The sequence below is a fragment of the Sinorhizobium sp. NG07B genome (assembly GCF_002532005.1).
GTDB classification, from domain to species: Bacteria; Pseudomonadota; Alphaproteobacteria; order Rhizobiales; family Rhizobiaceae; genus Sinorhizobium; species Sinorhizobium fredii_C.
On the sequence record NZ_NWTD01000005.1, the window covers coordinates 280,949 to 338,619 of the forward strand.

General features: G+C 64.4%; 42 protein-coding genes and 1 pseudogene (2 of these 43 running past the window's edge). 26 read left to right on the forward strand and 17 right to left on the reverse strand.

Annotated features, from left to right (window positions below; translation table 11 throughout):
- Positions 1-87, reverse strand: partial view of a cupin domain-containing protein gene (locus CO664_RS19175; protein WP_097526064.1) — the beginning only. 462 nt of this gene lie to the left of the window's left edge; 87 of the gene's 549 nt are visible here — the first part of the coding sequence; its start codon is at positions 85-87; the stop codon falls past the left edge of the window.
- A 146-nt stretch (positions 88-233) separates the two neighbouring features.
- On the opposite strand from CO664_RS19175, the gene CO664_RS19180 reads away from it, so the two are divergent.
- Positions 234-1,571 (forward strand): aspartate aminotransferase family protein, encoded by a 1,338-nt coding sequence (locus CO664_RS19180; RefSeq protein ID WP_097539629.1) that lies wholly within the window; start codon positions 234-236, stop codon positions 1,569-1,571.
- A 51-nt stretch (positions 1,572-1,622) separates the two neighbouring features.
- Here the strand turns inward: CO664_RS19180 and CO664_RS19185 are convergent, their stop codons facing one another.
- Positions 1,623-2,795 carry a dihydrodipicolinate synthase family protein gene (locus CO664_RS19185; protein WP_037418337.1) on the reverse strand — a complete coding sequence of 391 codons (1,173 nt, stop codon included), beginning with the start codon at positions 2,793-2,795 and terminating at the stop codon, positions 1,623-1,625.
- Between the two features lie 292 nt (positions 2,796-3,087).
- On the opposite strand from CO664_RS19185, the gene CO664_RS19190 reads away from it, so the two are divergent.
- The 5 genes from CO664_RS19190 to CO664_RS19210 are packed head-to-tail and all read left to right on the forward strand — an operon-like array spanning position 3,088 to position 9,028.
- Positions 3,088-4,131 (forward strand): LacI family DNA-binding transcriptional regulator, encoded by a 1,044-nt coding sequence (locus tag CO664_RS19190; protein WP_037418292.1) that lies wholly within the window; start codon positions 3,088-3,090, stop codon positions 4,129-4,131.
- Positions 4,128-5,129 (forward strand): Gfo/Idh/MocA family oxidoreductase, encoded by a 1,002-nt coding sequence (locus tag CO664_RS19195; protein ID WP_037418295.1) that lies wholly within the window; start codon positions 4,128-4,130, stop codon positions 5,127-5,129. The genes CO664_RS19190 and CO664_RS19195 overlap by 4 nt, the downstream gene beginning before the upstream one ends.
- Positions 5,129-6,748: an acyl CoA:acetate/3-ketoacid CoA transferase gene (locus CO664_RS19200; RefSeq protein WP_097539630.1), complete on the forward strand. Its 1,620-nt coding sequence runs from the start codon at positions 5,129-5,131 to the stop codon at positions 6,746-6,748. The genes CO664_RS19195 and CO664_RS19200 overlap by 1 nt, the downstream gene beginning before the upstream one ends.
- A complete protein-coding gene (locus CO664_RS19205) occupies positions 6,741-7,520 on the forward strand; it encodes an enoyl-CoA hydratase/isomerase family protein (RefSeq protein WP_037418301.1) in 780 nt (259 codons plus the stop codon). The genes CO664_RS19200 and CO664_RS19205 overlap by 8 nt, the downstream gene beginning before the upstream one ends.
- Positions 7,520-9,028: an aldehyde dehydrogenase family protein gene (locus CO664_RS19210; protein ID WP_097539631.1), complete on the forward strand. Its 1,509-nt coding sequence runs from the start codon at positions 7,520-7,522 to the stop codon at positions 9,026-9,028. Before CO664_RS19205 ends, CO664_RS19210 begins: the two co-directional genes overlap by 1 nt.
- A 107-nt stretch (positions 9,029-9,135) precedes the next feature.
- Here CO664_RS19210 and CO664_RS19215 read toward each other — a convergent pair whose 3' ends face one another.
- Positions 9,136-10,212: a LacI family transcriptional regulator gene (locus CO664_RS19215; RefSeq protein ID WP_097539632.1), complete on the reverse strand. Its 1,077-nt coding sequence runs from the start codon at positions 10,210-10,212 to the stop codon at positions 9,136-9,138.
- Positions 10,213-10,556: 344 nt separating this feature from the next.
- On the opposite strand from CO664_RS19215, the gene CO664_RS19220 reads away from it, so the two are divergent.
- The 8 genes from CO664_RS19220 to CO664_RS19255 all read left to right on the forward strand — a co-directional run bounded on the left by CO664_RS19220 (position 10,557) and on the right by CO664_RS19255 (position 20,535).
- Complete coding sequence (locus CO664_RS19220) at positions 10,557-11,789, forward strand: ABC transporter substrate-binding protein (RefSeq protein ID WP_234819771.1); 1,233 nt, start codon at positions 10,557-10,559, stop codon at positions 11,787-11,789.
- Between the two features lie 239 nt (positions 11,790-12,028).
- Positions 12,029-12,907, forward strand: a complete 879-nt coding sequence (locus CO664_RS19225; RefSeq protein ID WP_037418313.1) for a sugar ABC transporter permease — start codon at positions 12,029-12,031, stop codon at positions 12,905-12,907.
- A complete protein-coding gene (locus tag CO664_RS19230) occupies positions 12,907-13,788 on the forward strand; it encodes a carbohydrate ABC transporter permease (protein ID WP_097539633.1) in 882 nt (293 codons plus the stop codon). Before CO664_RS19225 ends, CO664_RS19230 begins: the two co-directional genes overlap by 1 nt.
- A 4-nt stretch (positions 13,789-13,792) precedes the next feature.
- Positions 13,793-14,905 carry an ABC transporter ATP-binding protein gene (locus tag CO664_RS19235; RefSeq protein ID WP_037418319.1) on the forward strand — a complete coding sequence of 371 codons (1,113 nt, stop codon included), beginning with the start codon at positions 13,793-13,795 and terminating at the stop codon, positions 14,903-14,905.
- Entirely contained in the window at positions 14,902-16,422 is a 1,521-nt protein-coding gene (locus CO664_RS19240; protein ID WP_037418321.1) for a GMC family oxidoreductase, read from the forward strand. The genes CO664_RS19235 and CO664_RS19240 overlap by 4 nt, the downstream gene beginning before the upstream one ends.
- Positions 16,419-17,192 carry a 3-ketoacyl-ACP reductase gene (locus CO664_RS19245; RefSeq protein WP_097539634.1) on the forward strand — a complete coding sequence of 258 codons (774 nt, stop codon included), beginning with the start codon at positions 16,419-16,421 and terminating at the stop codon, positions 17,190-17,192. Before CO664_RS19240 ends, CO664_RS19245 begins: the two co-directional genes overlap by 4 nt.
- 89 nt (positions 17,193-17,281) lie before the next feature.
- Positions 17,282-18,937, forward strand: a complete 1,656-nt coding sequence (locus CO664_RS19250) for a GMC family oxidoreductase N-terminal domain-containing protein (RefSeq protein WP_097539635.1) — start codon at positions 17,282-17,284, stop codon at positions 18,935-18,937.
- 326 nt (positions 18,938-19,263) lie between these two features.
- Positions 19,264-20,535, forward strand: coding sequence for a glycerate kinase (locus CO664_RS19255; RefSeq protein ID WP_095678024.1), 1,272 nt, complete (start codon positions 19,264-19,266; stop codon positions 20,533-20,535).
- 211 nt (positions 20,536-20,746) lie between these two features.
- On the opposite strand, the gene CO664_RS19260 is transcribed toward CO664_RS19255, so the two are convergent.
- Positions 20,747-22,810: a M3 family metallopeptidase gene (locus CO664_RS19260; RefSeq protein ID WP_097539636.1), complete on the reverse strand. Its 2,064-nt coding sequence runs from the start codon at positions 22,808-22,810 to the stop codon at positions 20,747-20,749.
- Positions 22,811-22,892: 82 nt separating this feature from the next.
- Positions 22,893-23,534, reverse strand: coding sequence for a LysE family translocator (locus tag CO664_RS19265; protein ID WP_037418352.1), 642 nt, complete (start codon positions 23,532-23,534; stop codon positions 22,893-22,895).
- Between the two features lie 378 nt (positions 23,535-23,912).
- On the opposite strand from CO664_RS19265, the gene leuB reads away from it, so the two are divergent.
- Together leuB and CO664_RS19275 are read left to right on the forward strand one after the other, a co-directional pair.
- Positions 23,913-25,025: a 3-isopropylmalate dehydrogenase gene (gene leuB / locus CO664_RS19270; RefSeq protein ID WP_097539637.1), complete on the forward strand. Its 1,113-nt coding sequence runs from the start codon at positions 23,913-23,915 to the stop codon at positions 25,023-25,025.
- Between the two features lie 127 nt (positions 25,026-25,152).
- On the forward strand, positions 25,153-25,845 hold the full coding sequence (locus CO664_RS19275) for a phosphatase PAP2 family protein (RefSeq protein WP_097539638.1): 693 nt from the start codon (positions 25,153-25,155) through the stop codon (positions 25,843-25,845).
- Between the two features lie 74 nt (positions 25,846-25,919).
- On the opposite strand, the gene CO664_RS19280 is transcribed toward CO664_RS19275, so the two are convergent.
- Complete coding sequence (locus tag CO664_RS19280) at positions 25,920-27,812, reverse strand: MFS transporter (protein WP_097539639.1); 1,893 nt, start codon at positions 27,810-27,812, stop codon at positions 25,920-25,922.
- Between the two features lie 568 nt (positions 27,813-28,380).
- On the opposite strand from CO664_RS19280, the gene CO664_RS19290 reads away from it, so the two are divergent.
- Positions 28,381-29,415, forward strand: coding sequence for an aspartate-semialdehyde dehydrogenase (locus tag CO664_RS19290; protein ID WP_097539640.1), 1,035 nt, complete (start codon positions 28,381-28,383; stop codon positions 29,413-29,415).
- Between the two features lie 179 nt (positions 29,416-29,594).
- Complete coding sequence (locus tag CO664_RS19295) at positions 29,595-30,416, forward strand: lytic transglycosylase domain-containing protein (RefSeq protein ID WP_037418366.1); 822 nt, start codon at positions 29,595-29,597, stop codon at positions 30,414-30,416.
- Positions 30,417-30,535: 119 nt separating this feature from the next.
- Here CO664_RS19295 and CO664_RS19300 read toward each other — a convergent pair whose 3' ends face one another.
- Together CO664_RS19300 and pdxY are read right to left on the reverse strand one after the other, a co-directional pair.
- Positions 30,536-31,177, reverse strand: a complete 642-nt coding sequence (locus tag CO664_RS19300; RefSeq protein WP_097539641.1) for a carbonic anhydrase — start codon at positions 31,175-31,177, stop codon at positions 30,536-30,538.
- Between the two features lie 54 nt (positions 31,178-31,231).
- On the reverse strand, positions 31,232-32,113 hold the full coding sequence (gene pdxY / locus CO664_RS19305) for a pyridoxal kinase PdxY (RefSeq protein WP_097539642.1): 882 nt from the start codon (positions 32,111-32,113) through the stop codon (positions 31,232-31,234).
- Between the two features lie 282 nt (positions 32,114-32,395).
- Between pdxY and CO664_RS19310 the strand changes: the two genes are divergently transcribed.
- A complete protein-coding gene (locus CO664_RS19310) occupies positions 32,396-37,183 on the forward strand; it encodes an NAD-glutamate dehydrogenase (protein ID WP_097539643.1) in 4,788 nt (1,595 codons plus the stop codon).
- Positions 37,184-37,302: 119 nt separating this feature from the next.
- Entirely contained in the window at positions 37,303-38,694 is a 1,392-nt protein-coding gene (locus tag CO664_RS19315; protein ID WP_097539644.1) for an MFS transporter, read from the forward strand.
- Between the two features lie 306 nt (positions 38,695-39,000).
- On the opposite strand, the gene purH is transcribed toward CO664_RS19315, so the two are convergent.
- The 4 genes from purH to htpX form a co-directional block, all read right to left on the reverse strand.
- A complete protein-coding gene (gene purH, locus CO664_RS19320; RefSeq protein WP_097539645.1) occupies positions 39,001-40,611 on the reverse strand; it encodes a bifunctional phosphoribosylaminoimidazolecarboxamide formyltransferase/IMP cyclohydrolase in 1,611 nt (536 codons plus the stop codon).
- Between the two features lie 130 nt (positions 40,612-40,741).
- Complete coding sequence (locus tag CO664_RS19325; RefSeq protein ID WP_097539646.1) at positions 40,742-42,427, reverse strand: heparinase II/III family protein; 1,686 nt, start codon at positions 42,425-42,427, stop codon at positions 40,742-40,744.
- 164 nt (positions 42,428-42,591) lie between these two features.
- A complete protein-coding gene (locus tag CO664_RS19330) occupies positions 42,592-44,016 on the reverse strand; it encodes an RsmB/NOP family class I SAM-dependent RNA methyltransferase (protein WP_097539647.1) in 1,425 nt (474 codons plus the stop codon).
- Positions 44,016-44,975 carry a zinc metalloprotease HtpX gene (htpX, locus tag CO664_RS19335; protein ID WP_097539648.1) on the reverse strand — a complete coding sequence of 320 codons (960 nt, stop codon included), beginning with the start codon at positions 44,973-44,975 and terminating at the stop codon, positions 44,016-44,018. Before htpX ends, CO664_RS19330 begins: the two co-directional genes overlap by 1 nt.
- 168 nt (positions 44,976-45,143) lie before the next feature.
- On the opposite strand from htpX, the gene CO664_RS19340 reads away from it, so the two are divergent.
- The gene (locus CO664_RS19340; RefSeq protein ID WP_097539649.1) at positions 45,144-45,344 is read left to right on the forward strand and encodes a DUF1674 domain-containing protein; all 201 of its coding nucleotides are present in this window, start codon (positions 45,144-45,146) and stop codon (positions 45,342-45,344) included.
- A gap of 267 nt (positions 45,345-45,611) precedes the next feature.
- Here CO664_RS19340 and acs read toward each other — a convergent pair whose 3' ends face one another.
- On the reverse strand, positions 45,612-47,561 hold the full coding sequence (acs, locus tag CO664_RS19345; RefSeq protein ID WP_097539650.1) for an acetate--CoA ligase: 1,950 nt from the start codon (positions 47,559-47,561) through the stop codon (positions 45,612-45,614).
- Between the two features lie 299 nt (positions 47,562-47,860).
- Between acs and CO664_RS19350 the strand changes: the two genes are divergently transcribed.
- Positions 47,861-48,559 carry a DUF1013 domain-containing protein gene (locus CO664_RS19350; protein WP_037418397.1) on the forward strand — a complete coding sequence of 233 codons (699 nt, stop codon included), beginning with the start codon at positions 47,861-47,863 and terminating at the stop codon, positions 48,557-48,559.
- A 95-nt stretch (positions 48,560-48,654) separates the two neighbouring features.
- Here the strand turns inward: CO664_RS19350 and CO664_RS19355 are convergent, their stop codons facing one another.
- Positions 48,655-49,041, reverse strand: a complete 387-nt coding sequence (locus CO664_RS19355) for an ectoine synthase (RefSeq protein ID WP_097526029.1) — start codon at positions 49,039-49,041, stop codon at positions 48,655-48,657.
- 139 nt (positions 49,042-49,180) lie between these two features.
- Here CO664_RS19355 and CO664_RS19360 point away from each other — a divergent pair, with 139 nt between their 5' ends.
- Complete coding sequence (locus CO664_RS19360; RefSeq protein WP_097539651.1) at positions 49,181-50,056, forward strand: LysR substrate-binding domain-containing protein; 876 nt, start codon at positions 49,181-49,183, stop codon at positions 50,054-50,056.
- A gap of 9 nt (positions 50,057-50,065) precedes the next feature.
- Here CO664_RS19360 and CO664_RS19365 read toward each other — a convergent pair.
- Together CO664_RS19365 and CO664_RS19370 are read right to left on the reverse strand one after the other, a co-directional pair.
- Positions 50,066-51,972, reverse strand: a pseudogene (locus CO664_RS19365) (AMP-binding protein).
- Positions 51,973-52,118: 146 nt separating this feature from the next.
- Complete coding sequence (locus CO664_RS19370) at positions 52,119-52,778, reverse strand: YggS family pyridoxal phosphate-dependent enzyme (RefSeq protein ID WP_097539652.1); 660 nt, start codon at positions 52,776-52,778, stop codon at positions 52,119-52,121.
- A gap of 213 nt (positions 52,779-52,991) precedes the next feature.
- On the opposite strand from CO664_RS19370, the gene leuS reads away from it, so the two are divergent.
- The 3 genes from leuS to holA are packed head-to-tail and all read left to right on the forward strand — an operon-like array spanning position 52,992 to position 57,189.
- Entirely contained in the window at positions 52,992-55,622 is a 2,631-nt protein-coding gene (gene leuS, locus CO664_RS19375) for a leucine--tRNA ligase (RefSeq protein WP_097539653.1), read from the forward strand.
- Positions 55,609-56,139, forward strand: a complete 531-nt coding sequence (gene lptE, locus CO664_RS19380; RefSeq protein ID WP_037418408.1) for an LPS assembly lipoprotein LptE — start codon at positions 55,609-55,611, stop codon at positions 56,137-56,139. Before leuS ends, lptE begins: the two co-directional genes overlap by 14 nt.
- Before the next feature lie 15 nt (positions 56,140-56,154).
- A complete protein-coding gene (gene holA, locus CO664_RS19385) occupies positions 56,155-57,189 on the forward strand; it encodes a DNA polymerase III subunit delta (protein WP_097539654.1) in 1,035 nt (344 codons plus the stop codon).
- A gap of 170 nt (positions 57,190-57,359) precedes the next feature.
- Here holA and CO664_RS19390 read toward each other — a convergent pair whose 3' ends face one another.
- Positions 57,360-57,671, reverse strand: partial view of a ParB/RepB/Spo0J family partition protein gene (locus tag CO664_RS19390; RefSeq protein WP_037418412.1) — the final stretch only. The gene runs 579 nt beyond the window's last position; only the last 312 of its 891 coding nucleotides appear in the window; its start codon lies beyond the right edge, outside the window — the gene reads right to left on this strand; the stop codon is at positions 57,360-57,362.

The following is a 57,671-nucleotide window of genomic DNA, read 5'->3' on the forward strand; positions in this document are numbered from 1 at the left end:
GACGCCCGCCCGCTTGGCCAGTTCCCGCTGGGAGAGATTGTGCATCAGCCGCACATGCCGCAGGCGGCTGCCGATATCGACGTTCATGGCAGATTTCGGTGTTGACGTTGTTCGGAATATCGAAACTCTATCAAAAGCTACCCATGAAATTCAATAGCTTAGTTGACTGAAGAAAAAGACTTGTTTGGCAATCGAAATCGTGGCGTCAATCCCGCACCTGATAGGAGGATGCCATGGACGCCCACAATAAGCCCAACACACCGGTTCTCGACAGCTACTGGATGCCCTTTACCGCCAATCGCCAGTTCAAGGCGGCGCCGCGCCTGCTCGCCTCGGCCGAGGGCATGCATTACACCAGCGTCGACGGACGCAGGATTCTCGACGGCACCGCCGGCCTCTGGTGCGTCAATGCCGGCCACGGCCGCCGGCAGATCGCCGCCGCCGTCGAGCGGCAGCTTTCGACCATGGACTTCGCCCCGTCCTTCCAGATGGGCCATCCGATCGCCTTCGACTTCGCCCAGCGGCTGGCCGAAATTGCGCCGGGCCCGGCCGGCGCCAAGCTCGACCGGGTGTTCTTCACCGGCTCGGGCTCGGAATCGGTCGACACGGCGCTGAAGATCGCGCTCGCCTATCAGCGCTCGATCGGCCAGGGCACCCGCACGCGTCTGATCGGCCGCGAGCGCGGCTATCACGGCGTCGGCTTCGGCGGCATCTCGGTCGGCGGCATCCTCAACAATCGCCGCGTCTTCCCGCAGCTTCCCGGTTCCGATCATCTCCGCCACACCCATGATCTTGCGAAGAACGCCTTCGTCAAGGGCCAGCCGGAATATGGGGCGGAGCTCGCCGACGATCTCGAAAGGCTGGTGGCCCTGCACGGCGCCGAAACGATCGCCGCCTGCATCGTCGAGCCCGTCGCCGGCTCGACCGGCGTGCTGATCCCGCCGAAGGGCTATCTCGAGCGGCTCCGCGCCATCTGCGACAAGCACGGCATCCTGTTGATCTTCGACGAGGTGATCACGGGCTTCGGCCGCCTCGGCGCCGCCTTCGCGACCGACTATTTCGGCGTCACGCCGGACCTCGTCACCACCGCCAAGGGGCTGACCAACGGCGCAATCCCGATGGGCGCGGTCTTTGCCAGCCGCAAGGTGCACGACGCGCTGATGCAGGGGCCGGAAAGCCAGATCGAGCTCTTCCACGGCTACACCTATTCCGGCCATCCGGCCGCCTGCGCCGCCGGCATCGCCACCCTCGACATCTATCGCGACGAGGGCCTGATGACCCGCGCCGCCGGACTGCAGGAGGACTGGCACGAGGCGATGCATTCGCTGAAGGACCTGCCGCATGTCATCGACATCCGCACCATCGGCCTGATCGCCGGCATCGAACTCAAATCCCGCGACGGCGCGCCCGGCGCCCGCGCCTATGACGTCTTCGTCGATTGCTTCGAAAAGGGTCTGTTGATCCGCGTCACCGGCGACATCATCGCCTTCTCGCCGCCGCTGATTGTCGAGAAGCAGCAATTCGGCGAGATCGTCTCGATCCTCGGCGATGCCTTGAAAAGGGTGAAGTAACGGCCCCGGTGCGCTTGCACACGGCCCCTCCAAGGGAGGGGCCAACCGACGTCAAGCCGCCTGCTCTACCCCCAGAACCGCCATCAGGCTGCGCATCCGTGCCGCCGCCAGCTCCGGCCTGTCGAGCACATTGGCCCGGTCGGCGAGGCGGAAGATCTCCGCATAGTGCGAGAGCCCGCGGGCCGACTGCAGCCCGGCCGGCAGGGTGAAATGGCGCTGGTGGCCGTTCAGCCAGGCGAGGAAGACGACGCCGGCCTTGTAATATTGGGTGGGCGCCTCGAAGATCTTGCGGGACAGCGGCACTGTCGGCTCGATTACGCCGCGGAAGGTGGCGAGATCGCCGCCCGCAAGCGCCGCCAGCGCCTTCGAGGCCGACGGCGCGACGGCGTCGAAGATGCCGAGCAGCGCATGGCTGTATTTTTCGCCGTCGCCCTCGATCAGTTCCGCATAGTTGAAGTCGTCGCCGGTGAAGCAGAGCACGCCCTCCGGCAGGCCGTTGCGCAGCGCTACTTCCTTGGCGTTGTCGAGCAGCGAGATCTTGATGCCTTCGACCTTGGCGCTGTTCTCCCTGATGATCGACAGCACCGTTTCGAGCGCCTCCTCGAAATTCTCGGAGCCCCAATAACCTTTAAGTTGCGGGTCGAACATGTCGCCGAGCCAGTGCAGCACGACCTTGTCCTTCGCCTGGGCGAGGATATGGCCGTAGACGCGCCGGTAGTCGTCCCCGGAGCGGGCCACGCGAGCGAGCGCCCGGCTTGCCATCATGATCGCCCGGCCGCCCTCGCCTTCGACGAAGCCGACCTGCTCCTCATAGGCGGCAATGACATGCTCGATCGACCGTGCGTCCGCGGGAGCGAGATGATCGGTGCCGGCGCCGCAGGCGAGATCGGCGCCGGCAACGCTGCGCGCTTCGGCAAGCGAACGGCGGATCAGTTGCTGCGCGGCCGGCCAGGCAAGCCCCATGCCGCGCTGCGCCGTGTCCATCGCCTCGGCGATCTTGAAGCCAAGCCCCCATAGATGATGGCGGAAGGCCATCGTCGCGTCCCAATCGATCGCCGGCTTGCCCCACGGATCGGCATCGCGCAGCGGATCGGAAACGACATGGGCGGCCGCATAGGCGATGCGGTTGAACGTCGGCACCGCAGTCGGCCGGCCGATCGGGGTTCCCTGGAGCCGGTATTCTTCGAGCGAGCCGTCCTGGCGCGGCAGCAAAAGGCTGGTCATCGGCATTGATCCTCTTCAGATTTGCGGCAACGAGTAATTTAGATCGTTCCAAATTGCAAGGCGGAAATTTTGTCCTCACGCCGTAGCGCCGATGGGGCGGCGCGGCATCTTGTCTGCGCAGCGAACACTCAAAAGCATTGACATGCAACGCGTTTCAAGTCGGTTCCTATAGATGATAGGTGTTCCATGATCTCCACGACGCCGGAAGAAAAGTGAACGGAAGCCTCTTGACGGAATTGGAACGTTCCAATTATTAAGGATGCAACAGATGAAATCCGATGGGAGAACGGTGATGGCGAAGGAGCGGGTGACCGTTGTCGACATAGCGCGCGCCGCCGGCGTGTCGAAGTCGACCGTGTCGCTCGTCCTGCAGGGAAGCCCGCTCGTCAACGAGGCGACGCGGGCCAAGGTAAATGCGGCGATCCGCGATCTCGGCTATGTCTACAATCGCAGCGCCGCCAATCTGCGCCAGGCGAAGTCGAAGATCATCGGCATCGTCGTCAACGACCTGACGAACAGCTTCTTCGCGGAGCTTGCCGTCGGCGTCGATGCGGTGGTGCAGTCGGCGGGCTTCGTCCAGTTCCTTGCCAATACGAGCGAGAAGATCGAGCGCCAGCGCGAGGTCATCGCCTCGATGCGCGAGCATGGGGTCTCCGGGCTGATCATCTCGCCGGCACGCGGCACGGAAGCGGCCGACCTCGCCCCGCTTGTCGCGAGCGGCATTCCCGTCGTCCTTGTCGTGCGCGACATCGCCGGCGCCGGCGTCTCGTCGCTCACCTCCGACAACCAGGCCGGAGCCATGGCAGCGGTTCGCCATCTCATCGAGCGCGGCCACCGGCGGATCACATTTCTTGGGGGCTTCCCCGATACGGCCGTCTTCGAGGCGCGCATGCGCGGCTATCGCGATGCGCTTCGCGAGGCGGGCGTCCCGGTACTCGACGAACTGATCATCGGCTCGGCACCGTCGCGGGCCGGCGGCGTCACGGCGATCGAGCAGGCGATGATGCTGAAGGAACGGCCGAGCGCCGCACTCTGCTTCAACGATGCCGTCGCCTTCGGCGTTTGCGATGGATTGCGGGCGCGGCGGCTGGAGCCGGGAGCGGATTTCGCGGTGATCGGCTTCGACGACGTGATCGAGGCGAAGACCGCGGTGCCGGCGCTGACCACCGTCTCCGTCCAGCCGCAGGGCATGGGCGAGCGCGCGGCGGAACTGCTGCTGAAGCAGATCAATGCCGGGCGTGCCGAGCCTGAAGCGATCATCAACCCGGTGCGGCTCGTCGTTCGCCAGAGCTGCGGCGGCCTCGTCGAACGCAGAGTGAAGGAGATATCGTCATGATCCGATGGGGATTGATCGGCGCGAGCACCATCGCGCGCGAATGGGTGATCAGGGCGATCCGTGCCGCCGGCGGCGAGGTCGTTTCGGTGCTGAGTTCGAGCGAGGAGCGTGGCCGGGCCTATGCCGCGGAAAACGGCATCGCGAAGGCGGTCACCGGTATCGACGACCTGGTCGGCGATCCGGAGGTCGATGCCGTCTATATCTCGACGACCAACGAGCTTCATCACGACCAGGCGCTCGCGGCGATTCACGCCGGCAAGCATGTTTTGTGCGAGAAGCCGCTGGCGATGAACCTCAACGACGGCTGCGAGATGGTGCTGAAGGCATGCGAGGCCGGCGTGGTGCTCGGCACCAACCATCACCTGCGCAACGCCGCCACGCACCGGGCGATGCGCGAGGCGATCGCCGCCGGCCGGATTGGCAGGCCGATTGCGGCACGGGTGTTCCACGCCGTCTATCTGCCGCCGCACCTCCAGGGCTGGCGGCTCGACAAGCCGGAAGCCGGCGGCGGCGTGATCCTCGACATCACCGTGCACGATGCCGATACGCTGCGCTTCATTCTCGACGACGATCCAATCGAGGCGGTGGCCATCAGCCACAGCGCCGGCATGGGCAAGGAGGGGCTCGAGGATGGCGTCATGGGGGTCCTGCGCTTCCGCTCCGGCGTGATCGCCCAGTTCCACGATGCCTTCACGACGAAATATGCCGAGACCGGGCTCGAAGTGCACGGCACCGACGGTTCGCTGATCGGCCGCAACGTCATGACCCAGCGCCCGGTCGGCACCGTGACGCTGAGGAATGAAGAGGGCGAGGTCGAGCTGCCGCTCGACCACCGCAATCTCTACGAAACGGCCCTCAACGCCTTCCATGCCGCAATCGAAGGAAACGGCCGGCCGTCGGCGACGGGCGAGGACGGAGTCTGGTCGCTCGCCACCGGCCTCGCCGTCGTCAAGGCCGCGGCCACCGGCGTCGCCGCCCACATCGAAACGGGACTCTGATGTCGATGAGCAAGCATATTTTGCCGGCAGAAGCGGCTGCAATGATCCCGGACGGCGCCGTCGTTTCGGTCTCCTCTTCGAGCGGTCTCGGCTGCCCGGACCTGATGCTGAAGGCGATCGGCGAGCGCTTCGAGGCGACCGGCCACCCGCGCGACCTGACGACGCTGCATCCGATTGCCGCCGGCGACATGAGCGGCATCAAGGGGGTCGATTACATCGCCCGGAAGGGTCTGCTGAAGACGATCATCGGCGGCTCCTATCCTTCCGGCCCCTCGAGTGCCGAGCCACCGCTGATCTGGCAGATGATCGGCGCGAATGAAGTCGCGGCCTACAACATTCCATCCGGCATCCTCTTCGACATGCACCGCGAGGCGGCGGCAAAACGCCCGGGCGTGATGACCAAGGTGGGTCTCGACACCTTCGTCGATCCGTCGCGCGAAGGCTGCGCCATGAATGCTGCCGCCGCCGCCGAACCGGTGGTGAAGAAGATTACCTTCGAGGGCGAGGACTGGCTCTATTTCAAGGCGATCGCGCCAGAGGTGGCGATCATCCGCGCGACCACCGCGGACGAGCGCGGCAATCTCACCTATGAGCACGAGGGCGCCTATCTCGGCGGGCTCGACCAGGCGCTCGCCGCCCGCAACAATGGCGGCATCGTCATCGCACAGGTGAAGCGCATCGCCAAGGAAGGTTCGTTCAAACCGCACGACGTGCGGGTGCCGGGCGTGCTCGTCGATTACGTCGTCGTCGATCCGGATCAGAAGCAGACGACACAGACGCTCTACGATCCGGCGATTTCCGGCGAGATCTTCCGGCCGCTCGACAGTTTCCGCGTCCCGGAATTCAATATCCAGAAGGTGATCGCCCGCCGCGTCGCGCAGGAGCTCGAGGCGGGAAGCGCCGTCAATCTCGGCTTCGGCATCTCGGCCAACGTGCCGCGCATCCTCTTGGAAGAGGGGCTGCATGGTGCCGTCACCTGGGTGATCGAACAGGGCGCGGTCGGCGGTGTGCCGCTGCTCGACTTCGCCTTCGGCTGCGCCTCCAATGCCGATGCCTTCATGCCGTCGCCCTACCAGTTCACCTATTTCCAGGGCGCCGGCTTCGACGCGTCGCTGCTCTCCTTCTTGGAGATCGACCGTAGCGGCTCGGTCAATGTCTCGAAGCTCAGCTTCCGCCCGCATGTGACCGCCGGCGCCGGTGGCTTCGTCGACATCACCGCGCGGGCGAAGAAGATCGTCTTCTCCGGCATGTTCAACGCCGGCGCGAAACTTGGCGTCACGGACGGGCGACTCGTCATCGAGAAGGAAGGCAAGCTCAAGAAGCTCGTTAATCAGGTCGAGCACGTCACCTTCTCGGGACGCCGGGCCATCGAGCAGGGGCAGGACATCACCTACGTCACCGAGCGCTGCGTCATGAAGCTGACGGCCGAGGGCCTCTTGCTCACCGAGATTGCGCCGGGCGTCGACATTGAGGCGCATATCCTCGATCAGTCGGAATTCCCGCTGGTGGTTTCCGACAGGCTGAAGGTGATGGACGCGGCGCTCTTCCACCAGGCGCCGCTGGGGCTCAAGCTGCCGGCGAAGCGCCGGCGCGAGATCAGGGGAGGTGCTGATGGCTGACGAGCGCATCCGTATCGAGATCGACGGTGCCGTCGCGACGATGACCGTCGCGCGGCCGGAAAAACTCAATGCCTTCGACATCGACATGCTGAAGGCGCTCGCTTCCGCCTGCGATGCGGTCGAGGCAAATCGCGACGTGCGCGCCGCGATCCTTACGGGCGAGGGCAAGGCGTTCTCCGCCGGGGGCGACATCAAGGCCTGGGGCGGCATGGATGCCGTCGCCTTCGGCCATGACTGGGTGCGCTTCGGCCACCGGGTTTTCGAGCGCCTCGCGACGCTGCGCATGCCGGTGATCGCCGCCTTAAACGGCCATGCGCTCGGCGGCGGCCTCGAACTGGCCGCGGCGGCGGATATCCGCATCGCCGAAAGCCAGGTGAAGATCGGCCTGCCGGAAACGAGCCTCGGCATGGTGCCCGGCTGGTCCGGCACTCAGCGCCTCGTTGCCCGTTTCGGCGCGCAGATCGTGCGGCGCATGGTGCTCGGCGGCGAGATGTTCTCGGCGGAGGCGGCGAGGGCCGAAGGGCTCGTCGATGCCGTGGTCGAGACCGGTACGGTCATGGCCGCGGCGCGGGATTATGCCGGGCGAATCGCTCGCCGCGGCCCGGCGGCGCTCGAAATATCGAAGCTGATGATCGCTTCGGCGAATGGCGAGGACAAGGGTGCCGCCGTCGAGACGCTGGGTTCGATCCTCGTCGCCAAGACCGGCGATCTCAGGGAAGGCGTCGCGGCCTTCAGCGAAAAGCGCGAAGCGCGCTTCAAGGGAGAATGGTGATGATGGTTCTGCTGAGGCCGAAGCCGCTTGGCGACTACACGGTCCGCGAATTCCGCATGCTGATCGACGGCCAATGGATGGCCGGCACCGAAGACCGGACAATCGAGCGCGTGGCGCCCGGTCATGGCGTCGTCGTCAGCCGCTATGCCGCGGCGACCAAGGTGGATGCCGAGCGCGCCATCGCCGCGGCGCGACGCGCCTTTGACGACGGTCCCTGGCCGCGCATGACGGCATCCGAACGCTCGCTGATCCTGCTCCGCGCTGCCGACATGATTGCCGCGCGCGCCGAGGAGCTTGCCTTTCTCGACGCGATCGAATCCGGCAAGCCGATCAGCCAGGCCAAGGGTGAACTCGCGGGTGCGGCCGATATCTGGCGCTATGCCGCAGCGCTCGCCCGCGAGCTTTCCGGCGAAAGCTACAACACACTCGGCGACGGCACCCTCGGCGTCGTGCTGCGCGAGGCGATCGGTGTCGTCTCGATCATCACGCCCTGGAACTTCCCCTTTCTGATCGTCAGCCAGAAGTTGCCCTTCGCGCTGGCCGCCGGCTGCACGTCAGTGGTCAAGCCTTCGGAACTCACCTCCGCCTCGACCCTCGTCCTCGGCGAAATTCTCGAGGCCGCAGGAGTTCCGGCAGGCGTTGTCAACATCATCGTCGGCACCGGGCCGGAGGCAGGTGCGCCGCTCACCACCCATCCGGATGTGGACATGGTCTCCTTCACCGGCTCGACCGGGGTGGGGCGGCTGACCATGGCGAATGCGGCGCAAACCCTAAAGAAGGTGTCACTCGAACTCGGCGGCAAGAACCCGCAGATCGTCTTCCCCGACGCCAATCTCGACGAGTTCGTCGATGCGGCGGTGTTCGGCGCCTATTTCAATGCCGGCGAATGCTGCAATGCCGGCTCGCGGCTGATCCTGCATCGCGACATCGCCGAGGAGGTCACGGCCCGGATCGCCAGCCTGACGGCCAAGGTCAAGGTCGGCGACCCGCTCGATCCGGAGACGCAGGTCGGCGCGATCATCACGCCGCAGCATCTGGAAAAGATCGCCGGCTATGTAACTGCCGCCGCGGGCGAGGGGGCGGCCGTCAGCCACGGCGGTGCAGCGCTCGATCTCGGCATGGGCCAGTTCATGGCGCCGACCATTCTTTCGTCCGTCCGTCCGGAAATGGCGGTGGCGCGCGAGGAGGTTTTCGGGCCGGTCCTCTCGGTCCTCACCTTCGAGACGACCGAGGAGGCGATCCGCATCGCCAATTCGATCGACTATGGGCTCTCGGCCGGCGTCTGGAGCCGCGACTTCGACACGTGCCTGACGATCGGGCGGCGTGTACGTGCCGGCACGATCTGGATGAATACCTTCATGGACGGCGCCTCCGAACTGCCCTTTGGCGGCTACCGCCAGTCGGGTCTCGGGCGTGAACTCGGGCGGCATGCGGTGGAAGACTACACGGAAACCAAGTCGCTCAACATGCATATCGGCCGGCGCACCAGCTGGTGGATGCCGCGCTGAGATCGGGATCGGGAGGCAGGTCGAAGATGCGATTACTCGCTAGGTTCGCAGCAACGATGAGGCAGGGGAGGCGGATGCCGTGCCTTGGCTCGTCGACCGCCCGCCAGTCAGACCGCGCCGTCTCCCGGGACTTCGGCGGGCATCTTGAAGCGAAGCTCCGGGTCGAGCAGCAATTGCAGCTCGCCGATATCGGTACTGCCGCCGATGCGGTGCAGCAGGATGCGTCCCATATGCGCGCCGGTCTCGGTCAGGTCCTCATAGATGGTGTCGACCTGCGGCTGGATGGCCCCGAGCAGCGGCGAGGTCTGCTTGGCGACGATGTCGTATTCGAGCCCCAGCCTCAGGCCGCAATCGCTCATGCCGGTGATCGTCGCCAAGGCGCAGACCTCGCCGCCGCAGGTGAAGCCGTCCGGCGGATCCTTCTCGGTCTGGCGCCGGCGGATCCGGTCGCGGATCGCGCCCGCCGGACTGTCGAGGTCGATGTCGGAGAGGATTTCGTAGGCGCAGCCCGTCTCGCGCACAGCCGTCATGAAGCCATGCAGGATGTGGCCGCTGAAGGTGAAATCGGCCGGGCCGCTGATCAGCGCCGGCTTGCGGCGGCCCTTGGCGATCAGCCGCCGCGTCGCCTCATAGGTGAAGGTGAAATTGTCGTAGTCGACGAAGGGATGCGCGGTGGCAAGCTCGGTGCGGCCGTGGGTGACGAAGGGAAAGCCGGTCTCCGAAAGCAGCTTGACGCGCGGATCGAGAGGTTCGGTGCGCGAGAAGATCAACCCGTCGGCCATGCCGTTGCGGATAACGTAGTTCACCGCATCGATATTCGCCGCATCGAGGAAGTTCGGCATGACGATCAGGTGGTAGGCGGTGCCCTGCAGCGCGCGGGCGATGCCGGCCATGACCGAAGTGCCGTAGCCGAGGATCTCTTCGTGCGGCGCGAGCAGCACCGCGATCACGTTGGTGCGCCCGGTCTTCAGGCGCTGGGCGGCGCGGTCCGGGGAGTAGCCGATGTCGAGCGCCACCTGACGCACCCGCTGGCGCGTCTCGAGCGAGATCTGCGGCGCATCGGCAAGCGCCCGCGAGACCGTGGTGACGGCGAGACCGGTGATGTCGGCGATGGTGCGCAGGGTGGGCTTGCCGCGCCTTTGCGCGGTTCCTTCCGGGCGAACGGGTTTCGTAGGATCGGCCAAACGAATGCTTCCCTGCAAGCGGTCAAGAGCGGCATTTGTAACGTGACGCCAACCATCAGGCAATCGTATGATGCAAACGATTTAAACCGTCCTAGCGCGGATTTTCTGCTGCGCCGCAGCATCTGCGTTGTGCCGCAGAACGCAGGTAACTCAGACTGTTTCGGCGGAAGAGTGGTCGAACGGCGGGTCCGCTTGACTCGTGGCGATTTGTAACGTTTTAAATTGAGCGGGCGGTGCATGCCGCAAGCCCAAGCTGCCCCCTGAGAGTGGGCGGCAAATCAAGCAAGGCGGAGGAGATTTCCGCTTCGGTAACTTGCAAACGGGAGGAAACGATGCGCAAGTTGATGACGACGACGGCTGTTGCAGCACTGATGTTGGCGGCAACCGCCGCGCGCGCAGCAGAGAACGTGGAGGTGCTGCACTGGTGGACGTCCGGTGGCGAAGCGGCGGCGCTCGACGTTCTGAAGAAGGACCTAGAAAGTAAGGGCATCACCTGGACCGATATGCCGGTGGCCGGCGGCGGCGGCACCGAGGCAATGACCGTGTTGCGCGCCCGCGTCACCTCGGGCAATGCGCCTACGGCGGTGCAGATGCTCGGCTTCGACATTCTCGATTGGGCCAAGGAAGGGGCGCTCGGCAACCTCGACGAGATCGCCGCCAAGGAGGGCTGGGACAAGGTGGTTCCCGCCGCCCTGCAGCAGTTCTCCAAATATGACGGCCACTGGATCGCCGCTCCCGTGAACGTCCATTCGACCAACTGGGTCTGGATCAACAAGGCGGCGCTCGACAAGGCCGGCGGCAAGGAGCCGGCCAACTGGGATGAGCTGATCGCGCTGCTCGACAAGTTCAAGGAGCAGGGCATCACTCCGGTCGCTCACGGCGGCCAGCCCTGGCAGGATGCGACGATCTTCGACGCGGTCGTGCTTTCGCTCGGCAACGACGTCTACAAGAAGGCCTTCATCGACCTCGATCCGGCGACGCTCGGCGGCGACAAGATGAAGGAAGCCTTCGATCGGATGACGAAGCTCAGATCCTATGTCGACGACAACTTCTCCGGCCGCGACTGGAACCTCGCCTCGGCGATGGTCATCGAGAACAAGGCCGGCCTGCAGTTCATGGGCGACTGGGCGAAGGGCGAATTCCTGAAGGCGAAGAAGGTGCCGGGCACCGATTTCGTCTGCATGCGCTTCCCGGGAACGCAAGGCTCGGTCACCTTCAACTCCGACCAGTTCGCGATGTTCAAGGTCTCGGACGACAAGGTCCCGGCGCAGCTGCAGATGGCCTCGGCGATCGAAAGCCCGACCTTCCAGTCGGCCTTCAACGTCGTCAAGGGATCGGTTCCGGCCCGCACCGACGTTCCGGATACCGACTTCGACGCCTGCGGCAAGAAGGGCATCAAGGACCTTGCCGAAGCCAATGCCAACGGCACGCTCATGGGCTCCATGGCGCATGGCCACGCCAACCCGGCCGCCGTCAAGAACGCCATCTACGACGTGGTGACCCGCCAGTTCAACGGCGAGCTCAGCTCCGAAGAGGCGGTGAAGGAACTCGCCGCGGCGGTCGAGGCTGCGAAGTGAGGGTGGTGCGGGGGAGGGGCTTGCCCCTCATCCCGCTGCCGCGACCTTCTCCCCGCCTGCGGGGAGAAGGGACAAACAGCGAGCTCGGCGTGCCTTTCATCTCCTGAGGGCTGAGCTGTCCCCTTTCCCGGGAGGGAGGGGGCGGAGGCGCCGCGGCATATCCCTTCTCCCCGCGTGCGGGGAGAAGGTGCCGGCAGGCGGATGAGGGGCAAAAAAGAAACGATACGGTGGTAACAAACATGGATAGCCGCACCCGGCTGCAGGAGCTTCTGCCGAAGCTCGTGCTCGCCCCCAGCTTTCTCATAGTTCTGGTGTTCGTCTACGGCTTCATCGTCTATACGGGCTTCCTGTCGCTGACGGACAGCAAGATGCTGCCGTCCTACAATTTCGTCGGGCTCACGAATTTCAGCCGGCTCTGGGCGCTGCCGCACTGGTGGCGGGCGGTCAGCAATCTGGCGATCTTCGCGACGCTCTATATCGTCATCTGCTCGGTGCTCGGCTTGGCGCTGGCGATCCTGCTCGACCAGAAGATCCGCGCCGAAGGGTTTCTCCGGCCGATCTATCTCTATCCGATGGCGCTCTCCTTCATCGTCACCGGCACCGCCTGGAAGTGGTTCCTCGACCCCGGCATCGGGCTTGAGAACACCATGCATCTGTGGGGCTGGGAGAGCTTCTCCTTCAACTGGATCAAGGACCGCAACTACGCGATCTATTGCGTCGTCATCGCCGCCGTCTGGCAGTCGACCGGCTTCATCATGGCGATGTTCCTGGCGGGCTTGCGCGGCGTCGACAACGAGATCATCAAGGCCGCCCAGATCGACGGGGCGACGACGCCGACCATCTACCGGCGGATCATCATACCGCTGATGCGGCCGGTCTTCCTCTCGGCTTTCGTCGTTCTCGCCCATCTCGCCATCAAGGCCTACGACCTGATCATCGCCTTGACCGGCGGCGGGCCGGGGCAGGCGACGGAGCTGCCGGCGACCTTCATGTATTCCTACACCTTCACCCGCAATCAGATGGCGATCGGCGCCTCGTCGGCAATCATCATGCTAGTGATGATCTTCTCGATCATCGTCCCCTATCTCTATTCCGAAATCCGGGGAGGAAAACGCTGATGGGCGCTCCCAGTCCCGAGAACGTCATCTCGCACAACCGCCTGACCCGGGCGCTGATCTACTTGGCGCTGATCCTCTTCGCGCTCTATTCGCTGCTGCCGCTCTACGTGATGGTGGTGAATTCCCTGAAGCCGCTCGACGAAATTCGCCAGGGGGGCATGCTCAACCTGCCGCAGATCTGGACGATCGAGCCCTGGCTTTCCGCCTGGTCGACGGCGCAGATCGGCGTGCAGCCGACCGGTCTCCGCCCCTTCTTCATCAACTCGATCCTGATGGTCGTTCCGGCCGTTGCGATCTCGACGATCATCGGTGCGCTCAACGGCTATGTACTGACCAAGTGGCGCTTCCCGGGAGCGAACATCTTCTTCGGCATGCTGCTCTTGTCCTGCTTCATCCCGTTCCAGATCGTGCTGATCCCGATGGCGCGCATCCTCGGCATTCTCGGCATTGCGGGGTCGATCTGGGGGCTGATCCTCGTCCATGTGGTCTACGGCATCGGCTTCACGACGCTCTATTTCCGCAACTATTACGAGGCCTTCCCGACCGAATTAGTCCGCGCCGCGCAGATCGACGGAGCGAGCTTCTTCCAGATCTTCCGGCGGATCATGCTGCCGTCCTCCGGGCCGATCATCGTCGTCTCGGTCATCTGGCAGTTCACCAATATCTGGAACGACTTCCTGTTCGGTGCCTCGTTCTCCGGCCCCTATTCGACGCCGATGACGGTGGCGCTCAATAACCTGGTGAGCTCGTCGACGGGGGTCAAGGAATACAACGTCCACTTCGCCGGCGCGATCCTCGCCGCCCTGCCAACGCTCATCGTCTATATCGTGTCCGGCCGCTACTTCGTCCGCGGGCTGATGTCCGGCGCCGTGAAAGGGTAAGCCCATGTCATTCTTGAAAATCAGCAATCTGCGCAAATCCTACGGCTCACTGGAGATCCTGAAGGATATCAACATCGAGATCGAACAGGGCGGCTTTCTCGTGCTCGTCGGCCCGTCTGGCTGCGGCAAGTCAACGTTGCTCAACACGATCGCCGGCTTGGAGCCGATCACCTCGGGCGACATCGCCATCGATGGTCGCTCGGTTTCGGGGCTGCACCCGTCGAAGCGCGACATCGCCATGGTGTTCCAGTCCTATGCGCTCTATCCGAACATGACGGTCGCCGGGAACATCGCCTTCGGCATGGAAATCCGCGGCGTGCCGAAGGAGGAGCGCGACAAGGCGATCAAGCAGGTCGCCGACATGCTGCAGATCGGCCATCTGCTCGAGCGCAAGCCCGGCCAGCTTTCCGGCGGCCAGCGCCAGCGCGTCGCCATGGGCCGTGCCCTGGTGCGCGACCCGAAACTCTTCCTCTTCGACGAGCCGCTGTCGAACCTCGACGCGAAGCTGCGCGTCGACATGCGGACGGAAATCAAGCGCCTGCACCACCGCATGAAGACGACGATCGTCTATGTGACGCATGACCAGATCGAGGCGATGACGCTCGCCACCAAGATCGCCGTGTTGAAGGACGGCGTGCTGCAGCAGTTCGGAACGCCGGCCGAGATCTACAACAACCCGGCCAATATGTTCGTCGCCGATTTCATGGGATCGCCGGCGATGAACCTGCTGAAGGCGCGGATCGAAGCGGCCGGGGAGAACGTCGCGGTCACGCTGGAGCGGCCGAATGCCGAGCCGCTGAAGCTCGCCGTGCCGCATGACGGTGCGCTCTCCGCCTATGCTGGCCGTGACGTGGTCTTCGGCATCCGTCCTGAGGCACTGACCGATCCGGACGGCGCCGACCGCAATGCGAAGTTCGTCGCCGAGGGCGACTGCCTGATCGAGGTGGTCGAACCCGCGGGTTCCGATACCTTCGCGGTGACCCGTCTCGGGGGCAAGGAAATCGTCGCGCGGCTCAGGGCAGACGCCCGCATCGCCCCCGGCCAGACGTCGCGGCTCGCCTTCAATCTCGACAAGGCGGTGTTCTTCGACCCCGAGAGCCAGATGCGGATCGCATGAGCCAGAGCATGCAGAGCCAGCCGGATATCGTCATCATCGGTTCGGGTGTCGGCGGCGCCACGGTGGCCGCGGGACTTGCCGCTTCGGGCGCCGAAATCCTCATCCTCGAGGCCGGCCACCACATCGAGGACCTGCCGGTCAATCGCGACCAGCGGGCGATCTTCCAGCGCGGACATTTCCGGCCGAAGGAGACCTGGTACGAGGCGGGCGGCGCCGGCTTCAACCCCGGCAACTACTACAATGTCGGCGGCAACTCGAAATTCTACGGGGCGGTGCTCACACGCTACCGCCGCGAGGATTTCGAGGAGATGCGGCATCTCGACGGCGTCTCGCCCGCCTGGCCCTTTTCCTATGAGGAGCTCGAACCCTGGTACGCCAGGGCGGAAGCGCTCTACCAGGTGCGCGGACGCCTCGGAGAGGACCCGACCGAACCGGCGCATTCGAACGACTATCCGCATGCGCCGGTGCCGGACGAGCCGGCGATCGCCAAGGTGCGCAAGCGGCTGCGCGAAAACGGCCTGCATCCCTATTCGCTGCCGCTCGGCATCGATATCGACCGCTGGCTCGCCAAGGGCAAGACGCCCTGGGACGCACATCCGAACAGTTTCGACGGCAAGATGGACGCCGAGACGGCGGCGCTGACGGCGGCGCTCGAATATCCGAATGTCCGCCTGCAGACCGGTTCGCGGGTTACGCTGCTGACGACGGCGCCAGACGGCAAGGCGATTGCTTCCGTGCACTATGTCAAAGACGGTGTGGAACACAGTCTCTCGCCGAAGCTCGTCATTCTCTCCGCCGGCGCCGTGCAATCGGCCGTTCTGCTGCTGCGCTCGGCGGACGACCGCAACCCGGCCGGCCTCGCCAACCGCTCCGACCAGGTCGGCCGCAATTTCATGAACCACAATTCGAGCGCGGTGATCGCGCTCAGCCCTTGGTATCGCAACGATTCCGTCTACCAGAAGACCTTCGGCCTCAACGATTTCTATCTTTCCGATGGCGAGGGTGGGCCGCCGCTCGGCAATATCCAGCTCCTCGGCCGCGTCTCCGGCGCGATCCTGAAGGCCAACATGCGGTCGATGCCCGAATGGCTGCTCGGCCAGGTTTCTTCCCGCGCCATCGACTTCTACGCCATGAGCGAGGATCTGCCGTCGCCCGAAAGCCGCATCATGGTCGACGGCGACCGCATCCTGCTCCAATGGGTACGCACCAACTGGCATGCGCATCTGAAGCTCGTCGCCAAGCTGAAGGCGGTGCTGAAGCAGGCAGGCTTTCCGGTGGTGTTGGCGCGCGCCTTCGACAAGCGGACGCCGTCGCACCAGTGCGGAACGGTGCGGATCGGCAATGACCCGGCACAGGCGCCGCTCGACGTCCATTGCCGCGCCTTCGACCATCCGAACCTCTTCGTCGTCGATGCAGGCTTCCTGCCGACCTCCGCCGCCGTCAATCCGGCCCTGACGGTCGCGGCCCAGGCGCTGCGCGTCGCCGATCATATCGTTAGGGAGGATCTCCGGTCATGACGGACAAGGCTCGCCCCGTCGCGATCGTCACCGGCGGCCGCCGCGGCATCGGCCTCGGCATCGCCCGGGCTCTTGCGGCCGGTGGTTTCGATATCGCGATTACCGGCATCGGTGACGCGGACGGCGTGGCGCCGGTCATCGCCGAACTTGAGGCGCTCAGGGCACGCGCCATCTTCCTCCGGGCCGACATTGCGGATCTTTCCGGTCACCAGACAACCGTCGACGCGGTGATCACCGCCTTCGGCAGGATCGACTGCCTTGTGAATAATGCCGGCATCGCCTCCGTGGTGCGCGGCGATTTCCTCGACCTGAAGCCGGAGAATTTCGACACGATCGTCGGGATCAACCTGCGCGGCACGGTCTTTTTTACCCAAGCCGTTTTGAAGGCCATGCTTGCGGTCGAGGCGGGCGCGCCACGTTCGATCATCAACATCACCTCGGTCTCCGCGGCGATAACCTCGCCGGAGCGGCTCGACTACTGCATGAGCAAGGCGGGCCTTGCCGCCTTCAGCCAAGGCCTGGCGCTGCGGCTCGCCGAGACTGGCATCGCGGTTTTCGAGGTGCGCCCGGGGATCATCCGCTCCGACATGACCGCCGCCGTCTCCGGCAAATACGATGCGCTGATCGCCGGCGGGCTGGTACCGGTCAAGCGTTGGGGCGAGCCCGAGGATATCGGCAATATCGTTGCCGGCCTCGCCAGCGGCAAATTTGCTTTCGCCACCGGCTCAGTCATTCAGGCCGATGGGGGCCTGTCGATCAGTCGACTTTAGCAGCAAGGAGCGTCTCGTCGGAGGCGTCCGCCAGATTTATCACGACTTCTATTTGGAACGTTCCAATAGAGGCGGCGGAGGAACGGAGAATGGCATTCGACTACATCATCACCGGTGCCGGCCCGGCCGGCTGCGTGCTTGCCAATCGGCTGAGCGAGGATCCGACGGTCAAGGTGCTGCTGCTGGAAGCCGGCGGCGGCGACTGGAATCCGCTGTTCCACATGCCGGCCGGCTTTGCCAAGATGACCAAGGGCGTGGCGAGCTGGGGCTGGCAGACGGTGCCGCAGAAGCACATGAAGGGCAGGGTGCTGCGCTATACGCAGGCGAAGGTGATCGGCGGCGGTTCGTCGATCAATGCGCAGCTCTACACCCGCGGCAATGCCGTCGATTACGATCTCTGGGCGAGCGAGGACGGCTGCGCCGGCTGGGACTATCGCAGCGTGCTTCCCTATTTCAAGCGCGCCGAGGACAATCAGCGCTTCGCCGACGACTACCATTCCTATGGCGGGCCGCTCGGTGTCTCGATGCCGGTCTCGTCGCTGCCGATCTGCGACGCCTATATCCGCGCCGGCCAGGAGCTCGGTATTCCCTACAATCACGATTTCAACGGCAAGCAGCAGGCGGGCGTCGGCTTTTATCAGCTGACCCAGCGCAACCGCCGGCGCTCCTCCGCGTCGCTCGCCTATCTCTCGCCGATCAAGGATCGCAAGAACCTGACGGTGCGCACCGGTGCCCGCGTCGCCCGCATCGTGCTCGAAGGAAGCCGCGCCGTCGGCGTCGAAGTGGTGACCGCCAAGGGCAGCGAGGCGGTCCGCGCCGAACGGGAGGTGCTGGTCTCTTCCGGCGCCATCGGCTCGCCGAAGCTGCTCTTGCAGTCCGGCATCGGCCCGGCCGACCACTTGCGCTCGATCGGCGTCGAGGTTCGGCATGACTTGCCCGGCGTCGGCGGCAATCTGCAGGACCACCTCGACCTCTTCGTGATTGCCGAATGCACCGGCGACCACACCTATGACAATGTCGCCAAGCTGCACCGCACGCTCTGGGCGGGCCTTCAATATGTGCTTTTCCGCTCGGGTCCGGTCGCCTCGTCGCTCTTCGAGACCGGCGGCTTCTGGTATGCCGATCCGAATGCCCGCTCGCCGGATATCCAATTCCATCTCGGCCTCGGCTCGGGCATCGAGGCGGGCGTGGCGCGGCTGAAGAACGCCGGCGTCACGCTCAACTCCGCCTATCTGCATCCGCGCTCGCGCGGCACGGTTCGCCTTTCCTCGGCCGATCCGGCGGCCGCGCCGCTGATCGACCCCAACTACTGGGAGGATCCGCATGACCGCAAGATGTCGCTCGAAGGCCTGCAGATCGCCCGCGAGATCATGCAGCAGCCGGCCCTCGAACCCTTCGTGCTCGCCGAACGTTTGCCGGGTAAGGATATCAAGACGGACGAGCAGCTCTTCGACTATGGCTGCGCCAATGCCAAGACCGATCATCATCCGGTCGGCACCTGCAAGATGGGCACGGATGCGGCGGCTGTGGTCGACCTGGAGCTGAAGGTGCGCGGCCTAGAGGGTCTGCGGGTCTGCGACAGTTCGGTGATGCCGCGGGTGCCGTCGTGCAACACCAACGGGCCGACGATCATGATGGGCGAGAAGGGGGCCGACATCATCCGCGGCCTGCCGCCGCTGCCGCAGGCCGTGTTCGAGCACGAGCGCAACGACACGCGGCCGCGGGCTCGCGCGGCAATTCGCTGACGCGAGGCAAGCATGATCCGCCACTGCGTTTTGATCCGCCTTCGCACCGAGGTAAGCAAGGCCGACGTTTGCCCCTCATCACGCTTCCGCGACCTTCTCCCCGCAAGCGGGGAGAAGGGGTATGCCGCGCCCTCTTTGTCCGCTCTCCCCGCGCGCGGGGAGAGCGGGCTAGTCCTCGGGTTAAACCCGAGGAGAGGGGCAATCGCCGAGCCGTCACCGATCGCGACGGCGCAGATCATCGCGGAATCGGCGCAAAAATCATTGCGACGGCGGAGGGCGGCGTCCAAGGTGTGTTCGTCTTTGACCTCGAGATCCCGGACTGATTCATGGCATCGATCGAGCCGCGCTCCTTTCTGACCTCCGTCTTCGAGGCTGCCGTCGTGGCGGCCGACCCTGAAGCCGCCATTCGCGCCCATCTGCCGAAGCGGCCGAAGGGGCGAACGATCGTGATCGGTGCCGGCAAGGCGGCAAGCCAAATGGCCGCCGCCTTTGAGCGGCTCTGGGACGGCCCGTTCGAAGGGGTGGTGGTCGCTCGCCATGGGCCGATCGAAAATTGCGCCCGCATCAAGGTGCTGCAATCGGCCCATCCCGTGCCGGACGAGGCGGGGCTCATCGCCTCCGCGGGACTCCTCGAACGGGTCGAGGGACTGACCGCCGACGACCTGGTGATTGCGCTTGTCTCCGGCGGCGGCTCCGCGCTGCTGCCGGCGCCGCCGAATGGGCTGACGCTCGAGGACGAGATTGCCGTCAACCGGGCGCTGCTTGCTTCCGGGGCACCGATCTCGGCGATGAACGTGGTGCGCAAGCACGTGTCGCGGGTCAAGGGTGGGCGCCTGGCCCTCGCCGCCTCACCGGCACGCGTCGTCAGTCTGGTCGTATCGGACGTCCCGGGTGACAATCCCGCCTTCGTCGCCTCCGGGCCGACCGTGCCGGACCGGTCGAGCCTGGAAGAGGCACGCGAGATCGTCGCGCGCTACGCCATGGCGCTGCCGGAGCGGGTCGTCGCACATCTTCGCTCGGATGCGGCGCGCGCACCGAGCCCCGACGATCCTGCCTTTGCCGGCAACGAGGTCCATGTGATCGCTTCGGCGAGCGTGTCGCTGGAAGCTGCGGCGGCGCGGGCGCGGCAGAGCGGCATCGAGGCGATGATCCTGTCGGATGCGATCGAGGGCGAGGCGCGCGATATCGGCCGCATGCATGCCGCACTCGCCCGCGAAGTGGCGTTGCGCGCCCGACCTTTCGCCAAACCCGTCGTGCTGCTTTCCGGCGGCGAGACGACGGTGACGATTTCCGGCAAGGACTACGGCAAGGGCGGCCGCAACAGCGAGTTCCTCTTGTCGCTGGCGCTCGACATAGATGGCGTCGCGGGGATCGATGCGCTCGCCGCAGACACGGACGGCATCGATGGTTCTGAAGACAATGCCGGCGCCTTTGCCGACGGGACGAGTGTCGGCCGCATGCGGGCGGCAGGCGCCGATCCCCGCGCCCATCTCGCCCGCCACGACGCATGGTCGGCCTTCGCCGCCAGCGGCGATCTCTTCGCGCCGGGTCCTACCGGCACCAATGTCAATGATTTCCGGGCGATCTTGATTCGCTGATGTGAATGACCACGGCGCAACATGGCCCCTCCCCAGCCCCTCCCCACAGGTGGGCTTAAGTTGCCGCGGCCTCTGCGATCCTCTTTACGGTACGGCAGATGCTACGTTGGAAAATGGCAATCGGCCGCAGCGGGCGCCAAAGCCCCTCCCACCTGTGGGGAGGGGTTGGGGAGGGGGCGAGCCACGAGGCACGAAAGGCGTCGGGGAACACCTATGCCGCAAGCCCCTTCTTCGCCAGCATCGCATCCGGGCTCGGCAGCTTGCCGCGAAAGGCCCTGTAGGCGTCTTCCGGATCGATCGCCCCGCCGACGGAATAGATGTGGCCCTTGAGCTTGGCCGCCATTGCCGGATCGAAGGGGTCGCCGGTCTCCTCGAAGGCGGCGAAGGCGTCGGCGTCGAGCACCTCCGACCACATGTAGGAATAGTAGCCGGCCGAGTAGCCGTCTCCGGAGAAGACATGCAGGAAATGCGGGCTGCGATGCCGCATGACGATCGATGCCGGCAGATCGATCCTTTCGAGCGTCGCCGCCTCGAGCGCCATCGGATCGCCGATGTTTTCCGCCGTATGATAGGCCATGTCGACGAGCGCCGACGCGGTGAACTCGACGGTGGCAAAGCCGGAATTGAAGGTCCGCGCCGCCAGCACCTTGTCGAGGAGGGCGTGCGGCATCGGTTCGCCGGTGCGGTAGTGCACGGCGTATTTCCTAAGAATCTCCGGCACCGTCAGCCAATGCTCGTAAAGCTGTGACGGCAGTTCGACGAAGTCGCGCGAAACGCCGGTGCCAGACACCGAGGGGTAGGTGACGTTCGACAGCATGCCGTGCAGCGCGTGGCCGAACTCGTGGAAGAGGGTGCGGGCGTCGTCGATGGAAAGCAGTGCCGGCTTGCCGTCGGCGGGCTTGGCGAAGTTGCAGACATTGTAGACGATCGGGATTTCGCCGACCGCACCGTTCTTCAATTTCAGCTTGTGCTGCGACTGGAAGGAGCTCATCCAGGCGCCGGAGCGCTTGGAGGAGCGGGCGAAGTAGTCGCCGAGGAAGAGCGCCGCGAGCTTGCCCGAAGCGTCGCGGATCTCGAAGACGCGGACGTCCGGATGGTAGGCGGCGATGCCGCTCTTTTCCGTCACCGTAATGCCGAAGAGACGATGGGCGACGTCGAAGCAGGCGCCGATAATCCTTTCAAGCTGCAGATAGGGCTTCAGCTCGCTTTCCGAGAAGCTGAACTTTTCCGCTCTCAGCTTTTCGGCATAGTGGCGCCAGTCCCAGGGCATCACGTCGTGATTGCGGCCTTCAGCAGCGATCAGCCTGGCAAGATCCGCCTCTTCCTCCCGGGCGCGGGCCACCGCCTTTTCCCAGACCCGCAGCAACAGGCCGTTCACCGCTTCCGGCGTCTTCGCCATGGTGTCGTCGAGCTTGAGTGCGGCGTAGTTCGGATAGCCGAGCAGCTTCGCCTTTTCCGCCCGTAGCGAAAGCGTCTCGGCGATGATGCCGCGATTGTCGGTCTCGCCGCCATTTTCGCCGCGCGCCGTCCACGCCCGGAAAGCCTGCTCGCGAAGCTCGCGGTTTTCCGAGAAGGTCAGGAACGGCTCGACGATAGAGCGCGACAGCGTCACCGCATACTTACCGTCCTCGCCCCGGTCGCGTGCCGCTTCGGCCATCGCGTCCTTGAGGAAATCCGGCAGCCCGGCCAGTTCCTCATCGCTCGTGAGCATGAGCGCCCAGTTCTTCTCATCGGCCAGCACGTTCTGGCCGAATTTCGCGCCGAGGCCGGCAAGCGTTTCGTTGATTGTCGCGAGTCGCTCCTGCTCCACCTTGTCGAGCTTGGCGCCGGACTTGACGAAACCCTTCCAGTGCCGTTCGAGAACACGCGTCGCCTCGAGATCGAGTCCGAGTTCCTGCCGCTTCTCCCACAGCGTGTCGATGCGGCTGAAGAGCGCCGGATTCGTGCCGATCTTCGAATAGTGGCGCGACATCTTCGGTGCAATGTCGCGCTCCAGCGCCTGGATCACCTCGTTGGTGTGGGCACCGGCCTTGGTCCAGAACAGTGCCGAAACGCGCGACAGCTCGTCGCCGGCGATCTCCAGAGCGACGACAGTATTGTCGAAGCTCGGCGGCTCGGGATTGTTGGCGATCGCCTCGATCTCCGCCTCGTGGCTCGCGAAGGCGGCATCGAAGGCGGGCGCGAAGTCCTCGTCGTTTATCGCCGCGAAGCGCGGCAGGCCCTCATGGCCGGTCCAGTGTGTGAGGGCGGGATTGAGCGAAGCGTCGGCGGTCATGAGATTCCTTTCGCATGCGGATCGCACCGGGCGTGGGCTTGACGCACCGGCAGATGTGACGTGGTTGGCGGACGCGGGCTGTTCAAGCCCTGCGCATGCCGAAAAGACCGGGCGCCGCGTGCCAGATCGCCTGCACGGCGAAGCCGATGAAGAGCAGCCCGGATAGCCGGACGATGGTGAGCTCGTGGCGCCGGTAGAAGCGCCGGACGACCGAGGCGCCGATAATGGCGACCAGAATCACATCGGCGAGCAGGAAACCGATCAGCGACACGGCGAGGAGCATCGGCAGGGCGTCGAATTCCAAGGCGTTGGCGGAGCCGGCGAGGAGCGCCGTGAAGGTCGCGAGCGCCACCGGATAACCCTTGGGATTGGTGAGCCCGAAGATCAGCCCGCGTCGGAGCGGCCGCTCGACCGTCATCAGGGCGCGATTGTCGCCCTTCGGCCGGGCCTTCAGCGCCGTCCAGCCAATCCAGGCGAGATAGGCGCCGCAGATGAGCCCGAGAATGTCAAAGAGCGCCGTACCGATCGAGCGGGCACCGACGATGGCGATGAGCGCCAGCGTCGACCAGAGGATATCGCCGGCGAGGTGGCCGCCCATGAACAGCGCGCCGGCTTTCCGGCCCTGGCCGGCGCCGATGCCGAGCAGCGCCAGGAAGGCGGGGCCGGGGATCAGCGTATAGGAAAGAGCCGCAAGGAAGGCACCGACAAGAAGCGTCTCGGACATCTTGGAACCCCGGTTGTGGAATTCGGTCATTCGAGCGTCCGGCGCCGATTCCGTCAAGCGGAAACCGGCAGTGGCGGCGAACCGGGCCGGCTTGTCTCAGCGCCTCATCTTGGCCTGCGACGGTTTGCGGAAGGTGAGGATGTCCATCGTGGCCTGAACCACCTCTGCGACAGCCCGAATGAACCTGCGCATGGGCTTTTCCTCGCCATTGGGGCGAACCGGTGATCGGTCCATATTATCATTTTCTCGCGCTCCGGCAGGCGAGGTCTGTTTCCGAGGGAACCGGTAGACGCGCACAAATCTTTCGCCAACGCGATTTCCCTCGATACGAAGTTGCGTTAAGAACCGCCCGAGTTTTCCCCTCGAGAAGGACTATCCATGACTGTGCGCAATCTCTTCCTTCTGCCCGGCGACGGCATCGGCCCGGAAGCCATGGCGGAAGTCCGTAAAATCATCGCTTACATGAACTCCGAGCAGGACGCCGGTTTCGTCACGGAGGAGGGGCTCGTGGGTGGATCCGCCTATGACGCCCACGGCGCGGCGATCTCGGAAGAGGACATGGCCAAGGCCCTTGCCGCCGACGCGGTGCTTTTCGGCGCCGTCGGCGGACCGAAATGGGACGCGGTTCCCTATGAAGTGCGCCCGGAAGCCGGACTTCTCCGCCTGCGCAAGGATCTGGAACTCTTTGCGAACCTGCGCCCGGCCATCTGCTATCCGGCGCTTGCCAACGCGTCCTCGCTGAAGCCGGAGCTGGTCGAAGGCCTCGACATCCTGATCGTCCGTGAGCTGACCGGCGGCGTCTATTTCGGCGAGCCGAAGGAAATCATCGATCTCGGCAACGGCCAGAAGCGCGGCATCGACACCCAGGTTTACGACACCTACGAGATCGAGCGCATCGCCGGCATCGCCTTCGAGCTGGCGCGCACCCGCAACAACCGCGTCTGCTCGATGGAAAAGCGCAACGTCATGAAGTCGGGCGTGCTCTGGAACCAGGTTGTTACCGAGACGCACAAGGCAAAGTATTTCGACGTTCAGCTCGAGCACATGCTGGCCGACGCAGGTGGCATGCAGCTGGTGCGGCAACCGAAGCAGTTCGACGTGATCGTCACGGACAACCTGTTCGGCGACATGCTGTCGGACGTCGCTGCGATGCTGACCGGTTCGCTCGGCATGCTGCCTTCGGCCTCGCTCGGGGCACCGGACGCCAAGACCGGCAAGCGCAAGGCGCTCTACGAGCCGGTGCATGGCTCGGCGCCGGACATTGCCGGCCAGGGCATCGCCAACCCGATCGCGATGATCGCCTCCTTCGCCATGTGCCTGCGCTACTCCTTCAACCTCGTGAAGGAAGCCGATAATCTCGAAAAGGCAATCGCCAACGTGCTCGACAAGGGCATCCGCACCGGCGACATCATGGCGGATGGCTGCCGGAAGGTCGGCACCGTCGAAATGGGCGACGCCATTCTCGCCGAGTTCAAGGCGCTCTCGGCCTGATCGGCCGTTACGCTCGCCTACCTATACGAACACACCTCCGGACACGGTCCGGAGGTGTTTTGATTTGAATCCCTTGATTTTTCCGCGCTCGACTTCACATGCAGGGAACCGATCCGGGAAACACGACATGAACCAACCGCTTGCCTCCTCCAGCTGGATCCTGCTGACGACGATCATTCTCGTCGTGGCCCTCGTTCCCTTCGATCCGCACCTGTCGCAATGGGCGCAGGGCCTGCCGCAAGAGATCATCGGCTTCAACCGGGCAATCACCGATTTCGGCACCTTCGCCTGGATGATCTATACCTCCGCGACCCTGCTCCTGATCGCCTTCATCGTCAGGCGATCGTCGCGACGCAACACCGTCCGGCAGCGGGCCCGCACGGCACGCCGCCTCGGGGCCTACTTCCTGCTGACGATCGGCACGGCAAGCGTGCTGGTGCACGGGTTGAAGCTGCTGATCGGCCGCGCCCGCCCGGAGCTCTTCGCCGAATACGGGGCCTACAGCCTGACGCCCTTTACCGGCAGCGGCGCTTTCGAGAGTTTTCCATCGGGCCACTCGACGGCCGCCGGCGCCTTCTTCGGTGCCTTCGCCATGCTGACGCCGAGGCTGCGGCCGCTCTTTCTGATCTTGGCGCTGCTGATCGGCGTGTCGCGCGTCGTCGTCGGCGCCCACTATCCGAGCGATGTGGCGGCCGGCCTGCTGCTCGGCCTCTGGACCGCAATGATGGTCGCCTTTCTCTTCGCCCGCCGGGACTGGCTCTTCCGGCTCGACGCCGGCGGCTGGCCGGCACCGAAGACCGCGCGTTCTCGGCTCAAATAAAAAGCCGGCGCGGAGGCCGCGCCGGAGTCAGGAGAGCTTATTGGATATCGAGGAAAGGCTGCCTTATTTGCGGCTCAGTCCATCGCGTCTATATTGCGGTCCTTGGTTTCCGGCAGGAACAGAAGGCCGATCACCAGGGTGATGCCGGCGAAGACGATCGGGTACCAGAGACCATAGTAGATATCGCCCTTTGCCGCGCTCATGGCGAAGGCCGTTGCCGGAAGCAGGCCGCCGAACCAGCCGTTGCCGATGTGATAGGGCAGCGACATGCCGGTGTAGCGGATGCGGGTCGGGAAGAGTTCGACGAGCAGAGCGGCGATCGGTCCGTAGACCATCGTCACATAGATGACGAGGACGGTCAGCACGGCAATGATCACCGTCCAGTTGACGCGAGCCGGATCGGCCACCATCGTGAATGCGCCTCCTTTGTCGATCGAATAGACCGCCATTTCGGTCGCGCTGCCGACTTCTTCCTTGGTCAGCAGTTTGTCGGCGGTCAGCTTGTCGGCCGGAACCATGGTCTTGTCGCCGGCACGGATCGCAGCCGCGTCGAGGGCGAGCTCCGGATTGGCCGCGACGAAAGCGTCGAGCTTCGATTCTGGCACCTTTGCGGCACCACGCACCAGCGGGTAGCCGGAGGCTTGCAGCGCCATGTTGACCTGCTTGATGAACGCAGCATCCTCGGCTTTCGCCTTGTCGCCGGCGGCGACCGCGTCATAGCTGGTGATCGTCGTTTCGCCGACCTTCACGGTCGCCGGGGTCCCCGCGGCCGCCGTGGTCACCACGTCATAAGGCACCGAGTTCTTTGTCAGGAAGGCCGTTGCGATGTCGCACGAAGTCGTGAACTTCGCCGTGCCGGTCGGGTTGAACTGAAATTTGCAGTCCCCGGGTGCGGCGGCGACGGTGGCGCGAACACTCTGCTGTGCCTCGGCCAAAGCCGGGTTTCCGGCCCAGGTCAAGGTTTTGAACAGCGGGAAGTAGGTCAGCATGGCGAGCAGCAGGCCGGCCATGATGATCGGCTTGCGGCCGATCTTGTCGGAAAGCCAGCCGAAGAAGACGAAGAAGCCGGTGCCGAGCACGAGCGAGGCGGCAACCATCAGGTTCGCCGACTGGCCGTCGATCTTCAGGATGCTCTGCAGGAAAAACAAGGCGTAGAACTGGCCGGAATACCAGACGACGGCCTGACCGACGACGGCACCGAAGAGCGCCAGCAGCGCGACCTTGGCATTCCGCCACTGGCCGAAGGCCTCCGTCAGCGGCGCCTTCGAACCCTTGCCCTCTTCCTTCATCTTCTTGAAGGCCGGCGATTCGTTCATCTTCAGCCGAATCCAGACGGAGACGCCAAGAAGCACGCAGGACAGCAGGAAGGGTATGCGCCAGCCCCACGCGGCGAAGGCTTCCTTGCCGAGTATGAACTGCACGAACAGGATCACCACCAGCGACAGGAACAGGCCGAGCGTCGCCGTCGTCTGAATCCACGAGGTGAAATAGCCGCGACGGCCATGCGGCGCATGTTCGGCGACATAGGTTGCGGCGCCGCCATACTCACCACCGAGCGCCAGACCCTGCAGCAGGCGCAGGACGATCAGGATGATCGGCGCGGCTATACCGATCGAAGCGGCACCGGGCAGAACGCCGACCAGGAAGGTCGACAGACCCATGATCAGGATCGTGACGAGGAACGTATATTTGCGGCCGACAAGGTCCCCGATCCGGCCGAAGACGAGCGCGCCGAAGGGGCGCACCAGGAAGCCTGCGGCAAAGGCAAGCAGCGCGAAGATGTTGCGGGTCGTCTCCGGATACTGGCTGAAGAAGGTCGCGCCGATATAGACGGCGAGCGATCCATAAAGATAGAAATCATACCATTCGAAGACGGTACCGAGCGACGAGGCGAAGATGACCTTCTTCTCCTCGGCGGTCATAGGGCCGGCATTCTTGACGCCGTCCGCTGTTGCGACATTTGCCATTTGATGATCCTCCACTTCAAAAGGCATTCCTTGAGCGCCCGTTCGATCGATCCGGCTCCTCCCCGAGGTCCGGAACGCGGTGCGCCTGAGTCGAGAGGATGTCAGAAAAGCCCTTCCCCAGGCAGGGATGCTTTCGTCCTATGACTTTCGTCTAATGTGGCGATCGGGCGCGGATTTGCCTCGCACCCTAACCCTCGCCCGCACGCGGCGTGACGACGGGGAGAGGGACCATGACGGTCGGGATCGGTTGGCCGGCCGAGCAATTCGAGGGCGCAGAGGCTCCGGCGGCTTGACTCTTGTGGAAAAGCCGGTAAGAGCAGCGGCGAACGAGGAAACGAGATGCGACCGAACAATTCGTCCATCGCTGCGCTGCACGTGCCGGCCCATGCCGGGCAGGCGTGCGCTTTCTCGCTCGCAAGCAAAACAACGGCCAAAACGACGACGAAAACCGTCTGACGTCTCTGGCCCTCCGCTCTCTCCCCGGCACGGCCGGGGACAGGACCCTCGCGGACGATCCGCGCGGCTCCGCCTCCACCAGATGAGGAGAGACAGAAAGAGAGCTTAGAACATGGGTTTCAAGATTGCAGTCGCAGGCGCCACCGGCAATGTGGGCCGGGAGATGCTGAACATCCTCTCCGAACGGGGATTTCCTGCGGACGAGGTTGTGGCGCTCGCCTCCTCGCGCTCCATCGGAACTGAAGTGTCCTACGGTGACAAGACGCTGAAGGTCTCCAACCTCGAAACCTATGACTTCTCCGACACGGATATTTGCCTGATGTCGGCCGGTGGCGCGGTATCGCTCAAGTACTCGCCGAAGATCGGCCAGCAGGGCTGCGTCGTCATCGACAATTCGTCGGCCTGGCGCTACGACGCCGAAGTGCCGCTGATCGTGCCGGAAGTGAACGCCGACGCAGTTTCCGGCTTCACCAAGAAAAACATCATCGCCAATCCGAATTGCTCGACGGCTCAGCTCGTCGTCGCCCTAAAGCCGCTGCACGACCACGCGAAGATCAAGCGCGTCGTCGTCTCCACCTACCAGTCGGTTTCCGGCGCCGGCAAGGACGGCATGGACGAGCTCTTCAACCAGACGCGCGCCGTCTTCGTCGCCGATCCGATCGAGAGCAAGAAGTTCACCAAGCGCATCGCCTTCAACGTCATTCCGCACATCGACGTCTTCATGGAAGACGGCTACACCAAGGAAGAGTGGAAGGTTCTCGCCGAGACTAAGAAGATGCTCGACCCGAAGATCAAGGTGACCTGCACGGCGGTGCGCGTGCCGGTATTCATTGGCCATTCCGAATCGGTCAATATCGAATTCGAGAACGAGATCACCGCCGACGAGGCGCGCGAGATCCTGCGCGAGGCGCCGGGCTGTCTCGTCGTCGACAAGCATGAGAACGGCGGCTACGTGACCCCCTATGAATGCGCCGGCGAAGACGCGACTTATATTTCGCGCATCCGCGAGGACGCGACCGTCGAAAACGGTCTCAACATGTGGGTGGTCTCCGACAACCTGCGCAAGGGTGCGGCGCTGAATGCGGTTCAGATTGCCGAACTGCTTGTCAATCGCGGCCTGATCAAGCCGCGCAAGCAGGCGGCCTGAAGAGCCGGCGATCGCTTATTAACCCGAAACCCCGCTCGGCGACAGCGACCTTGCGGGGTTTCGCATTGACTTCGGGGCGGTGGATTCACGTGAAACATCGCCGGGGGACGAGAGCAAACGAGAGAGCCCGGGCGGGGCGGGCTTTCAAGTCAACCATTCGGGCTTTGACGGGGTATACCATGCACATGGCAAGGTGCGCAGTAACGGGGCTTGCAGCCCTCATCTCAACGGCATTTCTTCCCGCGGCCGCTTCTGCGGCACAATGCGGCAACGGCGCCGGGGGCTTTTCCGCCTGGGTCGCCGAGTTCAAGCGCGAGGCGGCCGGCAACGGCATCAGGCCATCGGTGCTCGATCAGGCTCTCGCCAATGTTTCCTACAGCCGGGCGACGATCCGTGCCGACCGCGGCCAGAAAAGCTTCAAGCTGTCGCTCGACCAGTTCATGCAGAAGCGCGGCGGCCAGGCGATCATCTCGCGCGGCCGGAAAATGCGCGCCCAGAACGCCGCGCTTTTCGAAAGCATCCAGCAGCGCTACGGCGTGCCGGCCGGCCCGCTGATCGCCATTTGGGGCATGGAGACCGGCTTCGGCTCCTTCATGGGCAAGGAGCACACGCTCTCCGCCGTCTCGACGCTCGCCTATGATTGCCGCCGCTCCGCCTATTTCACCGACCAGCTCTATGCCGCGCTTCAGCTCGTCGAGCGGGGCGATCTGAGCCCCACCGCCCGCGGCGCTGCCCATGGCGAAATCGGTCAGACGCAGTTCCTGCCGCTGAACGTCTTGAAATTCGGCGTGGATGGCGACGGCAACGGCCATATCGACATGGTGCGCTCGAAAGCCGACGCGCTGGCCTCGACCGCAAACTTCCTGCGCGGCCACGGCTGGCAGCCGGGTGGCGGCTACCAGCCGGGCCAGGTGAACTACGCGGCGATCCAGGGCTGGAACGCCGCAAGCGTCTACCAGCAGGCGATCGCCATTATCGGCGCCGAGATCGACGGCGACTGATCAGAAACAGCCACGCTTGAATTGCCCTCATCCGCCTGCCGGCACCTTCTCCCCGCCTGCGGGAAGGGACTGGCGGCAGACCGGATGATGGGCGAACCCATATGTCTGTCAGTGTCGCGTCACGTTCCCGGGCGGGTGAAATCGCCGGTCTTCGCGTCCATCACCCAGAGCTCGCCGGTCGAAATGTCGAACCAGGCGCCGTGAAGCTGCAGTTTTCCCTTCGCCTCGAGGACCTGCACGCAAGGAAAAGTCCGGAGATTGGCGATCGAATTGCGGATCGATACGCGCTCGAGCGCGCGCTGGCGTTCGGCCGGCGTCATCACCTCGTTGCTCTGGATCTGCTCCGCGGCGGGCTTCAAGAGATTCATCCAGCGGCCGATGAAATCGCCGGGCGAGAGCGGTTCCGCATCGGGGTCGAGGGCCGCCTTAATGCCGCCGCAGCGGCCGTGACCCATGACGACGATATCGCTGACACGCAGCGACTGGACCGCGAATTCCAGGGCCGCCGAGGTTGAGTGATAGTGCCCGTCCGGCTCATAGGGCGGCATCATATTGGCGACGTTGCGGATGACGAAGAGCTCGCCCGGGCCGCAGTCGAAGATCGTTTCGGGGGCCGCACGCGAATCGCAGCAGGCGATGAGCATCGTCCGCGGCTTCTGCCCCGTTTCTGCTAGTGTCTTGTAGCGTTGCTGATGTTCGCTGAACCGGCCGCTCATGAAGTTGCGATAGCCGTTCAGAAGATGTTCCGGGAAACGCTGCATATCCGTCGGTTACCTCGCTGCGATCGTCAGATCAATCCATTATGAGCAGTTTCTTTATTTCGGCCGCACCTGGCTCGGATGCAACAGCCGGCGCATCTGCACCATCGCCATCGGCGTCGCCAGGCTCGAAGCATCCTGCTCGAGCGTCAATTCGTCGGCGCCGCGCTTGCGGCTGCGCGCGATGATCTCGAACACGCTGGCGGTGGCCATCTGCAGCGCCCGCTCCTCGGAAAGCCCCTGAAGAAGTCGGGCCAGGAAAACGGCCGAAAGCAGGTCTCCGGTGCCGTTCGGCGGGTCGTCGATCAGCCGATGCTCAGCAAGCAGCGCATGGCGGCCGGAGAGATAGAGATTGCCGGTGCCGCCGCTCATCATGGGGATCGCCGAAGTCACCAGCACCTGCGGCGGCCCAAGACCAAGTGCTGCGTCGAGAATCGTCGCATTGGTCTCGAGTGCTGCGCCCGCAAGCCAGGCAAGCTCGAATCGGTTCGGCGTCGCGAGCGTCGCCAGCGGCAGCAGCCGGTCGCGGATGGCGGCGGCAATCTCGACCGGCACGTAAAGGCCGTTCACATCGCCGATCACCGGGTCGCAGGCGTAGAAAAGGTCTGGATTGCGGCCCCTGAGCACCGTCACCAGCCGGGCGACGCCCTCGGCCTGAGCAGGCGAACCCAGGTAGCCGGAGAGGACGGCGCGCACCTCGCCCGCCCAGCGGGCGCTGGCGAGATCGTCGATGACGGACCGAAAATCCGCGTCCGGCATCACCACCCGCGTCGAACGGCCATGACCGGGATGCCAGGGAAGAATGATGGTCGGCAGCGCCCACACACGATGCCCGAGCGTCTCCAGTGCGAACACGGCGGCGCGATTGCCGACGGTGCCGCGAACCACGTGGCTGGAGATGACGATGACGGCGCCTGGCGCGGCGTGCATTTCGGGCATCGGGGCAAGACCATCCTTCGATTCGAAGCGTGATCGCCCGACTGTCGCCGCCTTGTCAACAGGCAGTCGCTCGGGACGATTTTGAAGCCTTGCGGGGTTTTGTTCGTTTTCATCGTTTTTCTGGAATTTTTGCGAAATCACCCCGGATTTAAATGGATTTAGGTCGATTCGGCGTGAATTTCTTCAAAAACCGGCTCGATTTCGCCCAAATTCGTTTAAAAAACCATCGCCATTGACCATGGTTCTGATAGGGTCAACTATCATTTTTGGGGGAGCGAGTTCATGGGCGTGAAGCATAATCCGAAACGGGACCGTCACATCGATGCGGCCCGTGCGGCAGTGACCAAGATCGGTGCCGAAACTCTGCCGCCGGAAATCCTCTTCAGCGGCGCGAGCAACGACGACCTTGATCTCTATTCGCCGGACATGCTGGCGCTGACCGCCGCCCATGCGCGCAAGGAACTGGCCCGCTGGGACGGCGGAAGACCGCAGGTGTCGGTCGAGACGGTGCCGGGCGTGGCGCCGGGTGGAACGGAAGTCTCGATCATCGCCGTCACCGAACGCAACATGCCTTTCCTCTACGACTCCGTCATGGGCGAGGTGACGAGCACCCATCGCGACATCCACCTGGCGATCCACCCCATTCTGGTTAGGGAGCCGGGCCAGCCCGCCAAATTGTTCGACCCGGACGAGGGAAGCGACCCCGCCCACCGCGTCAGCCACATCCAGATCCATCTGAGCAAACTGACGCCGCTCGAGGAGCGGTCGCTGAGCAAGCGCATCAGCGACGTGCTGGAGCAGGTTCATCAGGCGGTACACGACTGGCCGGCGATGACCGCTCTCCTCGATCAGGCCATGCGGGAACTGGAAGATTACAGCGCCTCCCGCAAGAAGAGCGACCGCGACGAGGCCCTCGCCTTCCTTCGCTGGCTAAGGGACAATAATTTCACCTTCCTCGGAATGCGCGAATACACCTATTCCGGAAAGGGCGAGAAAGCGAGCGTCGAGCGCGGCAAGGGGCGCGGCCTCGGCATCCTCTCCAATCCCGAGGTCCGCGTTCTCAGGCAGGGCAAGGATGCGGTTCTGACGACGCCGGAGATCCTGGCCTTCCTCGAAGGTCCCGACTTCCTGATCGTTACCAAGGCCAATGTGAAGTCGGTCGTCCACCGCCGGGCCTATATGGATTATATCGGCGTCAAGCGCTTCGACGCCGATGGCAACGTCGTTGGCGAGCTGCGCATCGTCGGCCTCTTCACCTCGACCGCCTATACGAGGCAGGCGGCGGAAATTCCACTGTTGCGGCACAAGATCGAAAAGATCATCGATCACTTCGGCTACGATCCGCAGAGTCACTCCGGCAAGATGCTGGCCAATACGCTCGAAGCCTATCCGCGCGACGATCTCTTCCAGATCGACATCGGCCTGCTCGCCGCCTTCTCGGAGCAGATCAACGAGCTTGGCGACCGGCCGCGGGTGCGCGTGCTGCCGCGCATCGACCAATTCGACCGCTTCGTCTCGGTCATCGTCTTCGTGCCGCGCGAGCAATATGATTCGGCTGTCCGCGAAAAGATCGGCGACTACCTGAAGACCGCCTATGACGGCCGCGTCTCCGCCTATTACCCCGCCTTCCCGGAAGGAGGCCTGGCGCGCGTCCATTTCATCATCGGGCGCTCGGGCGGCAGGACGCCGCGCGTCCCGCAGGCGAAGCTCGAGGAAGCCGTCCGCGCCATCGTCACCCGCTGGATCGACCGCTTCAACCTGTTCGCCCGCAAGGACGGTGTCGAGCTCGTGGTCGGCGAAGCCTATCAGGCCGCCTTTACGCCGGCCGAGGCCTATGCGGATCTCACCGGGATAGCCGCCTGCAAGGCGGACGATCCGATCCGCATCTCCTTCTATCACCGGGACCGGGAGAGCCCCGACGCGCTGGAACTAAAGATCTTCCACGCCGAGACGCCGGTCTCACTGTCCCGCCGCGTGCCGCTCCTTGAAAATCTCGGCTTCCGCGTCATCAGCGAGCAGACCCACGATATCGGCGTGCGCGCCCCCGGGCAGGAGCCGCGCGAGGTCGTGCTGCACGACATGGAGCTCATTCACCGCGACGGCCAGTCGGTCAATCTCGCCAAGACCGGCGCCGCCCTGGAGGAAGCCTTCCTTGCGGCCTGGAACGGCACGATCGAGGATGACAACTTCAACCGGCTGGTGCTGCTCGCCGGGCTCACCGCCCGTGAAGTGACGGTGCTGCGCGCCTATTCGCGCTATTTGCGCCAGGCGGGAATTACCTATTCGCAAGGCTACATCGCCGATACGCTGAACAAATATCCGGCGATCGCCGCCGATATCTTCCGGCTGTTCTCGACGCGGCTCGATCCGACGGTGGACGCCAAGGCGCGCTCGAAGAAAGAGAGCGTGCTGCTTGCGACGATCGAGGAAGCGCTCGCTGCCGTGCCGAGCCTCGACGAGGACCGGATCCTGCGCCGCTACGTCAACGTCATCCAGGCGACGCTCCGGACCAATTATTTCCAGCAGGATGCCGAGGGCAGGCCGCGCGCCGTGCTCGCCTTCAAGCTTGATCCGAAACAGCTCGAAGGCCTGCCGGAACCGCGACCCTTCCGCGAAATCTTCGTCTACGGCACCGAAGTCGAAGGCGTGCACCTGCGCTTCGGCAAGGTGGCGCGCGGCGGGCTGCGCTGGTCCGACCGGGCTCAGGACTATCGGACCGAGGTGCTCGGCCTCGTCAAGGCGCAGCAGGTCAAGAACGCCGTCATCGTTCCGGTCGGCGCCAAGGGCGGCTTCTATCCGAAGCAGCTCCCCATTGGCGGCAGCCGCGACGAGGTCTTCAAGGCCGGAACCGAAGCCTACAAGACCTATATTCGCACGCTGCTCTCGGTGACCGACAACATCGTCGGCCAAGAGGTCGTGCCGCCGAAGGACACGCTTCGGCTAGACGGCGACGACCCCTATTTCGTCGTCGCGGCCGACAAGGGTACCGCGACCTTCTCGGACACGGCGAACGGGCTGGCGCAGGAGGCCGGCTTCTGGCTCGACGACGCTTTCGCTTCGGGCGGCTCGGCCGGTTACGACCACAAGAAGATGGGCATCACGGCGCGCGGCGCCTGGGAAGCCGTCAAGCGGCATTTCCGCGAGATGGACATCGACATCCAGACGACGCCCTTCACGGTCGCCGGCGTCGGCGACATGTCGGGAGACGTCTTCGGCAACGGCATTTTGCTTTCGGAGAAGATCCGGCTGATTGCCGCCTTCGACCACCGCGACATCTTCATCGACCCGAATCCGGATACCGATCTCTCCTTTGCCGAGCGCAAGCGCATGTTCGCGCTGCCGCGTTCGAGCTGGCAGGACTATGACCGCAAGACGCTCTCGCCGGGAGCAATGATCATCTCGCGCGCCGAGAAGCTGGTGACTCTGACGCCGGAGGCAATGGCGGCGATTGGCATAGACAAGCAGAAGGCGACGCCGTTCGAGATCATGAACGCCATCCTGAAGAGCCAGGTCGACCTGTTGTGGTTCGGCGGCATCGGCACCTATGTGCGCGGCAGCAACGAAACGGACGCCGAGGTCGGCGACCGCGCCAACGATCCGATCCGCGTCACGGCGGAAGAGGTGCGCGCGCGGGTCATCGGCGAAGGCGCCAATCTCGGCGTTACCCAGAGGGGACGCATCGGCTTCTCGCTTGCCGGCGGGCGCTGCAATTCCGATGCGATCGACAATTCGGCCGGCGTCAATTCCTCCGACGTTGAGGTCAATATCAAGATCGCACTCGCCTCGGCGATGCGCGACGGCCGGCTGACCCGGCCGAAGCGCAACACGCTGCTCGCCGCGATGACCGAAGAGGTCGGGCATCTCGTGCTGCGCAACAACTATCAGCAGTCGTTGGCGATCTCGCTCACCGAATTGCAGGGCCTCGGCAACCGCACGCCGCTGGCGCGGCTGATGGCGCGGCTCGAGACCGACGGGCACCTCAACCGCAAGGTGGAAACCCTGCCGACGGAACTGGCGATGGCCGAACGCTACCAGGCGGGCAAGCCGCTGACCCGCCCGGAAATCGGCGTGCTGCTCTCCTATGCGAAGCTGGTGCTGTTCGAAGAGCTGATCCAGAGCGAGCTGCCGGACGACCCCTATTTCACCGCGACCCTCGAGCGCTACTTCCCGGCGAAGATGCGCAAGCCCTATGCCGGGGACATCCACGGTCACCGGCTGCGCCGCGAGATCATAGCGACGGTGCTCGCCAACGAGACGATCAATCGCGGCGGCCCCGCTTTCGTCTCGACGCTCACGGATGCGACCGGCTTCCTTTCCGCCGATGTCGTCAAGGCCGCAGTGCTGGCGCTCGACGGCTTCGACCTGCCGCGGATCTATAGCGAGATCGATGCGCTCGACAACAGGGTCAGCGGCCAGGTGCAGAACCGGCTCTACCAGGAGGTCGGCCGCATCTTCGCGCTGGTCGCCGAGCGGGCTTTGCGCACCCGAGCGTCCGAAGGCCCCGTTGCCGACGCCGTTCAGCGGCTGCGCGAGGGGCTGCAGAAGCTGCGCGGCACGATGCGTGCGGCGATTTCGAGCGGAAGCGCCGAGGAGGCGCGCCTGAAGGCGGCGGGCTTCATCGAAAGCGGCGTGCCGGCCAAGCTTGCCGAAGAGATCACCGAACTGTCGCTGATGACCCTGGTCCCCGAGATCATGCAGATCGCCACGGTGACCGGCGAGCCGCTCAACCGCACGGCTCAGGGCTACTTCGCCGTGACCGAGACGTTCCGGGTCAACCGGCTGCTGGCGGCGGCCGACCGGGTGCCGGCCACCGAACAGTTCGAGGCGATGGCGCTGACACGGGCCGTTGCCGACATCGCCACTGCCCGGCGCGACATCACCGTCGCCGCCCTCGTCGAGCAGAAGAAGGAACGCAATCCGGTTCTCGCGTGGCAGGAACAGGATCGTGAGCGCGTGTCGCGCGCCGGCGACCAGTTGAAGCTGCTGACCGAAAAGGGCGAGACGACTCTGGCCAAGATCACGGTCGCCGCAGGTCTCCTCAGCGATCTTGCGCGCGGCAGGGCGAAATGACACAGTCCGTCGGGGCCGCCGGCCAGGAGGATTGATTCCGTTCCCGGTTCGAGCGTGTTTTCAACGCTTTGACCCTGCGCTCCGCTGAAGGGCGCAGGGGTCGGTTCCGGGAGGGGAGCTTGGACATCGCAGCCGCACAGGCGCAGCAACAGCGGAAGACCACGCGACTCGGCATTGCCGGCTGGATGCTGTTCGACTGGGCCGCCCAACCTTTCTTCACCGTCATCACCACCTTCATCTTTGCGCCCTATTTCGTTTCCCGGCTAACGACGGATCACACCGCCGGCCAGGCGATCTGGGGCTATACGCTGACGGTCTCCGGTATCGTCATCGCCGTGCTGTCGCCGGTCCTCGGTGCCATCGCCGATGCGACCGGACCCCGCAAGCCGTGGATCGGCTTTTTTGCCGCCATCAAGATCGCCTCGCTCGCCATGCTCTGGTTCGCGGTGCCTGGTTCGCCGCTGATCTACCCGGCGCTCTTCCTGGCGCTCGCAACGGTCGCCGCCGAGTTTTCGATCGTCTTCAACGATTCGATGATGCCCCTCCTGGTCAGCGAGAAGCACGTCGGTAGAATCTCCAACATCGCCTGGGGAATGGGCTATCTCGGGGGCATGATCGTGCTGATCGGCGTCGTTGCGCTGCTCGCCGGGAATCCGGCTACCGGCAAGACGGCGCTCGGGCTCGATCCGCTTTTCGGGCTCGACCCGGCCAAGGGCGAGGACGCCCGCATCACCGGCCCGATCTCGGCGCTCTGGTACCTCGTCTTCATCCTGCCGATGTTCCTCTTCACCCCGGATGCGGGCAAGGCGACGACGTCTCTGAAGGAGGCGACGGCTCGCGGCCTCACGGAACTCAAGGGCACGCTCGGGGAACTGAAAGAGAGGGCAGGGATTCTGCGCTTCCTGATCGCCCGCATGATTTTCCAGGATGGCGTCAACGGTCTGCTGGCGCTCGGCGGCACCTTCGCCGCCGGCATGTTCGGCTGGCAGACGATGGAACTCGGCCTCTACGGCATCATCCTCAACGTCGTCGCGATCGGCGGCTGCCTCTATGCGAGCCGGCTGGACACGCGGCTCGGCTCGAAGACCATCGTCGTCGCCAGCCTCGTTTGCCTGACCATTGCGACGCTCGGCATCGTCTCTACGGGTCCCAGTTTTACGCTGTTCGGGCTGGTCCCGCTGCCGACGGCGGACTCGAGCGGCTTATTCGGCACCGCCGCCGAGAAGGCCTATATCCTCTACGGCCTGCTGGTCGGCATCGCCTTCGGTCCGGTCCAGGCCTCGTCGCGATCCTATCTCGCCCGCAGCGTCTCACCCGACGAGGCCGGGCGCTATTTCGGGCTCTACGCGCTGTCCGGCCGCGCCACCTCGTTCCTGGCGCCTGCCTCGGTTGCGACGATCACCGTAGGGACCGGTTCGGCGCGAATCGGCATGATGGCGCTGGTCGTTTTCCTCGCCGTCGGCCTCATGCTGCTGTTGCGCACGCCCTATCCGGCCCGCCGGCCGGGATAAACGGGCGCACGGGCGAGATTGGCGTTGCGCTCGGGAAGAGGTATGCGCTGACCTTTCGGGCTGCGACGAGGTGAGGCGCGAGCGGCTTTATGCCGCCCGCATCCCACTCCATCGTCATCCTCGGGCTTGACCCGAGGATCCATTCATGGGCCGCCAAAGTTCAGTGAGCGCTGCAGCTCGGCGCCGCGCTGCTGGTGCTTCATGGCCTGCGCCTAGATCCTCGGGTCAAGCCCGAGGATGACGAACGAGAAGAGACTCAGCACCCACAGGTGTGCGCCACTGACATGACGGAACGCGCCTAACCGCTCAATGCCGGAAGTGCCGCATCCCGGTAAACACCATCGCGACATTGTGCTCATTGGCGGCGGCAATGACCTCGTCGTCGCGCATCGAGCCACCCGGCTGGATGACGGCGGTGGCGCCGGCGGCGATCGCCGACAGCAGACCGTCGGCGAAAGGCAGAAAGGCCTCCGAAGCGACCGCCGAACCGCGCGTCAGCGGCGCCGCAAGGCCGAGCGCCTTGGCCGCTTCCTCGGCCTTGATGGCGGCGATTCGAGCCGAATCGACGCGGCTCATCTGGCCGGCGCCGATCCCGGCCGTCTGGCCGTCCTTCGCATAGACGACGGCGTTCGACTTGACGTGCTTCGCCACCTTGAAGGCGAACTTCATGTCGTCGAGCTCCTGCGCCGACGGCGCGCGCTTGGTGACGACCTTGAGTTCGAGGTCCTCGACCATGCCGTTGTCGCGCGTCTGAACGAGCAACCCGCCGGCGACCGTCTTGGCGGTCAGCCCGGGCGTGCGCGGATCCGGCAAGCCGCCTGTCGCCAGCAGCCTGAGGTTCGGCTTGCGGGCGATGATCGCTTTGGCCTCGTCGCAGACCGACGGCGCGATGATCACCTCGGTGAAAAGCTTGACGATCTCTTCGGCCGTTTCGGCGTCGAGCTGCTGGTTGAGCGCGATGATGCCGCCAAAGGCCGAGGTCGAATCGCAGGCGAGCGCCCGGCGATAGGCTTCGGCGAGCGACGGCGCGGTGGCGACGCCACAGGGATTGGCATGCTTGATGATCGCACAGGCCGGCGCCTTTTCCGGCAGGAACTCCGCCACCAGCTCGAAGGCGGCGTCCGTGTCGTTGATGTTGTTGTAGGAAAGCTGCTTGCCCTGCAGCAGCGTCGCGGTCGCGACCCCCGGCCGCTTCTCGCCAGTGACGTAGAAGCCCGCCTTCTGATGCGGGTTCTCGCCGTAGCGCATCTCTTCCTTGAGCACGCCGCCGATGACCCGATGGCGCGGCATGGCGAAATCGAGCGCCTCGGCGAACCAGTTTGAGATCGCCGCGTCATAGGCAGCCGTCCTGGCATAGGCCTTGGCGGCCATTTTCTGCCGGAAGGCGTAGCGCGTCGTGCCGTCGGCGATTTCCTCGAGCAGCGCCGAATAGTCGGACGGGTCGGTGACGATCGTCACATAGGCATGGTTCTTGGCCGATGCGCGGATCATCGCCGGTCCGCCGATGTCGATATTCTCAACCGTGGTCGGATAGTCGCCGCCCTCGGCGCGGACTTCCTCGAACGGATAGAGATTGATGACGACGAGATCGATCGCGGTTATCCCATGCGCGTCCATCGCCGCCTTGTGGTCCGCGTCGTCGCGGATGGCGAGCAGGCCGCCGTGGACGCCGGGATGAAGCGTCTTGACGCGGCCATCCATGACTTCCGGAAAGCCGGTCAATTCGGAAACGTCGCTGACCGGAAGGCCGGCCCCCGCCAGCGCCTTGTGCGTGCCGCCGGTCGAGACCAGCCTTACGCCCTTTTCATTGAGGGCGCGGGCGAGGTCGACGATACCCGCCTTGTCGGAGACGGAGAGGAGGGCGGTTTGGATCCGGACCTCGTCCGGAGCCGGGATTTTCTTGGAGGCGACAGCCATCAACCATGCTCCTTTGGCAGCGCCGGACGCTTGGAAAGAGGGGTGCCGGCGATTGGAATGGCTGCCCGTTAGCACAGCTTGCCGACGGAAGGAACCTTCGCAGCCGCGGAGGTCGAAAATAGGCTTGGTCCTACCCCTCGCGGGTCAGCGTCCACTGGATTTCCGGCTGCGCCGCAACCGCGAAGGTCACGGTGATCTGCGACGAGGCGCGCACGCCGGACGGATCGGCGAAGAAGACGTCCTCCTCGATCGCCAGGTCTCCATCCCGGCAGGCAAAGAGCCAGGCCTCGCCGTCCGGCGCGCTCAGATAGATCTCGCTCTTGCTGCTTTGCCGCAGCCCGATCGCCGGATGGATGTGAAAACGGGCGACAGCCATCGCGCTGTCGGACGCCTCCGGATCGCTGCCGTTTTCCCGCGAAAGCCGGTCGCGCCCGCGGATCAGCCGGCCGCCGTTCAGAATGCCGACGTCGCGCTCGTGGATGAGGCCGAAGGCGGCGAGATAGCCGTCATGGCTCGCCTTGACGGATTCGATTCGGCCCGGCTCGTCGTTTCGCTCCGTCTCGACCTGCGATACGCCGCTCACCATGATTGCGCCGAGAAAGCGCGATTGCGAAAAGCGCGAGGAGGAGGTGTCGTTCACCGTCACCGTCGAGTGGGCGGCGGTGACGCGGGCCATCTGCCGGAATCGTTCGCCGGCGAACTTCGGCGCGCCGGAATTGACGATGAGGCGGTTTCGCCCCGACGACATCTCGAAGGAGAGGCAGCCGGCATGGGCGCTGCGCGACAGATCGACCGACAGGGGTCGGCCCGTGTCTACGATGACCACCGTCTCGCCGAGCGAGAGCCGCTCGAAACTGATGTGCGGCAGCGACCGGAACGGCTCGCCCGCGGTCTCGTCGTAGCGCAGCACCGAAGCAAGCTCGTGTGCCGGCACCGAGGTTGCGCCGTTGAAGAGCGCCAGTTCGCCGCTCTGATGCCGGAAGAACCGAAGCGCCGGGTACATCCGGTCGATGCCGGAAATCAGCCGCGACGGCACGTCGTGACCGAGATTGACATAGGTCTGGCGCAACGGCAGCAGGTCGAGCAGCAGTTCGAGCCCGGCGCGGGGATTGCGGGAGAAGTGGCCGCCATCCGCGAGGATCTGGCGGTCGAGTTCGAGGTCCAGACCGCGCGCCGCCCGGCGCAGCACCGAAGGCGAGACCGGCATTGACACGGACGCCATTGCCAGCGCGATGCGAACCCTGAGCCGCGCCTCGCCCTCCGGTACCGTTCCGGCGACGTGGCGAAGATAGCGGACCTGATAGGTGAGGCTTTTCAGGAAGCGGCGATAGAAGCCATGCTCTGCGTTGCGCAGCACCACCGGCGAATGCGACAGCCAGGCGATGACCCGCTGCGCGATCACATCCGCTTCCCAGGAGATGCCGCCGATGTTGCGGCCATGCGTGCCCATCCAGTCGTCGACGATCTGACGGAGCCTCGCAAAGCCCGCTTCATCGCGGACGGCGCGCATGTGGCGCAGCCAGTCGAAGGCATGCAGCCGATTGGCAAATTCGTGCGACGGCAGATCGATCTCGAACGGCGATTCACCTTCGGTGTCGAGCACCCGGCCGGCGAGCGGATAGCGGCCCTGAAGGATTTCCTCCGCTACAAAGGGGTCGATGGCTCTGAGATCGGTCGGCGCGACGATAAGCCTGTCCGGGGTTGACCTCGAAAAACGCAGGGCCGCCAGCCGCCCAAGCGAAATCCGCCGCGCAAGGCGGCGCCAGCCTTCGCGCAGATACAGGTAAAGCAGCCTTCGTCTAGCGGAAAACAGCATCGGCGCCTGCAGGTTTGTTGATGGCCGCGACGGAACCTTCGAAGCGCTTGACGAGCACCTGTCGGGATTGCGCCAGAATCGCTTTCATGGGCCGGAATGGTGCCGGAAGGAAGATTAAATTTCTATCAATTTGCCGCCATTGATAGGCAGACGATTCTGAAGCGTCAATCGTCGCTGCCCAGGGATCGGCGCAGCACAGCCGCGTAGAAGCCGTCGAGCCCGCCGGAAAAGGGGGGCTCGAGCGGCAGCATCGCCGGTGTCGTGCGGAACTCGCCGAGCGCGGTGATCGCCGCCTCGAGCCCCGGCCAATCGGACGGGGCGATCGGCACGCGCTCGCAAAGTCCGTCGCCTAGAACGCGTTCAACGACCTCTTCACCTTCGCGCGGGTCCAGCGAGCAATTGGAAAAGACCACGATGCCGCCGGGCTTAACGAGCCTCAACGCATGCCGCAGCAGCCGCTCCTGGAGGCGGGCGAGCTTTTCCACATCCTCCGGCCCTTTCGTCCAGAGCACATCCGGGTGACGCCGGGTGGTGCCGGTAGACGAGCAAGGGGCATCGAGAAGGGCGGCATCGAAGAGCTCCTCCGGGCGGAAATTCGCCATGTCGATCTCTTTCGTCCGGGCTTCGAGGCCGAGCCGTTCGAGATTGGCCTTCAGCCGCCGCAACCGGCTGGACGACTGGTCGAGCGCCGTCACCTGCGCCCCGGCAAGAACGAGTTGGGCCGTCTTGCCGCCTGGTGCCGCGCAGAGATCGACCACCGTCTTGCCGGAAAGATCGTCGAAGAGGCGCGCCGGGATCGAGGCGGCGGCATCCTGCACCCACCACGTGCCTTCCGCAAAGCCCTGCAAGGACGGGATCGCCCCGGAAAACTCACCGAGCCGAACGGAGCCGGTCGGCAGCACCATGCCGCCAAGGCGCCCGGCCCACCCGGCGGCGTCGGACTTTACCGTCAGGTCGATCGCCGCTGGAACGAGTTGCGCTTCCGAGATGCCTTCCGCCTGGGCTTGGCCGTAATGAGCGACCAGGCGCTCATAGAACCAGGCCGGAATGGCCGGCACGGCATTCACCGTCTCGAGGATCGCCTCCTTCTCGCGCGAAAGCCGCCGGAGCACCGCGTTGACGAGGCTGGCGAAGCGGCGATTCCGCGGATCGGCCTGCGCCTGCTCGACGGCAAGGTCGACGGCGGAATGATCCGGGATGTCGAGATAAAGGATCTGCGCTGCTGCGACCGTCAGCACGTGTTCGAGCGCGCGGGCGCCATCCGGCAGGGGGGTCTGGATCAGCGAGTCGATCGCAGCGCGGACCCGCGGCAGGTGCCGGAGCGCCGAATTGAGGATGGCGCGCACCAGCGCCCGGTCGGCATCGTTGAGCTCGCGATAGGCCGGATTGCCGTGCTCCTGGTCGAGCATGCCGTCGAGCGGCGTCTTGCGGTCGATCACCGCCGCCAGGATCTTGGCGGCCGCCTGGCGGCTTTTCAGCCCCGGCTTAAAAACGGCGCCGGCAGCATCGGGCCGCTGGCCGGCCTTCTGGAACGGCTTGATTCGGCGGGCTCGTTTCGGATGTGAATCGTTTTGTCTGTCTTCGGGCATCAGGACCAGGGGCCTTTCGGCGGTTCGGAACCACCGCGACCCCAGCCGGTTCTCGGGACAGAGCGCGATTTGCGCACCGCATTATCAGGACGAGCCGGCGGCGTCGAGCCCGCCGACATCTCGCCTGCCATCCGCTCGAGCGCGGCGACGCGGTTTTCGGTGTTCGGATGCGTCGAGAAGAGGTTGTCCATGCGCTCGCCCGAAAGCGGATTAATGATGAACATGTGCGCCGTCGCCGGATTGCGCTCCGCGTCCTGGTTGTGAATGACATGGGCAGCGCCGGCGATCTTCCGGAGCGCCGAGGCGAGCCAGAGAGGATTGCCGCAGATCTCGGCGCCGCGCCGGTCGGCGGAGTATTCGCGCGTGCGGCTGATCGCCATCTGCACCAGCATGGCCGCTAGCGGAGCGACGATCATCGCGATCAGGACACCGATAAACCCGAGAGGATTGTTGTTCTCGCGGTTGCCGCCGAAGAAGAAGGCGAAATTGCCGAGCATCGAAATGGCACCGGCGAGCGTCGCCGTCAGGGTCATCGTCAAAGTGTCGCGGTATTGGATATGCGCGAGCTCATGCGCCATGACGCCGGCCACCTCCTCATAGGAGAGCGACTGCAGCAGGCCGGTGGAGGCGGCGACCGCGGCATTCTGCGGGTTGCGGCCGGTGGCGAAGGCGTTCGGCTGCGGGCTATCGATGACGTAGACGCGCGGCATCGGCAGACCGGCATTCTGCGCCAGGTCGCGCACGATGCCGTAATATTCCGGCGCACTGCGCTCGTCGACCTCCTGGGCCCGATACATCCTGAGCACCATGCGGTCAGAATTCCAGTAGGAGAAGAAGTTCATGCCCGCGGCCATGACCAGGGCGACCATCATGCCGCCCCTGCCGCCAATGACATAGCCGACAGCCATGAACAGGACGGTCATGAAGGCAAGCAGCATTGCGGTGCGCACGAGGTTCATGGATCAGACTCCAGGCACTCAGGTCGTTTTCGTTCAACCTCGGAGCAGGCTGCCCCGAACTGCTCAAACGTTTCACGTGAATCAGGGTTCCCGCTTCGACGGAAGCGACTTATATGATGGGGACGAGGCCCCCGTTCTTCAATATCCTAAGGCTGATCCGACTCGCACATGCAGAACGACTACGACAATTCACCCGAACGGCCCAAGCGGCCGCTGTCACCCGCGGCCCTCCGCGCGCTCCAGGAAGCGGACGAGCGACGCCGCACCGAGGAGAAAAAGGAAGCGCCGGCAGAAATCGGCGGCCGCGGCGGGCTGGATCCGTCCCGTTTCGGCGATTGGGAAATCAAGGGCCGGGCGATCGACTTCTAAGGGGCTGCTGCAGCCGGCTATTGTTTCGGTCGCGAATCGACAGGCACGTTCCGAACCGGTTGCTGGTCCGATGGGAGCGCGTCGCTCTATGGAATTCATAGGTGAACGTCGATTGACGCTCCGGCATCCGTTAGGCGTCCTTTGCCCCTCACCTAGCCCTCTCCCCGCTCGCGGGGAGAGGGGATTGAGGCGGCGCGGCATACCCCTTCTCCCCGCAAGCGGGGAGAAGGTCGCGGCAGCGGGATGAGGGGCGGTCGCAGCGCTACCTCACGCCCGGTTCTGCCGATTGGCGATCAGGTCGTCGACAACCGCCGGGTCGGCGAGCGTCGAGGTATCGCCGAGCGAGCCGAAATCGTCCTCGGCGATCTTGCGGAGAATCCGCCGCATGATCTTGCCCGAGCGCGTTTTCGGCAGGCCGGGCGCGAACTGGATCTTGTCCGGCGTGGCGATCGGCCCGATCTCCGAGCGGACATGCTTGACCAGTTCCTGGCGCAGTTCGTCGCTGCCGGCCTCGCCCGCCATCAGCGACACGTAGCAATAGATGCCCTGGCCCTTGATCGGGTGCGGATAGCCGACAACCGCGGCTTCCGAGACGAGGTGATGCGAGACGAGCGCCGATTCGACCTCGGCCGTGCCGAGGCGGTGGCCGGAGACGTTCAAGACGTCATCGACGCGGCCGGTGATCCAGTAATAGCCGTCCTCGTCGCGGCGGCAGCCGTCGCCGGTGAAGTATTTGCCCTTGTAGGTCGAGAAATAGGTCTGGATGAAGCGCTCGTGGTCGCCATAGACGGTGCGCATCTGCCCCGGCCAGCTGTCGATGATGCAGAGATTGCCGTCCGCCGGTCCGTCGATCACCTTGCCCTCATTGTCGACGATCTGCGGCTTGACGCCGAAGAAGGGCCGTGTCGCCGAGCCGGGCTTCAGATCGGTGGCGCCCGGCAGCGGCGTGATCAGGATGCCGCCGGTCTCCGTCTGCCACCAGGTGTCGACGATCGGCGAACGCTCCTCGCCGACGACATGGTAGTACCATTCCCAGGCTTCCGGATTGATCGGTTCGCCGACGGTTCCGAGCAGGCGCAACGACGAGCGCGACGAGCGTTTGACGAAATCGTCGCCGGCGCCCATCAGCGAGCGGATCGCCGTCGGTGCCGTATAGAAGATGTTGACCTTGTGCTTGTCGACGACCTCCCAGAAGCGGCCGGCATCCGGGAAGTTCGGCACGCCCTCGAACATCAGCGTCGTCGCGGCGTTGGCGAGCGGCCCGTAGACGATATAGGAATGGCCGGTTACCCAGCCGACATCGGCCGTGCACCAGTAGATATCGCCGTCGTGATAATCGAAGACATATTGGTGGGTCATCGAGGCATAGACGAGATAGCCGCCGGTCGTGTGCAGCACCCCCTTGGGCTTGCCGGTGGAGCCGGACGTATAGAGGATGAACAGCGGCTCTTCGGCGCTCATCTTCTCCGGCGGGCAATGTGCCTCGACGGTTGCGGTTTCCTGGTGGTACCAGAGATCGCGGCCCGGCGCCCAGCCGACCTTGCCGCCAGTGCGGCGCACCACCAGCACCTTGTTGACCATGACATGCTGGCGGGCAGCGATGTCGATCGCCTTGTCGGTGTTTTCCTTGAGCGGCACCGGCTTGCCGCCGCGCAAGCCCTCGTCGCAGGTGATGACGAAGGTCGATTCGCAATCGACGATGCGGCCGGCGAGCGCCTCCGGCGAGAATCCGCCGAAAACGACCGAGTGGATGGCGCCGATGCGGGTGCAGGCGAGCATCGCAAAGGCCGCTTCCGGGATCATCGGCATGTAGATGGTCACCCGGTCGCCCTTCTGGACGCCATGCTTTTTCAGGACATTGGCGAGGCGGCAAACCCTGTCGTAAAGCTCGTTATAGGTGATCTTCTTGTCGACATAGGGATTGTCGCCTTCCCAGATGATCGCCGTCTTGTCGCCATGCGTTTTCAAATGGCGGTCGATACAATTGTAGGAGACGTTGGTGAGGCCGTCTTCGAACCACTTGATCGAAACGTCGCCCTCGAAGGACGTATTCTTGACCTTGGTATAGGGCTGGAACCAGTCGATCCGCTTGCCATGCTCGCCCCAGAACGTCTCCGGATCGGCAATGCTCTGCTCGTACCATTTCAGATAGGTCGCGTCGTCGATGAGCGTGCGGTTCTTGGCCGCTTCCAGGACCGGATGGGTCTTGACGTCCATGTTTTCCTCCCTGCGTATTGCTGCTGGATCACGATGCTTGGGGCCGGGTCCGCCCAGACCGCCAGCAGGATCGTTTTTCGACGTTGGAGCGGGATTGCACCGCTCGCGGCGGCACTCCCACCGCCCGTTCGGACGATTCATAGCAGGTCAAAGCTTGGCCGCAATTAGACAAAAGCACATTCGGAAGTGAAGAATTGCAATTTCGAGACAACAACGATATAGAACGCTCAATTCCCGGAAATCAGTGGTAGACTCCACGGCCCGCGACACCGGCGCGGACGGACGAAAGGACTATATCCATGGCTCAGCAATTGCTTATGCCCAAGGCAACGGCCGTCTGGCTCGTTGACAACACCGCGCTGTCGTTCGACCAGATCGCGCAGTTCTGCAAGCTGCACCCGCTCGAAGTCAAAGCGATAGCCGACGGTGAATCGGCGCAGGGCATCAAGGGCCTCGATCCGATTGCCACCGGTCAGCTTTCGCGCGACGAGATCGCCCGCGGCGAGGGAAATCCGAACCATAAGCTCAAGCTCTCCGAGCCGAAGGTCCGCGTGCCGGATTCGAAGCGCAAGGGCCCGCGCTACACCCCGGTTTCGAAGCGGCAGGACCGTCCGAACGCCATTCTCTGGCTGGTCCGCAACCATCCGGAACTGAAGGACGCGCAGATTTCGCGCCTCGTCGGCACGACCAAGTCGACGATCGAACAGATTCGCGAGCGCACCCATTGGAACTCGGCCAACCTGACGCCGATGGATCCGGTCACCCTCGGCCTCTGCTCGCAGATCGATCTCGACCTGGAAGTCGAGCGCGCCGCCAAGGGCCGCCCGTTGCCGACGGCAGCCGAGTTGGGCGCCACGCTCGAGTCGGCACGGGAAACCGAGAAGATCGACTACAGCTTCGATCGCGAGGAAGAGAAGGAAATCGACGCCGACGCCGTCTTCGCCAAGCTGAAGTCTCTAAAGTCGGACCGTAAGGACGACGAAGACGACAACTACTGATCGCCTCGTCACCGGTGATGAAATGCAGAACCCGGGCCGCAGATCCGGGTTTTTTGTTGGCTTTAATTGCAAGCGTAAGGGTGTAATTTGCCCACTTAATAAGCCGAGCCGGTTGAATCATCGAGGTTGTGGCGTTCGGTGCCCTTGAGCGGCGGATTGAATATGCTGACGAGGATCAGGTCCTTGTCGCTACCGCCACGCAGATAGTGCCTGTCATGTTTGTCGAGCACATAGATGTCGCCCTGCCGGATGGGAAAGACATTGCCTTCCATGTCCTCCACCTCACCCTCTCCGGCGATGCAATAGCAGGCTTCGAGATGGTTGCGGTATTGGAGCAGCGACACGGTTTTCGCCCGCACCACCGTGTGGCAGACGGTAAATCCCATCCCGTCCCTTTCCGTCAGCAGGCGGTGGCTGGTACCGCTTCCCCACTCAACGAAGTGATCGGTGGTTTCGACATCTTGCAGGCTGCGCACGAACATGCTGTTCTCCAATGTGTAAGAGCGTTTGACAAATCAGGGAGAACCGGCTCTCGTCGGTCACCTTGAAGTCCTTTATTCCCCGGAGTGCCGGTTCGTACAAACGACGATTCCTCATCGGATAGTTGAGGAGAATTTACATATGCTGCCTCCCCTAGGCGCACTTCGCGTCTTCGAAGCCGCCGCCCGACTTGCGAGCTTCTCGCGGGCTGCCGACGAGTTGCATGTCACCCATGCCGCCGTGAGCCATCAGATGCGGCAGTTGGAAGAGTGGTTCGGCCGCCCGCTGTTCCTGCGTGAAAAGCGCGGCGTCCGGCTCGCGACCGAAGCCGAACGGCTCGCGGAAGCCCTCTCGGCCAGCTTCGAACGGATTGCCGCCGAAGCGGAAGCCTTGAAGCTCAGAACGAAATCGGGAATCACCGTCGCCTGCATTCCCTCGATCGCGACGCGCTGGCTGATCCCGGCGCTCGGCGGTTTCCTGGCCGCCCATCCCGACATTACCGTCAAGGTGATCTATGCCACGGCTGCGCAACGCCTGCGCGAAACCGGCTGCGATGTGCTGATTACGCTGGGCGCCGATACGTCGGATAGCGTCACTTGCGAGCGGCTTTTTTCCCGCGTCAACCGGCCGGTGGCCAGTCCGCGCTATCTTGAACGGAGGGGTGGGCTCGACAATGCACAGCAGATCGCAGCGGCGCATCTCCTGCACGACGAGACGACCGCCCATTGGCAGCAATGGTTCGCCCGAGCCGGCATAACTCCGCCGGGACCAACGAAAGGCCCGGTCTTTCAGGATTTCAATCTGCTCGCGACGGCCGCCATCGCCGGCCACGGCGTTGCCCTCTGTCCGGTCGAGGTATGCCGGCGCGAGATCGCCAATGGCGACCTGATCGTACTTTCCGAGACGTCCATCCTCGAAGAGGAGAGCTATTTCCTGATCTGCAGGACTGCGCGCCAGAAGGCCGCATCCATCTTCTGCGCCTGGTTCAAAGGCGTGGTCGAACTGCAGGCCGGCTGATGTCCCGCGTCAGACGCCGATTCCCTTGGCATGCAGCGCTTCGGTGATCTCTTCGAGAATCGCGGGGTCGTCGATCGTGGCCGGCATCTTCCAGGGCTGCCGGTCGGCGATCTTCTGGATCGTCGCGCGCAGGATCTTGCCCGACCGGGTCTTCGGTAGCCGCTTGACGCAGATCGCGGTTCGGAAGGCGGCGACCGGGCCGATGCGCTCGCGGACGAGGGCGATCACTTCCTTCTCGATCTCCGCCGTCTCACGGGAAACATTCGCGTTGATCACTAGGAAGCCGGCCGGAACCTGCCCCTTCATCGGATCGGCGATGCCGATCACCGCACATTCGGCAACATCCGGATGGCTGGCGCAGACCTCCTCCATGGCGCCTGTCGAAAGCCGGTGACCGGCGACATTGATGATGTCATCGGTACGGGCCATGATGAAGACATAGCCCTCCTCGTCGATGTAGCCGGCGTCGGCCGTCTTGTAGTAGCCGGGATATTCCTCGAGATAGGCGGACCGAAAGCGGTCGTCGGCCTTCCAGAGGGTCGGCAGGCATCCGGGCGGGAGCGGCAGCTTGACGACTACATTGCCGAGCGTGCCGGCCCTGACCGGATGGCCGGCATCGTCAAGGACCTGCACGTCATAGCCAGGGAGGGGAACAGCGGGCGATCCGTATTTCACCGGCAGCAGGCCGAGGCCGAGCGGATTGCCGGCAACCGGCCAGCCGGTCTCCGTCTGCCACCAGTGATCTATGACCGGAACGCCGAGCGCCCGCTCGGCCCAGCGGATCGTGTCCGGATCGGCTCGCTCTCCCGCAAGATAAAGCGCCCGGAAGCGCGACAGGTCATGACGGGCAGCGTGGGAGGCTTCCGGATCCTCCTTGCGGATCGCTCTGAGCGCCGTCGGGGCGGTGAACATGACCGCTACGCCGTGCTCGGCAATGATCCGCCAATAGGTGCCTGGATCGGGCGTCCCCACCGGCTTGCCTTCGAAAAGCACCGAGGTGCTGCCATTGAGGAGCGGTCCGTAGACGATATAGGAGTGCCCGACCACCCAGCCGATGTCGGACGCCGCCCAGAACACCTCGCCGGGCAGGACGCCGAAGAAGTTTTCCATCGACCATTTGAGGGCGACCATGTGGCCGCCATTGTCGCGCACCACGCCCTTCGGCTGGCCGGTGGTTCCGGACGTGTAGAGGACATATAGCGGATCGGTGGATGCGACCGCCGCACAGGGCGCTTCCTCGCCGGCCCGCTTCGCCGCTGCAAGGGCGGCGGCGAAATCGATATCGCGGCCGGGTACCATATCGGCGGCAAGCATCTCGCGCTGGAAGATCAGGCAATGGGCGGGCTTGTTGCTGGCGATCTCGATCGCCTGATCGAGCAGCGGCTTGTAGGAGACGGTGCGGCCGGGTTCCAGCCCGCAGCTTGCCGACACGACGAGCTTGGCCTGGCAATCGTCGATTCGCACGGCGAGTTCGTTGGCGGCGAAACCGCCGAAGACGACCGAGTGCAGGCGCCGATCCGCGCCGCCGCCAGCATGGCGATCGCGGCCTCCGGGATCATCGGCATATAGATGATGATCCGGTCGCCCTTGACGATGCCGAGCTTGCCATAGACGGCGGCCATCGCCTTGACGTCGGCGAGCAGCGCCGCATAGGAGATCTTCTCGATCCGCCCGGTGACGGGACTGTCATAGATGAAGGCCGTCTGTTCGGCACGACCGGCCCTCACGTGGCGGTCGAGACAGTTGTAGCAGGTGTTGGTTACGCCATCCGGAAACCAGTGACCGTACGTTCCGAGTTCGGCGTCGAAGATGCGGCGGGGCCTTTCGAACCAGTCGATTGCCTCTGCGGCCTCGGACCAGAACCCACTCGGATCGGCTTTCCATGCGGCATACACGTCGGAATAGCGGCTCGCCATTTCCGTTCTCCTCCACTGACTTCCGGACGGATTGGCCCGGCTCCTCGGTCCTGAAGGATAGGCCTGTGGAGCGAAAGATGAAGCCCGACGAAAGAGTAATGGAGCGGAACAGCGGGTTCCGAGCTTCACCTCAAGATTCAAGAAAATCAGCGCGTACCGAAAATCGCCGATCCGACCCGCACGCTGGTGGCGCCGAAGCTGATGGCCGTTTCGAAATCGCCGGACATGCCCATGGACAGGCGGGTAAGGCCGCATCTGGCGGCGAGCTTGGCAAGCAAGGCGAAATGCGGACCCGGATTTTCGTCGATGGGCGGGATGCACATCAGCCCTTCTACGTCGAGACCGAGCTCCGCGCGGCAGAGGTCGACGAAGGCAACTGTGTCCTCCGGCGCTATTCCAGCCTTCTGCGGTTCAAGCCCGGTATTGACCTGCACATAAAGCCGGGGTCTGCGGCCCTGTCGCTCCATCTCGGCGGCGACGGCGCGGGCGATCTTCTCGCGATCGATCGTCTCGATCACATCGAAAAGGGCGACGGCGTCGGCCGCCTTGTTGGATTGCAGCGGACCGATCAGGTGGAGCTCGATATCGGGCGTCTCGGCCTTCAACTCCGGCCACTTGCCCTGCGCTTCCTGGACGCGGTTCTCGCCGAACACACGCTGCCCTGCGGCAATCGCCGGCCGGATCGCGTCCGCCTCGAAGGTCTTCGAGACGGCGACGAGCATGACGACGCCTTCAGCCCGTTTCGCCGCCTTTTCGCTCATGCGAATCCGGCTCAAGACATCGTTCAGTCGTTCCTCTACGTCCATGCTTGTGCTCCTTGCCATTCGAGGCTTGCAAGCCGAATTATTGAAACTTGCCGTGCTTGCCAAGCCCGGCCAAGCCGAGGTCGGCCAATTCCGCCAAAGTACGGCGCGCCCGGCCTTCAAAACTTGACGGTCAGGCGGTTTCATGATGAAGGTCAGGCCAACTATCACAAGGGCGCCTTAGCCCCGCAGATTTTCCGGAACATCGACAGAGACATGGCTACCGAACGATATAATCCGCGTGACGCCGAACCGCGCTGGCAGCAGGAATGGGATGCGCGCAAGGTCTTCGAGACGAGGAACGACGATCCGCGTGAAAAATACTACGTGCTCGAGATGTTCCCCTATCCGTCCGGACGGATCCATATGGGGCATGTGCGCAACTACACGATGGGCGACGTCGTCGCCCGCTACAAGCGCGCCCGCGGCTTCAACGTGCTGCATCCGATGGGCTGGGACGCCTTCGGCATGCCCGCCGAGAACGCCGCCATGGAGCGCGGCGTGCATCCGGCCGGCTGGACCTATCAGAACATCGCGGCGATGAAGGCGCAGCTCAAGGTCATGGGCCTGTCGCTCGACTGGAGCCGCGAATTCGCCACCTGCGATCCGGCCTATTACCAGCGCCAGCAATACCTGTTCCTCGACTTCCTGGAAAGGGGTCTGGTCTACCGCAAGCAGTCGAAGGTCAACTGGGATCCGATCGACAACACCGTGCTCGCCAACGAGCAGGTGATCGACGGTCGCGGCTGGCGCTCCGGCGCGCTGGTCGAGCAGCGCGAGCTGACCCAATGGTTCTTCCGTATCACCGATTTCAGCCAGGACCTGCTCGACTCGCTCGACACGCTGGATCAGTGGCCGGAAAAGGTGCGGCTGATGCAGAAGAACTGGATCGGTCGCTCCGAGGGGCTGTTGCTCCGGTGGGAACTCGATCCTGAGACCGTTCCCCGCGAGAGCAGCGAACTGACCGTCTACACGACGCGGCCGGACACGCTCTTCGGCGCCTCCTTCCTGGCGATTTCGGCCGACCACCCGCTTGCCAGGGAAGCCGCCGCCAGGGATGCCGCGGTCGACGCCTTCTGCGAGGAATGCCGGCGCGCCGGCACCTCGATCGCCGCCCTCGAAACGGCCGAGAAAAAGGGCATCGACACCGGCATTCGCGCCCGCCACCCGTTCGATCCGAACTGGGAACTGCCCGTCTATGTCGCCAATTTCGTGCTGATGGACTATGGCACGGGCGCCATCTTCGGCTGCCCTTCCGGCGACCAGCGCGACCTGGATTTCGCCCGCGCCTACGGCCTGCCGGTCGTGCCGGTGGTGATGCCGAAGGATGCCGATGCCGCTTCCTTCACGATCGGCGACGAAGCCTATGTCGGTGACGGCGTGATGATCAATTCGCGCTTCCTGGATGGTCTCTCCACGGAAGAGGCCTTCGAGGCGGTCGCCTCGAAGCTCGAAAATGAGACGCTGAACGGCGCGCCGCGTGCGGAGCGCAAGGTGAATTTCCGCCTGCGCGACTGGGGTATCTCCCGGCAGCGTTATTGGGGCTGCCCGATCCCGGTCATCCATTGCGAGGCTTGCGGCGTCGTTCCGGTGCCGAAGGCGGATCTGCCGGTCACACTGCCGCCGGACGTCACCTTCGACAAGCCGGGCAACCCGCTCGACCGGCACCCGACCTGGCGGCATGTCGCCTGCCCTGAATGCGGCAATGATGCCCGTCGGGAAACTGACACGATGGACACTTTCGTCGATTCCTCCTGGTACTTCACGCGCTTCACCGCGCCCTGGGAGGACAAGCCGACCGATCCGAAGGTCGCCAATCACTGGCTGCCGGTCGACCAGTATATCGGCGGCATCGAGCACGCCATCCTGCACCTGCTCTATTCGCGCTTCTTCACCCGGGCGATGAAGGCGACCGACCACGTGGCGCTGGACGAACCGTTCAAGGGTCTGTTCACACAAGGCATGGTCGTGCACGAGACCTATAGCCGCGGCGAGGGTGCGCAGCGCGAGTGGGTCACGCCGGCCGAAATCCGCATCGAGGAAATCGACGGCCGCCGCCGTGCGGTCTTGATCGAGACGGGGGAGGAAGTCGCCATCGGCTCGATCGAGAAGATGTCGAAATCCAAGAAGAACGTCGTCGATCCCGACGACATCATCGCTTCCTACGGCGCCGACACGGCACGCTTCTTCGTGCTCTCCGATTCGCCGCCGGACCGCGACGTGATCTGGTCCGAGGCGGGCGTCGAAGGCGCTCACCGCTTCGTACAGCGCGTCTGGCGGCTGGTGGGAGAAGCCGCGGAAGGCCTGCGCGGCGTAAATGCTTTGCCGGCTAAGGAAGGCGAGGGGTTGGCGATTTCTCAGACCGCCCATCGTACGCTCCGCGCCGTCGAAGCCGACTACGACAAGCTTGCCTTCAACAAGGCTGTCGCCCGCATCTACGAACTCGTCAACGCTCTTGCCGCACCGCTGACGCAAGTCGCCGCCGGCAAGGCCGACGGGTCCGTTACCGCTGCGGTCAAGAATGCAACGACGATCCTGATCGACCTGATTGCACCGATGATGCCGCATCTGGCGGAAGAGTGCTGGCGCGAGATCGGCGGCGAAGGGCTGATCGCCGAACGCCCATGGCCGGCCTTCGACCCGGCACTCGTCGTTGAGAACGAAATCACCTTGCCAGTGCAGATCAACGGCAAGAAACGCGCCGATTTGACAATCGCGCGCGACGCAGATCAGAGTGCGATCGAAAGCGCCGTCCTCGCGCTTGACGCCGTCCAGGCGGCGCTCAACGGCGGCAAACCGAAAAAAATCATCGTCGTGCCCCAAAGGATCGTCAATGTCGTTGTCTGAGAAAGCTGGCCTTCGTTCCCGCTCCTTTGGCGTGCTTGCCGGCACCTTGCTGCTAGCGGTACTGGCCGGTTGCCAGGTGCGTCCGCTCTATTCGGACGGCCCGACCGGCGCCACGTCCGCGGCCCTTGGCTCCGTCGAGATCTCGGAAGCCGACGACCGCGTCGAACAGGAAGTGCGCAATGCCTTGATCTTCCTGGCCGCCGGCGGTCGGGGCGAGCCCGTCAACCCGCAATACCATCTCGCCCTCAACGTCTCGCACCGGACGATGGGCGTGCTTTACGACGATGCCGAGGACCGCGCAGCCGCCGGCCGCATCGTCGTCAAGGCGGACTACAATCTGACGCGGACGGCGACAGGCGAGACGGTGAAGGCCGGCTATCGCTCGGCGGTTGCGCTCGCCGACTTCCCGGAACAGGAATTCGCCAAGGTGCGCGCCGTGCGTGACGCCGAAAGCCGCGCCGCAAAGGAACTGGCGGAACTCATCAGGGCCGATATCGCCGCCGCCCTCGGCCGCTGAAGGCCGGTTAATCGGATGAGCGAGGTCAAGTCGCACGAATTCGACAGCTTCTTGAACAGAGGCGCGTCGAACTACCGCCTTTTCCTGCTCTACGGCCCCGATCGCGGCCTTGTCTCGGAGCGCGCCGGGCAGCTTGCCGGCCGCTCCGGCGTTGCTCTCGACGATCCGTTTGCCCTCGTGAAGCTTGACGCGTCGGAGCTGCAGCAGGGGGCCGGCCGGATACTGGACGAGGTCAATGCCATCGGTCTCTTCGGCGGTGAGAAACTCGTCTGGATCCGCGGCGCCTCGGGCGAGAAGGCGGTCGCCGAGGCGCTGCAAGTCCTCGCCGACAGCCCCCCCGCCGGCAGCACGCTCATCATCGAGGCCGGCGATCTCAAGAAGGGGGCAGCGCTCAGGAAGATCGGCGAATCCTCGCGGGCCGTCGCCTCGGTCGCCTGCTACAGCGATGATGCGCGCGGCCTGCACGCCCTGATCGACAAGGAACTCGCCGAGGCGGGTTTGCGCATAAGCCCGGCGGCGCGCGAGCATCTTGTTGAAGCGCTCGGCGGCGATCGTATCGCCTCGCGCAACGAGCTGCGCAAGCTCGCGCTCTACTGCCGCGGCAAGGATATTGTCGACGAGGAGGATGTCCTCGCCATCGTCGGTGATGCCAGCGCCATTTCTGTCGATGACGCGGTGGATGCGGTGCTCCAGGGTGACATCGATGCGCTGCTGCACGCCATGAAAAAGATCACCACGTCGAGAACGCCGCCCTTCCTGGTGCTGCAGGCCTGCCTCCGGCAGTTTCAGCAACTGGACGTAATGCGCGCCGAAATGGACGCGAACCGGCAACAGGCGAGCCAGGTGGTCGCAAGCCTCGGCCGCGGCCTGCATTTCCGGCGCAAGCCGATCGTCGAGGCGGCGCTGAAACATTGGACCGCGCCTGCGATCCGGCGCGAACTCGGCCGCCTGCAGGCGACCATCTATCAGAGCCGTGCCCGGCAGAGCCTCGAGGAAAGCCTCGTGCTGCAAAACCTGCTGGCAATTGCTATTAAATCGGCACGGCGCTGAAGGCCACCGCCGCGGTTGTAGCCTCAGCTCCATGCGAACCGAGCGCTTTCTTCAATAGAGCGCAACGGAGTTGCCGCCACGTCACTGCAGGAAATTGTGCCGCTCGGACGAGAATGGTCCGGCGTAGGCACTCGCTGGTCAACTGCTCTCCGGCGACAGGAGCGCGATCTTCAGCGCCGTTCAAGCAGCCGGCAGATCTCCTCGAGCTGATCGAGCGTCTTGTAGGCGATCCGAAGGTGTCCGCCGGAGGCCTTGTGGCTGACGGTAACTTCCAGCCCCAGGCTGTCCGAAAGCGTCCGTTCCAGCGCCAGCGTGTCGGCGTCCTTTTCCTCGCGATGCCGCCCCTTGGCGAAGTTGGGATCGTTCTGGGCCTTGATGTCGTTCTGCGCGAGGCGCTCCGCGTCGCGTACCGAGAGCCCCTTGGCAACGATCGAGCGCGCCAGCGCCACCGGATCGGAGGTCGGCACCAGGGCGCGGGCGTG

Bases quoted from the DNA above. Each gene is read 5' to 3' on its own strand.
- CO664_RS19180 (WP_097539629.1), top strand. From the start codon at position 234: ATGGACGCCCACAATAAGCCCAACACACCGGTTCTCGACAGCTACTGG.
- CO664_RS19185 (WP_037418337.1), bottom strand. From the start codon at position 2,795: ATGACCAGCCTTTTGCTGCCGCGCCAGGACGGCTCGCTCGAAGAATAC.
- CO664_RS19190 (WP_037418292.1), top strand. From the start codon at position 3,088: ATGGCGAAGGAGCGGGTGACCGTTGTCGACATAGCGCGCGCCGCCGGC.
- CO664_RS19195 (WP_037418295.1), top strand. From the start codon at position 4,128: ATGATCCGATGGGGATTGATCGGCGCGAGCACCATCGCGCGCGAATGG.
- CO664_RS19200 (WP_097539630.1), top strand. From the start codon at position 5,129: ATGTCGATGAGCAAGCATATTTTGCCGGCAGAAGCGGCTGCAATGATC.
- CO664_RS19205 (WP_037418301.1), top strand. From the start codon at position 6,741: ATGGCTGACGAGCGCATCCGTATCGAGATCGACGGTGCCGTCGCGACG.
- CO664_RS19210 (WP_097539631.1), top strand. From the start codon at position 7,520: ATGATGGTTCTGCTGAGGCCGAAGCCGCTTGGCGACTACACGGTCCGC.
- CO664_RS19220 (WP_234819771.1), top strand. From the start codon at position 10,557: ATGACGACGACGGCTGTTGCAGCACTGATGTTGGCGGCAACCGCCGCG.
- CO664_RS19225 (WP_037418313.1), top strand. From the start codon at position 12,029: ATGGATAGCCGCACCCGGCTGCAGGAGCTTCTGCCGAAGCTCGTGCTC.
- CO664_RS19230 (WP_097539633.1), top strand. From the start codon at position 12,907: ATGGGCGCTCCCAGTCCCGAGAACGTCATCTCGCACAACCGCCTGACC.
- CO664_RS19235 (WP_037418319.1), top strand. From the start codon at position 13,793: ATGTCATTCTTGAAAATCAGCAATCTGCGCAAATCCTACGGCTCACTG.
- CO664_RS19240 (WP_037418321.1), top strand. From the start codon at position 14,902: ATGAGCCAGAGCATGCAGAGCCAGCCGGATATCGTCATCATCGGTTCG.
- CO664_RS19245 (WP_097539634.1), top strand. From the start codon at position 16,419: ATGACGGACAAGGCTCGCCCCGTCGCGATCGTCACCGGCGGCCGCCGC.
- CO664_RS19250 (WP_097539635.1), top strand. From the start codon at position 17,282: ATGGCATTCGACTACATCATCACCGGTGCCGGCCCGGCCGGCTGCGTG.
- CO664_RS19255 (WP_095678024.1), top strand. From the start codon at position 19,264: ATGGCATCGATCGAGCCGCGCTCCTTTCTGACCTCCGTCTTCGAGGCT.
- CO664_RS19260 (WP_097539636.1), bottom strand. From the start codon at position 22,810: ATGACCGCCGACGCTTCGCTCAATCCCGCCCTCACACACTGGACCGGC.
- CO664_RS19265 (WP_037418352.1), bottom strand. From the start codon at position 23,534: ATGTCCGAGACGCTTCTTGTCGGTGCCTTCCTTGCGGCTCTTTCCTAT.
- leuB (WP_097539637.1), top strand. From the start codon at position 23,913: ATGACTGTGCGCAATCTCTTCCTTCTGCCCGGCGACGGCATCGGCCCG.
- CO664_RS19275 (WP_097539638.1), top strand. From the start codon at position 25,153: ATGAACCAACCGCTTGCCTCCTCCAGCTGGATCCTGCTGACGACGATC.
- CO664_RS19280 (WP_097539639.1), bottom strand. From the start codon at position 27,812: ATGGCAAATGTCGCAACAGCGGACGGCGTCAAGAATGCCGGCCCTATG.
- CO664_RS19290 (WP_097539640.1), top strand. From the start codon at position 28,381: ATGGGTTTCAAGATTGCAGTCGCAGGCGCCACCGGCAATGTGGGCCGG.
- CO664_RS19295 (WP_037418366.1), top strand. From the start codon at position 29,595: ATGCACATGGCAAGGTGCGCAGTAACGGGGCTTGCAGCCCTCATCTCA.
- CO664_RS19300 (WP_097539641.1), bottom strand. From the start codon at position 31,177: ATGCAGCGTTTCCCGGAACATCTTCTGAACGGCTATCGCAACTTCATG.
- pdxY (WP_097539642.1), bottom strand. From the start codon at position 32,113: ATGCCCGAAATGCACGCCGCGCCAGGCGCCGTCATCGTCATCTCCAGC.
- CO664_RS19310 (WP_097539643.1), top strand. From the start codon at position 32,396: ATGGGCGTGAAGCATAATCCGAAACGGGACCGTCACATCGATGCGGCC.
- purH (WP_097539645.1), bottom strand. From the start codon at position 40,611: ATGGCTGTCGCCTCCAAGAAAATCCCGGCTCCGGACGAGGTCCGGATC.
- CO664_RS19325 (WP_097539646.1), bottom strand. From the start codon at position 42,427: ATGCTGTTTTCCGCTAGACGAAGGCTGCTTTACCTGTATCTGCGCGAA.
- CO664_RS19330 (WP_097539647.1), bottom strand. From the start codon at position 44,016: ATGCCCGAAGACAGACAAAACGATTCACATCCGAAACGAGCCCGCCGA.
- htpX (WP_097539648.1), bottom strand. From the start codon at position 44,975: ATGAACCTCGTGCGCACCGCAATGCTGCTTGCCTTCATGACCGTCCTG.
- CO664_RS19340 (WP_097539649.1), top strand. From the start codon at position 45,144: ATGCAGAACGACTACGACAATTCACCCGAACGGCCCAAGCGGCCGCTG.
- acs (WP_097539650.1), bottom strand. From the start codon at position 47,561: ATGGACGTCAAGACCCATCCGGTCCTGGAAGCGGCCAAGAACCGCACG.
- CO664_RS19350 (WP_037418397.1), top strand. From the start codon at position 47,861: ATGGCTCAGCAATTGCTTATGCCCAAGGCAACGGCCGTCTGGCTCGTT.
- CO664_RS19355 (WP_097526029.1), bottom strand. From the start codon at position 49,041: ATGTTCGTGCGCAGCCTGCAAGATGTCGAAACCACCGATCACTTCGTT.
- CO664_RS19360 (WP_097539651.1), top strand. From the start codon at position 49,181: ATGCTGCCTCCCCTAGGCGCACTTCGCGTCTTCGAAGCCGCCGCCCGA.
- CO664_RS19370 (WP_097539652.1), bottom strand. From the start codon at position 52,778: ATGGACGTAGAGGAACGACTGAACGATGTCTTGAGCCGGATTCGCATG.
- leuS (WP_097539653.1), top strand. From the start codon at position 52,992: ATGGCTACCGAACGATATAATCCGCGTGACGCCGAACCGCGCTGGCAG.
- lptE (WP_037418408.1), top strand. From the start codon at position 55,609: ATGTCGTTGTCTGAGAAAGCTGGCCTTCGTTCCCGCTCCTTTGGCGTG.
- holA (WP_097539654.1), top strand. From the start codon at position 56,155: ATGAGCGAGGTCAAGTCGCACGAATTCGACAGCTTCTTGAACAGAGGC.